This window comes from Candidatus Avelusimicrobium fimicolum (assembly GCF_021632165.1).
Lineage (GTDB): Bacteria > Elusimicrobiota > Elusimicrobia > Elusimicrobiales > Elusimicrobiaceae > Avelusimicrobium > Avelusimicrobium fimicola.
In genome coordinates this window covers 1-44751 of record NZ_JAJWTS010000012.1, presented here as the reverse complement: position 1 = coordinate 44751, position 44751 = coordinate 1, and the positions used below count along the sequence as shown (strand labels likewise).

General features: G+C 47.2%; 63 protein-coding genes, 1 tRNA gene and 1 pseudogene. 45 read left to right on the top strand and 20 right to left on the bottom strand.

The features are described 5' to 3' along the window. Nucleotides 1-328: 328 nt before the first annotated feature. Nucleotides 329-1273, top strand: coding sequence for a hypothetical protein (locus ACQY2K_RS05730; RefSeq protein ID WP_428041074.1), 945 nt, complete (start codon nucleotides 329-331; stop codon nucleotides 1271-1273). Between the two features lie 393 nt (nucleotides 1274-1666). On the opposite strand, the pseudogene rplS reads toward ACQY2K_RS05730, so the two are convergent. The 7 genes and pseudogenes from rplS to fmt form a co-directional block, all read right to left on the bottom strand. After that, nucleotides 1667-2002 (bottom strand): annotated as a pseudogene (gene rplS / locus ACQY2K_RS05725) (50S ribosomal protein L19); the annotation flags it as partial. A gap of 5 nt (nucleotides 2003-2007) precedes the next feature. Next, nucleotides 2008-2727, bottom strand: coding sequence for a tRNA (guanosine(37)-N1)-methyltransferase TrmD (gene trmD / locus ACQY2K_RS05720; protein ID WP_177745985.1), 720 nt, complete (start codon nucleotides 2725-2727; stop codon nucleotides 2008-2010). Continuing rightward, on the bottom strand, nucleotides 2727-2957 hold the full coding sequence (locus ACQY2K_RS05715) for a KH domain-containing protein (protein ID WP_177745987.1): 231 nt from the start codon (nucleotides 2955-2957) through the stop codon (nucleotides 2727-2729). The genes trmD and ACQY2K_RS05715 overlap by 1 nt, the downstream gene beginning before the upstream one ends. 15 nt (nucleotides 2958-2972) lie before the next feature. Further along, the gene (gene rpsP / locus ACQY2K_RS05710) at nucleotides 2973-3221 is read right to left on the bottom strand and encodes a 30S ribosomal protein S16 (RefSeq protein WP_177745989.1); all 249 of its coding nucleotides are present in this window, start codon (nucleotides 3219-3221) and stop codon (nucleotides 2973-2975) included. Nucleotides 3222-3265: 44 nt separating this feature from the next. Next, nucleotides 3266-3961 (bottom strand): ribulose-phosphate 3-epimerase, encoded by a 696-nt coding sequence (rpe, locus tag ACQY2K_RS05705; protein ID WP_428038204.1) that lies wholly within the window; start codon nucleotides 3959-3961, stop codon nucleotides 3266-3268. Further along, nucleotides 3958-4953 carry a PASTA domain-containing protein gene (locus ACQY2K_RS05700; protein ID WP_428041073.1) on the bottom strand — a complete coding sequence of 332 codons (996 nt, stop codon included), beginning with the start codon at nucleotides 4951-4953 and terminating at the stop codon, nucleotides 3958-3960. Before ACQY2K_RS05700 ends, rpe begins: the two co-directional genes overlap by 4 nt. A gap of 1 nt (nucleotide 4954) precedes the next feature. Next, the gene (gene fmt, locus ACQY2K_RS05695; RefSeq protein ID WP_428041072.1) at nucleotides 4955-5905 is read right to left on the bottom strand and encodes a methionyl-tRNA formyltransferase; all 951 of its coding nucleotides are present in this window, start codon (nucleotides 5903-5905) and stop codon (nucleotides 4955-4957) included. A gap of 42 nt (nucleotides 5906-5947) precedes the next feature. Between fmt and ACQY2K_RS05690 the strand changes: the two genes are divergently transcribed. From ACQY2K_RS05690 to ACQY2K_RS05680, 3 genes are all read left to right on the top strand, one after another. Next, nucleotides 5948-6133: a DUF4491 family protein gene (locus ACQY2K_RS05690; protein WP_428041071.1), complete on the top strand. Its 186-nt coding sequence runs from the start codon at nucleotides 5948-5950 to the stop codon at nucleotides 6131-6133. An 88-nt stretch (nucleotides 6134-6221) separates the two neighbouring features. Further along, a complete protein-coding gene (trpS, locus tag ACQY2K_RS05685) occupies nucleotides 6222-7265 on the top strand; it encodes a tryptophan--tRNA ligase (RefSeq protein WP_177745995.1) in 1044 nt (347 codons plus the stop codon). A gap of 88 nt (nucleotides 7266-7353) precedes the next feature. Next, entirely contained in the window at nucleotides 7354-7851 is a 498-nt protein-coding gene (locus tag ACQY2K_RS05680) for a methylated-DNA--[protein]-cysteine S-methyltransferase (RefSeq protein WP_428041070.1), read from the top strand. A 214-nt stretch (nucleotides 7852-8065) separates the two neighbouring features. Here the strand turns inward: ACQY2K_RS05680 and ACQY2K_RS05675 are convergent, their stop codons facing one another. The 8 genes from ACQY2K_RS05675 to ACQY2K_RS05640 all read right to left on the bottom strand — a co-directional run bounded on the left by ACQY2K_RS05675 (nucleotide 8066) and on the right by ACQY2K_RS05640 (nucleotide 13303). Further along, nucleotides 8066-9088, bottom strand: coding sequence for a tyrosine-type recombinase/integrase (locus tag ACQY2K_RS05675; RefSeq protein WP_428041069.1), 1023 nt, complete (start codon nucleotides 9086-9088; stop codon nucleotides 8066-8068). Between the two features lie 374 nt (nucleotides 9089-9462). Next, nucleotides 9463-9837, bottom strand: a complete 375-nt coding sequence (locus ACQY2K_RS05670) for a DNA-binding protein (RefSeq protein WP_428041068.1) — start codon at nucleotides 9835-9837, stop codon at nucleotides 9463-9465. Next, the gene (locus tag ACQY2K_RS05665; RefSeq protein WP_428041067.1) at nucleotides 9824-10147 is read right to left on the bottom strand and encodes a type II toxin-antitoxin system RelE/ParE family toxin; all 324 of its coding nucleotides are present in this window, start codon (nucleotides 10145-10147) and stop codon (nucleotides 9824-9826) included. Before ACQY2K_RS05665 ends, ACQY2K_RS05670 begins: the two co-directional genes overlap by 14 nt. A gap of 55 nt (nucleotides 10148-10202) precedes the next feature. Beyond that, entirely contained in the window at nucleotides 10203-11684 is a 1482-nt protein-coding gene (locus tag ACQY2K_RS05660; RefSeq protein WP_428041066.1) for an HNH endonuclease, read from the bottom strand. A gap of 57 nt (nucleotides 11685-11741) precedes the next feature. Further along, on the bottom strand, nucleotides 11742-11909 hold the full coding sequence (locus ACQY2K_RS05655) for a hypothetical protein (protein WP_428041065.1): 168 nt from the start codon (nucleotides 11907-11909) through the stop codon (nucleotides 11742-11744). 10 nt (nucleotides 11910-11919) lie between these two features. Beyond that, the gene (locus tag ACQY2K_RS05650; RefSeq protein WP_428041064.1) at nucleotides 11920-12153 is read right to left on the bottom strand and encodes a hypothetical protein; all 234 of its coding nucleotides are present in this window, start codon (nucleotides 12151-12153) and stop codon (nucleotides 11920-11922) included. Between the two features lie 141 nt (nucleotides 12154-12294). After that, nucleotides 12295-12642 carry a hypothetical protein gene (locus ACQY2K_RS05645; protein ID WP_428041063.1) on the bottom strand — a complete coding sequence of 116 codons (348 nt, stop codon included), beginning with the start codon at nucleotides 12640-12642 and terminating at the stop codon, nucleotides 12295-12297. A 1-nt stretch (nucleotide 12643) separates the two neighbouring features. Further along, nucleotides 12644-13303: a LexA family protein gene (locus ACQY2K_RS05640; RefSeq protein ID WP_428041062.1), complete on the bottom strand. Its 660-nt coding sequence runs from the start codon at nucleotides 13301-13303 to the stop codon at nucleotides 12644-12646. 363 nt (nucleotides 13304-13666) lie between these two features. Here ACQY2K_RS05640 and ACQY2K_RS05635 point away from each other — a divergent pair, with 363 nt between their 5' ends. The 32 genes from ACQY2K_RS05635 to ACQY2K_RS05480 all read left to right on the top strand — a co-directional run bounded on the left by ACQY2K_RS05635 (nucleotide 13667) and on the right by ACQY2K_RS05480 (nucleotide 33951). Next, nucleotides 13667-13843, top strand: a complete 177-nt coding sequence (locus ACQY2K_RS05635) for a helix-turn-helix domain-containing protein (protein ID WP_428041061.1) — start codon at nucleotides 13667-13669, stop codon at nucleotides 13841-13843. Continuing rightward, nucleotides 13840-13977: a hypothetical protein gene (locus tag ACQY2K_RS05630; protein WP_428041060.1), complete on the top strand. Its 138-nt coding sequence runs from the start codon at nucleotides 13840-13842 to the stop codon at nucleotides 13975-13977. The genes ACQY2K_RS05635 and ACQY2K_RS05630 overlap by 4 nt, the downstream gene beginning before the upstream one ends. Nucleotides 13978-14071: 94 nt before the next feature. Then, a complete protein-coding gene (locus tag ACQY2K_RS05625) occupies nucleotides 14072-14284 on the top strand; it encodes a hypothetical protein (RefSeq protein WP_428041059.1) in 213 nt (70 codons plus the stop codon). Nucleotides 14285-14569: 285 nt separating this feature from the next. Further along, nucleotides 14570-15013, top strand: coding sequence for a hypothetical protein (locus tag ACQY2K_RS05620; RefSeq protein WP_428041058.1), 444 nt, complete (start codon nucleotides 14570-14572; stop codon nucleotides 15011-15013). After that, nucleotides 14976-15788 (top strand): ribonuclease H-like domain-containing protein, encoded by an 813-nt coding sequence (locus ACQY2K_RS05615; protein WP_428041057.1) that lies wholly within the window; start codon nucleotides 14976-14978, stop codon nucleotides 15786-15788. Before ACQY2K_RS05620 ends, ACQY2K_RS05615 begins: the two co-directional genes overlap by 38 nt. 4 nt (nucleotides 15789-15792) lie before the next feature. Beyond that, entirely contained in the window at nucleotides 15793-16299 is a 507-nt protein-coding gene (locus tag ACQY2K_RS05610) for a hypothetical protein (protein ID WP_428041056.1), read from the top strand. Continuing rightward, nucleotides 16296-16706 carry a RusA family crossover junction endodeoxyribonuclease gene (locus tag ACQY2K_RS05605; RefSeq protein WP_428041055.1) on the top strand — a complete coding sequence of 137 codons (411 nt, stop codon included), beginning with the start codon at nucleotides 16296-16298 and terminating at the stop codon, nucleotides 16704-16706. The genes ACQY2K_RS05610 and ACQY2K_RS05605 overlap by 4 nt, the downstream gene beginning before the upstream one ends. Then, nucleotides 16703-17458, top strand: coding sequence for a hypothetical protein (locus tag ACQY2K_RS05600; protein WP_428041054.1), 756 nt, complete (start codon nucleotides 16703-16705; stop codon nucleotides 17456-17458). The genes ACQY2K_RS05605 and ACQY2K_RS05600 overlap by 4 nt, the downstream gene beginning before the upstream one ends. After that, nucleotides 17451-17837, top strand: coding sequence for a hypothetical protein (locus ACQY2K_RS05595; RefSeq protein ID WP_428041053.1), 387 nt, complete (start codon nucleotides 17451-17453; stop codon nucleotides 17835-17837). Before ACQY2K_RS05600 ends, ACQY2K_RS05595 begins: the two co-directional genes overlap by 8 nt. After that, nucleotides 17830-18162: a DUF4406 domain-containing protein gene (locus ACQY2K_RS05590; RefSeq protein ID WP_428041052.1), complete on the top strand. Its 333-nt coding sequence runs from the start codon at nucleotides 17830-17832 to the stop codon at nucleotides 18160-18162. Before ACQY2K_RS05595 ends, ACQY2K_RS05590 begins: the two co-directional genes overlap by 8 nt. A gap of 191 nt (nucleotides 18163-18353) precedes the next feature. Next, entirely contained in the window at nucleotides 18354-18509 is a 156-nt protein-coding gene (locus tag ACQY2K_RS05585) for a hypothetical protein (protein WP_428041051.1), read from the top strand. A 285-nt stretch (nucleotides 18510-18794) separates the two neighbouring features. Then, nucleotides 18795-19229 carry a hypothetical protein gene (locus ACQY2K_RS05580; RefSeq protein WP_428041050.1) on the top strand — a complete coding sequence of 145 codons (435 nt, stop codon included), beginning with the start codon at nucleotides 18795-18797 and terminating at the stop codon, nucleotides 19227-19229. Continuing rightward, nucleotides 19226-19492: a hypothetical protein gene (locus ACQY2K_RS05575; RefSeq protein ID WP_428041049.1), complete on the top strand. Its 267-nt coding sequence runs from the start codon at nucleotides 19226-19228 to the stop codon at nucleotides 19490-19492. The genes ACQY2K_RS05580 and ACQY2K_RS05575 overlap by 4 nt, the downstream gene beginning before the upstream one ends. Nucleotides 19493-19585: 93 nt before the next feature. Further along, nucleotides 19586-19780 carry a hypothetical protein gene (locus ACQY2K_RS05570; RefSeq protein ID WP_428041048.1) on the top strand — a complete coding sequence of 65 codons (195 nt, stop codon included), beginning with the start codon at nucleotides 19586-19588 and terminating at the stop codon, nucleotides 19778-19780. Between the two features lie 94 nt (nucleotides 19781-19874). Beyond that, nucleotides 19875-20546, top strand: coding sequence for a DNA-methyltransferase (locus tag ACQY2K_RS05565; RefSeq protein WP_428041047.1), 672 nt, complete (start codon nucleotides 19875-19877; stop codon nucleotides 20544-20546). Between the two features lie 51 nt (nucleotides 20547-20597). After that, nucleotides 20598-21347, top strand: coding sequence for a hypothetical protein (locus ACQY2K_RS05560; protein WP_428041046.1), 750 nt, complete (start codon nucleotides 20598-20600; stop codon nucleotides 21345-21347). Between the two features lies 1 nt (nucleotide 21348). Continuing rightward, nucleotides 21349-21984 carry a hypothetical protein gene (locus ACQY2K_RS05555; protein ID WP_428041045.1) on the top strand — a complete coding sequence of 212 codons (636 nt, stop codon included), beginning with the start codon at nucleotides 21349-21351 and terminating at the stop codon, nucleotides 21982-21984. 104 nt (nucleotides 21985-22088) lie between these two features. Then, a complete protein-coding gene (locus tag ACQY2K_RS05550; protein WP_428041044.1) occupies nucleotides 22089-22337 on the top strand; it encodes a DUF4160 domain-containing protein in 249 nt (82 codons plus the stop codon). 23 nt (nucleotides 22338-22360) lie between these two features. After that, nucleotides 22361-22828: a helix-turn-helix domain-containing protein gene (locus tag ACQY2K_RS05545; RefSeq protein WP_428041043.1), complete on the top strand. Its 468-nt coding sequence runs from the start codon at nucleotides 22361-22363 to the stop codon at nucleotides 22826-22828. A 630-nt stretch (nucleotides 22829-23458) separates the two neighbouring features. After that, nucleotides 23459-23887, top strand: coding sequence for a hypothetical protein (locus ACQY2K_RS05540; protein ID WP_428041042.1), 429 nt, complete (start codon nucleotides 23459-23461; stop codon nucleotides 23885-23887). Further along, nucleotides 23850-25217, top strand: coding sequence for a phage terminase large subunit (gene terL / locus ACQY2K_RS05535; protein ID WP_428041041.1), 1368 nt, complete (start codon nucleotides 23850-23852; stop codon nucleotides 25215-25217). Before ACQY2K_RS05540 ends, terL begins: the two co-directional genes overlap by 38 nt. Before the next feature lie 6 nt (nucleotides 25218-25223). Beyond that, the gene (locus ACQY2K_RS05530; protein WP_428041040.1) at nucleotides 25224-27194 is read left to right on the top strand and encodes a phage portal protein; all 1971 of its coding nucleotides are present in this window, start codon (nucleotides 25224-25226) and stop codon (nucleotides 27192-27194) included. A gap of 7 nt (nucleotides 27195-27201) precedes the next feature. Beyond that, entirely contained in the window at nucleotides 27202-27819 is a 618-nt protein-coding gene (locus ACQY2K_RS05525; RefSeq protein WP_428041039.1) for a hypothetical protein, read from the top strand. Then, nucleotides 27816-29102 (top strand): phage major capsid protein, encoded by a 1287-nt coding sequence (locus tag ACQY2K_RS05520; RefSeq protein ID WP_428041038.1) that lies wholly within the window; start codon nucleotides 27816-27818, stop codon nucleotides 29100-29102. Before ACQY2K_RS05525 ends, ACQY2K_RS05520 begins: the two co-directional genes overlap by 4 nt. A gap of 45 nt (nucleotides 29103-29147) precedes the next feature. Next, nucleotides 29148-29339: a hypothetical protein gene (locus ACQY2K_RS05515; RefSeq protein WP_428041037.1), complete on the top strand. Its 192-nt coding sequence runs from the start codon at nucleotides 29148-29150 to the stop codon at nucleotides 29337-29339. 1 nt (nucleotide 29340) lies between these two features. Next, nucleotides 29341-29670: a hypothetical protein gene (locus ACQY2K_RS05510; protein ID WP_428041036.1), complete on the top strand. Its 330-nt coding sequence runs from the start codon at nucleotides 29341-29343 to the stop codon at nucleotides 29668-29670. Then, nucleotides 29667-30257, top strand: coding sequence for a hypothetical protein (locus ACQY2K_RS05505; RefSeq protein WP_428041035.1), 591 nt, complete (start codon nucleotides 29667-29669; stop codon nucleotides 30255-30257). The genes ACQY2K_RS05510 and ACQY2K_RS05505 overlap by 4 nt, the downstream gene beginning before the upstream one ends. Then, nucleotides 30257-30676, top strand: a complete 420-nt coding sequence (locus tag ACQY2K_RS05500) for a hypothetical protein (RefSeq protein WP_428041034.1) — start codon at nucleotides 30257-30259, stop codon at nucleotides 30674-30676. The genes ACQY2K_RS05505 and ACQY2K_RS05500 overlap by 1 nt, the downstream gene beginning before the upstream one ends. Further along, nucleotides 30669-31106 (top strand): phage tail tube protein, encoded by a 438-nt coding sequence (locus ACQY2K_RS05495; protein WP_428041033.1) that lies wholly within the window; start codon nucleotides 30669-30671, stop codon nucleotides 31104-31106. Before ACQY2K_RS05500 ends, ACQY2K_RS05495 begins: the two co-directional genes overlap by 8 nt. Nucleotide 31107: 1 nt before the next feature. After that, entirely contained in the window at nucleotides 31108-31446 is a 339-nt protein-coding gene (locus ACQY2K_RS05490; protein WP_428041032.1) for a hypothetical protein, read from the top strand. Between the two features lie 29 nt (nucleotides 31447-31475). Beyond that, complete coding sequence (locus tag ACQY2K_RS05485; protein WP_428041031.1) at nucleotides 31476-31748, top strand: hypothetical protein; 273 nt, start codon at nucleotides 31476-31478, stop codon at nucleotides 31746-31748. Continuing rightward, on the top strand, nucleotides 31738-33951 hold the full coding sequence (locus tag ACQY2K_RS05480) for a phage tail tape measure protein (RefSeq protein WP_428041030.1): 2214 nt from the start codon (nucleotides 31738-31740) through the stop codon (nucleotides 33949-33951). The genes ACQY2K_RS05485 and ACQY2K_RS05480 overlap by 11 nt, the downstream gene beginning before the upstream one ends. Nucleotides 33952-33983: 32 nt before the next feature. On the opposite strand, the gene ACQY2K_RS05475 is transcribed toward ACQY2K_RS05480, so the two are convergent. Then, a complete protein-coding gene (locus ACQY2K_RS05475; protein ID WP_428041029.1) occupies nucleotides 33984-34718 on the bottom strand; it encodes a hypothetical protein in 735 nt (244 codons plus the stop codon). Nucleotides 34719-34767: 49 nt separating this feature from the next. Here ACQY2K_RS05475 and ACQY2K_RS05470 point away from each other — a divergent pair, with 49 nt between their 5' ends. Genes ACQY2K_RS05470 through ACQY2K_RS05445 form a run of 6 tightly spaced genes read left to right on the top strand, consistent with a single transcriptional unit; the run spans nucleotide 34768 to nucleotide 40564 of the window. Further along, nucleotides 34768-35511, top strand: a complete 744-nt coding sequence (locus tag ACQY2K_RS05470; RefSeq protein WP_428041028.1) for a hypothetical protein — start codon at nucleotides 34768-34770, stop codon at nucleotides 35509-35511. Beyond that, nucleotides 35508-38057: a hypothetical protein gene (locus ACQY2K_RS05465; protein ID WP_428041027.1), complete on the top strand. Its 2550-nt coding sequence runs from the start codon at nucleotides 35508-35510 to the stop codon at nucleotides 38055-38057. Before ACQY2K_RS05470 ends, ACQY2K_RS05465 begins: the two co-directional genes overlap by 4 nt. A 2-nt stretch (nucleotides 38058-38059) precedes the next feature. Then, the gene (locus ACQY2K_RS05460) at nucleotides 38060-39571 is read left to right on the top strand and encodes a hypothetical protein (protein WP_428041026.1); all 1512 of its coding nucleotides are present in this window, start codon (nucleotides 38060-38062) and stop codon (nucleotides 39569-39571) included. Then, the gene (locus tag ACQY2K_RS05455; RefSeq protein WP_428041025.1) at nucleotides 39571-39927 is read left to right on the top strand and encodes a hypothetical protein; all 357 of its coding nucleotides are present in this window, start codon (nucleotides 39571-39573) and stop codon (nucleotides 39925-39927) included. Before ACQY2K_RS05460 ends, ACQY2K_RS05455 begins: the two co-directional genes overlap by 1 nt. Continuing rightward, nucleotides 39927-40148, top strand: coding sequence for a hypothetical protein (locus ACQY2K_RS05450; protein WP_428041024.1), 222 nt, complete (start codon nucleotides 39927-39929; stop codon nucleotides 40146-40148). Before ACQY2K_RS05455 ends, ACQY2K_RS05450 begins: the two co-directional genes overlap by 1 nt. After that, nucleotides 40148-40564, top strand: a complete 417-nt coding sequence (locus ACQY2K_RS05445; RefSeq protein WP_428041023.1) for a glycoside hydrolase family protein — start codon at nucleotides 40148-40150, stop codon at nucleotides 40562-40564. The genes ACQY2K_RS05450 and ACQY2K_RS05445 overlap by 1 nt, the downstream gene beginning before the upstream one ends. A gap of 56 nt (nucleotides 40565-40620) precedes the next feature. Here the strand turns inward: ACQY2K_RS05445 and ACQY2K_RS05440 are convergent, their stop codons facing one another. Further along, nucleotides 40621-40830: a CopG family antitoxin gene (locus tag ACQY2K_RS05440; RefSeq protein ID WP_428041022.1), complete on the bottom strand. Its 210-nt coding sequence runs from the start codon at nucleotides 40828-40830 to the stop codon at nucleotides 40621-40623. Then, on the bottom strand, nucleotides 40827-41117 hold the full coding sequence (locus tag ACQY2K_RS05435; protein ID WP_428041021.1) for a BrnT family toxin: 291 nt from the start codon (nucleotides 41115-41117) through the stop codon (nucleotides 40827-40829). Before ACQY2K_RS05435 ends, ACQY2K_RS05440 begins: the two co-directional genes overlap by 4 nt. A gap of 65 nt (nucleotides 41118-41182) precedes the next feature. On the opposite strand from ACQY2K_RS05435, the gene ACQY2K_RS05430 reads away from it, so the two are divergent. Next, nucleotides 41183-41404: a hypothetical protein gene (locus tag ACQY2K_RS05430; protein ID WP_428041020.1), complete on the top strand. Its 222-nt coding sequence runs from the start codon at nucleotides 41183-41185 to the stop codon at nucleotides 41402-41404. A gap of 118 nt (nucleotides 41405-41522) precedes the next feature. Next, nucleotides 41523-41714, top strand: coding sequence for a hypothetical protein (locus ACQY2K_RS05425; RefSeq protein ID WP_428041019.1), 192 nt, complete (start codon nucleotides 41523-41525; stop codon nucleotides 41712-41714). A 292-nt stretch (nucleotides 41715-42006) separates the two neighbouring features. Here the strand turns inward: ACQY2K_RS05425 and ACQY2K_RS05420 are convergent. After that, a tRNA-Thr gene (locus ACQY2K_RS05420) sits at nucleotides 42007-42079 on the bottom strand. 66 nt (nucleotides 42080-42145) lie between these two features. Continuing rightward, entirely contained in the window at nucleotides 42146-44392 is a 2247-nt protein-coding gene (locus tag ACQY2K_RS05415; RefSeq protein ID WP_428041018.1) for an O-antigen ligase family protein, read from the bottom strand. 269 nt (nucleotides 44393-44661) lie between these two features. Between ACQY2K_RS05415 and ACQY2K_RS05410 the strand changes: the two genes are divergently transcribed. Continuing rightward, nucleotides 44662-44751, top strand: a 90-nt coding sequence (locus ACQY2K_RS05410; RefSeq protein ID WP_428041075.1) for a type IV pilin protein, incomplete at its 3' end; no start/stop codon positions are given.

Sequence of the window (44751 nt, the reverse complement as noted above, 5' to 3'; positions counted from 1 at the left end):
GTACAGAAACACTACGGGGTGCCGCCTAGCGGTATGGGCGGCAATTCAGGATGACCCTAATTTTTATAACGGCCTTTGTTTTATTTATGGGTGTTGTTTCGTAGGTTGCGGCATTGCCAAAACAGTGTTGCCCAATAAATCAAAAGGACGCGGACAATCTGCCGCCTGCAAGGCGCGGCGCGTAGTGTTTTTTAAAGGGTTGTTTTATTTTTTTTTTTTGTTAAAATTTTGAAAATTAAGGCCGGATATACCCGGATGTATCCGGTATATAAAAACACATATAAAAGGCCGTTTTGCCCAAATAAAAAGGCCTTAAAAGGAGAAAAAAATGAAGAAACTATTAATAGGGTTGTGCTTCTTATGTGCTTCCACACCCTCTATGGCGGCGGGTGCCAATAAAATGACAATGGTAACGTATTTCCCGGTGAAATATGTGGCATATAGCCAGGTGGATGTAATGAAACAAATGGACGTCGGCTTAACCTCTGCCTGCCAAATGAACTTGGGTTGTTCAGCAGACGAGGGATTTAATACGGGGAAATCGTTGCGCGTAAATAACTTATTAAAGATTGCAGGGGGAAAACTGGAACTAAATGATGCGCCTGCAATAGAGGGTAGTACCGCGCACATTGGTAGCGGGAACGGAACGGCGGACTTTGATTTTGAAACCAGTTTGCGCGTAGGCAACTATAAGCAAGGCTACACGATGCAGACGGATAATATGTATTTGAGCGAACTAAACTTGTTCGGCTATAAATTTCCGGCGTGTAGTGGGGAAACAATGAGTTGGCAGAAATTAAAACTCAAAAACAAGGAAGAGGTTTACTTGGTCTGCGGCGAGGCGGAACAAGGCACTTGCGAGCCCCCGGCGAACGAACTGACAGAAAAGCCCTGTGATTACGGAACAGGCACTCAGACAAGAACTTGGAACTACAACACGTGCCAATGGAACGATTGGAATAAATTGAATTGCAAACTCACGCCGACAGAAGACACCTATGTGTGGACTTTGACAGATTCCGGGTATGGGTGGCTTCCGCAAGGCATCAAATGCGGGGTCACTTGTATGGTAAACGCAACCACAGGAACTCTATCTGGTCATCCTTTCTTATCGTCGGACGGGTCGTTAGTTACAACAACGACTGCAATTATACCGAAATGCACAAGTTCTAATGTTGGGAAAACGTGTAAAATAGGGAACATTAAAGCCAAGACCCTTGAGGAGTCTGACAGATATTACTATTGTCCAACATACACTTGTACTAAAAAATAGTTTTAACAAAATACCGGGGGTTTTTACTTCTTCCGGTATTTTTTTGCCCTTTTATGAAATAAGACTTTTGCCTTTTTGCTGTCATCCCGTAAGGTTTTTATATGGGATCTGCTCTTGCCGTTAGGCGTCTTCCCCGAAGATTTTTCGGCGCGCCGGGTTCGGGGAACTGTTGTTGTCGTTGCCTGGTTTCATAAAAACAGATTTCCGAACTATCCGCACCAACTGCACGCGGGAATAACGACTATATTTCCTTTTTGTACAAAGAAAACCCCTGCGGGACTAGTAACCGCAGGGGTATGTTCGGAGTTTGTTATTCCGTTTGGATAACTATTTCGCCTCTTGGGCCGTTTCAGCGGCGGCCGGAGTTTCGGCAGCAGCGTTGGCGGTCACCACTTTTTTAACTTCCTGCAAGCGGGCGGCTTTACCAGAGAGTTTGGTAAGGTAGTTGAGTTTGGCTCTTCTTACCTTGCCCACTTTGAGGACTTCAATGCTGTCCACGCGGGGGGAGTGCACCGGGAAAATGCGTTCTACACCGACGCCAAAAGAGATTTTGCGTACGGTGAACGTTTCGCTGATGCCGCTTCCTCTGCGGGCAATAACCACGCCGTCAAAGGCTTGGAGTCTTTCGTTGTCGCCTTCAACAACTTTTACCTTTACTCTGACGGTGTCTCCGGCTTTGAAAACCGGAACATTGGTTTTGAGATTGTGTTTAATTTCGTTGATATTCATAAAACTTACTTCCTCCGAATCGTTTTTTTCTTTTGGACCTTTTTTGACTTTTGAGAGGCGGTTTCAAGCAAATCGGGTCTTAACTGTTTTGTAATCTGTAATGCTTGTTCGTGTTTCCACGCTTCAATTTCTTTATGGTTGCCGTTTAACAGCACTGCCGGTACTTTCCGCCCGCGCCAAACCTCCGGGCGCGTGTATTGCGGGGCTTCCAACAAATGCCCTTCAAACGACTCCAAAGACGTTACGTCCTCTTTTTTAAAAGTGCCCCGTTGCAATCGGGTAATGGCATCTATCATCACACAAGCGGCCAATTCTCCGCCCGTTAAAATATAGTCGCCAAGCGACACTTCTAAATCCACCTCGGGATATATTCTTGCGTCAATCCCTTCGTAATGTCCGCACACAACAATCAGGTGGCGTTTTTTGGCAAGTTTTTTAGCCAATTCCTGGTTAAAAACTTGACCGCGCGGACTGGTTAAAATGACGTACGAGGTCTTTTTGCGCAGTTTGGAAATAGCCTGATAGAGCGGTTCCGCTTTCATCAGCATTCCCGGGCCGCCGCCGTAGGGCCTGTCGTCTATGGTTTTATGCTTATCCTCGGCAAATTGCCGGGGGGAAAGCGTACCCAATTTTATTATCCCCGCCTTGCGCGCCCGCCCCACAATGCTGTGGGAGAGCGTTTGGTCTATCATTTCTTCAAAAGCGGTGATAACGTCTATTTTCATTAATCTTCCAACTTTAAGGTAACTTTTTTGTTCTGTTTGGCGGCCGCGGCATTTAAAACGGTTCTTACCGCTTTGATAATGCAGCCGTCTTTCCCAATTACTTTACCTTTGTCGGCGGCGTCCACCTTGGTGGACAGATAAACTTTGTTCTGCTCAATCTTTTCTTCCACTACCACATTGTCCGGCGTAGAGGAAAGAGATTTTAAAAGCAGCGTGGCCAATTCTTTCATAATGCCTCGCTGGAATTATTTGGCGCTGGCTTTTTTAATCAAGTTCGCGACGGTTTCAGAGGGTTTAGCACCCACTTTCATCCAATATTCCACTCTGGGCATATTCAGTTTGACTTGTTCGGCCACGTTCGGGTTGCAGGGGTGATACTGGCCCAACACTTCTTTGGCTTCTTTGCCCACAGCGGAAGATTTTTCAATCGCTACTACTCTGTACTGGGCTTGGGCTTTTTTGCCGACTCTCTGTAATCTGATAACTACTGCCATTATGACTCTCCTTGTATGCTTTTACACGAGGTAAAAGACTGTAATTAAATGTCCGGGGCCGCCTGTCTGATTTGGTTGAGGGCCAATACAGGGTCCGCGGCTTTAAAAATTGCACTGCCGGCAACAAGCGCATCCGCTCCGGCCTGTATGGCGCGGGGGGCCGTTTGCGCGTTAATGCCGCCATCTACTTCCAGCCAAATTGCTTTGCCGGAATCAGTGATAATTTGGCGCACCCGTTTAATTTGGTCTTCACTGCCGGGCAAAAAGGCCTGGCCGCCAAAACCGGGGTACACCGTCATTACTAATACTAAATCTAATAAATCCGTAAGCGGAGCAATAAGTTCCGGGTCGGTGTCCGGCTTGATGGATAATCCTGTTTTAACGCCAAAACTTTTAATAAGTTTAAGCGCATCTACAATTTCGTCCTTTGCTTCAATATGAACGGTAAGCAAATCCGCACCCGCTTTGGCAAAGGGTTCAATAAACAGCATTGGATTTTCCACCATTAAATGTACGTCTAACGGTAAATCTGTTTTTCCTTTCAAAGAACTTACGACGGACGGTCCAAAACTTAAATTGGGTACAAAGTGCCCGTCCATAATATCCACGTGCAACCAATCTGCCCCGGCCTTTTGCACGGCAAGGACATCTCTGCCCAACTGCCACAAATCGGCCGACAGGATAGAGGGCGCAACAGATATTTTACCATTTGCGGAGGGCATTTTGGAAATTTTTATCATTGTAATTCTCTTTCGCGCACCAAAATACCGTCCACAAACACCCGCAAGGTGGCTCTGTCTGCAAACGGAACTTCCAGGTCAATTTTAGAGCCTGGTTGGCGCGTTTCGTTCAAAATTTCGTTTTCTGTATCGCCTTGTTCCAACACTACACGCACGCGGCTGGCGTTTTTGCCTTGCGGCATTTCGTAGTGCAGATGGTACGATTTTTCATCCTCGCCCGCTTGGCGGCGGCTGACCGTAACTTCCAGGTTAGCACCGGGGGCAATTTGGCTGTCTTCCGCCGGATTTTGCGCGGCAACCGTACCGCTCGGAAAGACTGATTTTGCATCTTCTTTAATGATTAAATTGATATTTTGCGCGCTGGCCCACAGGGTGGCTTCGGAAAGTTTTTTACTCTTAAAATTGGGCACTAAAATTACGCTTGCCGGCGGCGCCCCGTTGGAAAGTACAAGGGATACCTTATCGCCTTTTTGTACCATACTGTCCGCCTTGGGAGTTTGGGCGACAATAAGCCCTTTTTCATAAGTCAGCGAATAGGCGTTATCCACTTTATCTACCAAAAGCCCCGCCTGGCGTACGGCCAGTTGGGCGCTTCTTAAATCGGTGCCGACGGTGTTGGGCACAAAAACCATTTCGTCCCCTTGGCTAATCCACACGCGGACAACGCGTCCCTCGCGCACGGTAGAGCCTGCCGAGGGCAACTGGCGCAAGACGGAACCCGGAGCCACCTCTTTGGCAAATTCCACTCCCGCTTGTTTTAAAGCCAAATTGTTGGAAGCGAGCAAACCGAGGGCTTGCGTAACAGATTTTTTGGTTAAATCGGGTACGGTAACTTCTTTGCGGGTGTGCACCAGCGCACCCAATACCCAATCGGCTGATATAAAAATCAGCGCGATAAAAAATAGAACAATAAGCCCCGCCACAATCCATTTCGTGCGGCGGTTTTTATTTGTTTTCTTTAAAAAATCGTCAAAATTCTGTTCGTTACTCACGTTATTCTCTAAATACCCCGTCGTGCGCTTTTAATCCGCGCCCGTTGGCAAAGGCTGTTGCCGGCATAGGTTTTTTGCCTGCGGGGTGTACTTCGTTTAACCAAATACTTCCTTCTTTACATTTTACTAAAATTCCTCTGTTTCTTTCAATTAATAACACGGTTCCGGCCGGTTCGTTTGAGTTCTGGTCTCCCGGTTCGGCACGCATTATTTGTAGCCACTCTGTTTTGTTGTTGTGTGTAAAAGGAACCTTGGGCTTGGGGCCGCACGCCAAACCGCGTGCGCGGTTGTTCAGTTCGGCGGCGGTTAAAAGTTCCGGGCGCAGGAGCGCGTCTTCTTTTGCCAGCATAGGGGCCAAAGTTGGCTCGCCAACCTGTGGGGTTTGGACGATATTGCCTTTTTCAATTTGCTCCAAGCAGTCCTTTAAGCCGTCCAAACCGAGGGGAATTAATTTTTCAAACAAGGTTTGCGCGTTGTCTTGCGGTAAAATATCGGTTTCCTTTTGCAAAAACAGCGGACCGTCATCCATACCCGGGCGAATCCAAAAGACGGAAATACCCGTGTGCGTGTAGCCTTGGATAAGGGCTTGCTGGACGGGCGCCGCGCCGCGCAATTTGGGCAGGAGCGAAAAGTGTACATTTAAAATACCCAGTTTGGGCAAGGCTAAAAAATCGGGACGGAAGATTTTGCCGTATGCCACCGCTACGCCCAAATCAAAGGGCACGGCGGCGATTTTGTCAAAATCGTCCTTTAATTTTTCAGGAGATAAAACAGGTAAATTTAGTTCCAGCGCGCGCTGCTTGACCGGGCAGGGGGTAATTACCATACCGCGCCCGCGGGGTTTGTCGGCCTGGGTAACGACGAGTTGTACGTCGGTTAATTGGTGAAGTAACTCTAAATACGGCACGGACAAATCGGGCGTGCCAAAGAAAATTGTTTTTAATTTAGCCATATATATAATAATATCAAATATGGAAAGGAGGTAACAGCTGAATTGGCAGCGTTTGGTTATCGGGGCGGCGACTTTTGTATTAATTGGTGTATTTCATCCGCAGGGGAAATTCTTTCTCCCTTGTTAAGCATAGCGGGTTTTTGCGCGCAGTGGAGTATAAAGGAACTTTTTGAGCAGGAAAAACGTGTGCAAAAGGATTGGTTTGCCAAAAATCCAAATCGCAAATAATCTGGCCCTAATTGGCGGGAAATAGGCAAAAGCGGTATAATAATAAAAAGCGGCTTTATGCTTAATCACTTTTATAAGGAAACTGTCTATGAAACAAGTAATTTTAACCGGAGACCGCCCGACAGGCCGTTTACACGTTGGGCATTATGTCGGCTCTTTAAAAAGACGCGTGCAACTGCAAAACAGCGGCAAATTTGACCAAATTTTTATTATGATTGCGGATGCCCAGGCACTAACGGATAATGCCCACCAGCCCCAAAAGGTGCGCGAAAACATTATCCAAGTAGCGCTGGATTATTTATCTTGCGGCTTAGACCCCGAAAAATCCACTATTTTTATCCAGTCTATGATTCCCGAACTTACGGAACTGACGTTTTATTATATGAATTTAGTAACCGTCGCGCGCGTGGGCAGAAATCCTACCGTAAAATCGGAAATTAAAATGCGCGACTTTAAGACCAGTATTCCCTTGGGTTTTTTTGCCTATCCGGTCAGCCAGGCTGCTGATATTACGGCGTTCCGCGCTACCGCGGTGCCGGTGGGCGAGGACCAAATGCCGATGTTGGAACAATGCCGCGAAATTGTGCACAGTTTTAATTCTATTTATGGTGAAACCTTGGTGGAACCGCAGATTATCCTGCCTGATAACAAGGCTTGTCTGCGTTTGCCCGGTACGGACGGAAAGGCTAAAATGAGTAAATCGTTGGGCAACTGCATTTATTTGTCCGACGATGAAGAAACCGTACGCAAAAAAGTAATGTCTATGTTTACGGACCCGAACCACGTCCGCGTGGAGGACCCGGGCCGTGTGGAAGGCAACCCCGTGTTTGTGTATTTGGATGCGTTCAGCCGCCCGGACCATTTTGAGCGGTTTTGGCCCGAATACAAAAATTTGGACGAACTCAAAGCGCATTACCAGCGCGGTGGTTTGGGCGATGTAAAGATTAAAAAGTTTTTAAACCAGGTGTTACAGGACGAACTGGCCCCGATCCGCGAGCGCCGTAAACAATGGGAAGCGCACTTGCCCGAGGTGTACGAAATTTTGAAGAAGGGTACCGAAAAGGCCCGTACGGTGGCCGCACAAACAATGCACGATGTGCGCGCCGCAATGAAAATCAATTATTTTGAATAGCAAGAGTTGATTTTTTGATACCGCACCCCCGCTCAATCCGCGAGGGTGTTTTAATTTTATCCGCTGGTGTTATTTGAAAGGGAAAATAATGCTCTACAAAACTATTTATCATTCGCCTATTGGGGCTTTGACCTTGGGTGCGGACGAAACTCATTTGGTCGGTCTGTGGCTAGCGGGGCAAAAGTATTTTGGAGCCGGTTATCAGGAACCATTTGACGAGCGGGCGGACCACCCGGTTTTGCAAAAGGCCGTCCAATGGTTACAATCGTATTTTGCCGGGGAACGTCCGCTCCTTTCTGCCTTGCCTTTAAACCCGCAGGGAAGCCCCTTTCGTAAGCGTGTGTGGCAGATTTTGCGCGAAATTCCTTATGGACAAGTGATTACCTATGGCGATATTGCCCGCCGTTTAGCCCAAGAACAAGGGCAAAAAAGTATGTCTGCCCAGGCTGTTGGCAGTGCGGTGGGGCATAACCCCATTTCCATTATTATCCCGTGCCATCGCGTGGTGGGGGCGAACGGGAGTTTGAAGGGCTATGCCGGTGGATTAGTAGCCAAGCGTTGGCTTTTAAGGCACGAAAAGATATAAGGTTTTCTATGGATTTGACACCCTTATCCGGACAGGGAAACCACCTGCCCAAACCGCAACTACCGCGCCTTTCGTAATATCGTTTTTACGACGATAGAATGATAAAAAAATCACTTTTTAGACGTAAAAAAGCCCTCCGACGGAGGGCATAAAAAAGAGCCAAGACGGGGTCTATGCTATCCGTCTATACTCTGACAAAAAGTCTGTCATTATTTTATGGGTTTATCTGTTTGGCGGGGGGAATTGGAGGCAGGTTTACTACCGCGGTTTGCAGGTCCGCCGGGGCAAGATGTGCATAAATTTCGGTCATTTTAATGGAACTATGCCCCAGTAATTTGCTTACGCGGTACAGGTCAACGCCTGCTTGTACCAAATGGCTGGCAAAGGTGTGCCGCAATTTATGTAAGAAACAGCGAAAGGGTAATTTTTCGGTATGCTTTTTATAAGCGGCTGTGATAAAGTAGTTGGAGTTACGGGCAGACTCTTCCCCTACATGTACGACAAAATCGTCCATTGCCGTGTTTTTGGCGGTTTCTAGGGCTAATCGTAAGTCTTTCGCTAGCGGAACAAAGCGGTGCTTATCTGTTTTGTTGGGGGCAACATAGATTTGGTTATTGGCAAAATCTATGTCTTGCCAACGCAGTTGTGCCATTTCGCCACGGCGCAACCCTGCACGGCAACCAAGCAAGATAACTAATTTCCAGTTGGGCGTCATCCTATCTAGCAAGATTGCTATTTCCTCGGGAGAGTGAAACTCCACGCGGCCTTTTGGTTCGCGCAATTTATGAACATTGGACCATCTCTGTTCCCCAATTAAATTCCACGCTTCCGCCTGGCGCATCAAGGTTCGGATTGCCCGTACATTGCGGTTGATTCCAGCAGCCTTTCCGCTGGTAGAAATACTTTTTAAGAAAATTTGAAATTTTTGCAAAAAATCGGGGGTTACCTCGTTTATCGTTTTAGGTAGGCCAAATTGTTCCAAGCGATGATAGGCGGACATAAAGCGTCCCAAAGTTCCAGGCTTACGCAAGGATAGCACTTCGCGTTTGTAGCGTTCCACTAAGTCTATGAAGGGGCAGTTAGGGTAGTCCCCTTTTCCTACTGGGTTTTGTGCCAGCATACCGGCTTTAAGGATTGCAATGCTCTTTTGCTTCGTTTTTAAAGAACGACGCACTCGTTTGCCGCCCTCTGTATAATCGGCATAGTAAGTACCAAGTTTATCTTTGTAAATGTTCATAGATTGGTGAAATTAACAATAGGTGGTATGCGCACGAAAATAAAACACATTGACCTAATGCACTTTTTTACTTATACTATTAGTGCAGGTGGTTCGCTTCCCAATGCTGGGTTGACCGACACTTGCTTTTTTATGCCCGTATGATATCTTTTAAAAATATCCGTTTACTTGTCCACCCCCAACAATTCCATAACGGGGACATGTGATTTAAGTCCAAAATGCGCAGATTCATTAAGAATACCGGCAAGTTGTGGGTGCGGTTATTGTCCGCAATAATGCGTTTTTTGAACGCTTCGCGGCGTTTGGGATTTTTCGCTAATATTTTGGCGTAAGAGGTAGCAAAGCCTCTTTTTCCAGTTCAAAATCTTTATTTATCATAAGCCCGCATAAGAGGTGGCGGCATTATGTGCGTGGCGGGAAGTTTTTTCCGTTGCCATTTCAAAACTGATACGCACCCCGAACACTCCCAGAAGGCGCGAAAGAGTATCCAAGGACGGGTTGGTATTTGTACCGTCCAATGTATCATAAATACACACACGGCTTAAACCTGTTTTGCGGGCAACCTTTGAAACTCCTATCCACTTTACTGCCTGCAAAATACTGCGGAAAAATAATTCCCGATTTCCGTCTTTTTTAAAGTCCTTTACCGCCAGTCTGACAAATTCCCGTGCATCCTCGGCGGTGTATTTTATTAGTTCGTCTGCCTGGTCTTCCGTTAAGTAGCCCACTTTAATATCAGTAGTTTTCATAAATCTCCCTCCATACGGTTAAATAACTGCGCGCTTTTTCTATATCTTTCTTTTGCGTGCTTTTATCCCCGGCGTGAAGCAAAATAATTAACTGGTCTCCCTCATACGCAAAGTAAATACGGTACCCGGAAGATATATGCAAGCGGAGTTCCCACAAGCCGCCTTTTAAATTTTTTGCTTTTCCCGTGTTCCCTGCGGCTAAACGATATAAAGCGTTTTTGACAATAGCACGTTCCGTGCTTCCCAGTTTAGCCTGCCACTCAACTACGGGGGCCTTATTTTGTAGGGTAAAGTAACGTATTTCTTTCATAATCATATTGTAAGTTATAATTTACAATTTTGCAAGTACAAAAAGGGCCTATTTTTTAATCTAGGCCTGTTTTGATAGGTTTCAACACATTGCGGATAGAACTCTTCAGCATATCCACATAAAACTGACAACTAGGCATAAATTTTTGCTTTAGAAACAAAGTTAACTCTCTATCCTCAAATGTTTGACTGCCTAAATTAGCCACTTCTTCTTCAATGATGTTTTCCCAGTTTTTATCTACCGTTCCAGTTTTAACCAGACATAAACGAGGTGGAATTTTCTCCAATAAAATTTGTAAGATTTTCCCCTCATAATGGCGATCTTTGTAGTTAGAATATGGAAGAAATTTCAATACATCCACAGCCAAATCTCTTTTAAAATCATCACTTAAAGAAGAAAGCGCGGGACTTGATTCCATAGAAATAACCAAATTTTGAATAAAGTATTCATTATACTGTTCCGCAGAAAAGAATTCACTCCTCCATGCAAGGTGTGATACTATCCTTTTAGCCGCACCTAAAAGCCAATCCGTTTGTTTGGGTAACGTTTCCCGTAAATCTTCAGAACACCGAATATGCTTTTTCATAACACTGTTTAAAGCATTTTTTATTATACTACCGACATATTCTCCAGAAGCAGAGAGTATTTGTTGAGCCTGCTCTGGAGTTATAGAAAGAGAGGCATCTAATAGAATTTCTGAATGTTCCTTTATTTGATAGCAATATATCTTATGAACTTGCGGCCCGTTATATGATGCATTCAATAAAACAAAAAAAGAAAATGCATTGTATATAGAAATAATGGCATATAATTGTTGGGAAGCAGGATTTCCTTCCAACAGGACTATATGAGACGTACCTACCCCAGGAACAGGGGCTAAAGCGAACCAATTAACAATTTGCCCTACGTCTTTCCGTTCTCGTAATACTTGAACCGCCCTTTCAATAAAAGATCTATCTAATTTCCAATGACAATACATTCCTAATGCTATTTTTAGGATTGCTAATAAAAGATTTTCCCCAAAAGAACATGGATTTGCGGAATGAATTAGGGGGCTTTCTATACGTTCTGCTTTAGAACAAAAACGATCCCATATTGCTTGAAAATGTTCCAATTTTTTTTGCTCTGGTAAATCTTTTCCTGTCCCCTGCTTTTCTAACCACGCGAATAAATGTTCTTTATTTTTTGCTTCACCAATACCAGAAGTATGAAACATAGCGATACGCGCGGTTTTTTTTGATTTATCAAAAGAAACAACTTTAAAACCATGCATATCTTTGAAACCCGGCTCAATAGATATCCTCACTCCTTCAACTTCACCAGCGGCCTGCGCGACCCTCCCGTTATCCCGAGCAGGATTTTCTAAAACGTTAACCAAACGGAACTCATCAAAAGCCTTATCTATTGAGGATAATTGCTGGTTACAAGTACCACATAAAATTGTCTTATCTTTTAGTTTTCCCCCGATGCAATTAGGAATAATATGTTCTGGCTTTTTAGGAGTAAAAGATTTACCACAATAAAAACATTTGCACATAATTATTACCTCCATACAAAAATGCCACGCGGTAAAAGCGTGGCTAAAATAAAGAAACTACTTTTTCATTACATCACTAGGCAAAAACTCTTCTATCCTACGCCCTGTGTTTACAAGATACATTCCATTCTCAGTTTGCCCCGCAAAGATGCCATCTTCCCATTCATTAGTTATGCAATTTTTAAACAGAACGGTTTCTCCATCCTGAAATTCCGCGTCAGTCATACATCCCCCTTTATTTCGTCAGATTTTCAATAATGCAGGCGTAGACTTCTTTGTTGTCCACTTCCGTTTTTTGACCCACGGTCGTGCCGGAATTGTTGTTGGCGGCATTCGCGCGGCGTTTGGCGGCGGAACGGCATTTTTTGGCAACGGTAGCGACGTAGTCTTTGGCGAGTTCTTGGCCGATGTCTTTATTTTCTAAATCTACAAAAGTGCTTTCTTCGCTCCATTGGGCCAACCCGAACACATTTTTATTTTTTACCCCCAACAATTACATAACAGTTACATAAACTCTTTTTTAGGTTTGTATAGGGAAATTAAGATTAATTATGCGAAATAAAACCCTTTTAATTACATAACGGTTACATAAGATTTAAGCCCAAATTGGTCAATTTTCAGACTCTTCCAATTCTGCTAATTTATCAACAACGCATTTGTATAGTTTTTTATAATTCGGGCGGGATTGTGCTTTTGCAGATTGGACATTGCATTCCGCCGCCAGACGCGCCAATTCTGCTTTTGCAGGAGAACACACCACTTTTTCACGTTGCGCTAGGTCGGCATCCGTAATTTCACGGAAGGTCGGCTCTTTACTCCAAATAGAACCAAACCCGTCTGTATAATTTTTTGTTTCTACCAAATAAGTTTTTCCGTTAATGGTTGCAATATTATGGTTAATACTTACCCCACAACCGTATAGTGAGATTGCAAGAACGAAAAATAAAAGTTTTTTCATTTTAATGCTCCTCCGGGGTATTCCAGTTTTCTTTATCGTCGCGGCGCCAATGACCAATGATTAGGCCTACAATGGCCAACTCTTGCGGAATAAAGGGCCTATACTTGGGGTTGGTGGAACGAAGTTCAATAGTACCGTCTTTTAGTTTATTGATTACCTTCATGCAAATTCCGTTTTCGGTCTTTACCACCATAGCCCGTCCGTGCAACGGTTCTTCCGTCTTTCGTATCACGCAATAGTCGCCCAAATGCAACTTGGGCTCTAAACTGTCCCCGTTGCACTTTACCACAAAATCTGCGCCCGGAAACACCCAGCGGGGGATGTCCCAGAAGGTTTCTACGTCGGCTTCCGAAAAGTCCGGCAGGCCCGCCGGTACGTCAGCCAAAATGGGTAATGAAATGGTGTTCTTGTCCGTCAGCGGAATGGCGCGCATAGAACGGGAAAATTCTTTATCCTCAATGGAAAAGGCGTTTTTAACATCCCTTTCCGATACCCCACAAACCTTTGCGATTTTTTTAACATTTTCCTCGCTTGGTTTTAATTGTCCAGAAATCCAACGTGAAACAGACACGTGGGAAATATCCAAAAGGTTTGCTAATTTTGTAGCTGCGCCACGTACAATTCCGTTATTTATTTTTTTTAACAAGTCTTCTTTTGTCATATATTCCTCGTCGTGAAATAGGGTGCAATAAAACACCCCTTGACATTGTACGTAAATGTACGTACAATATATTTAGCAAGGCGCAAGCCTGATACAAAATGCGGCGGGTGCGTGAACACCTGAACGCATAAAGAAAAAAATCCTGTTGGCAACAGGTGCTATCCGCAAACAGAAAAATTTTGCAAAAGGGGGCAATATCCCCTTTTGTGGATAGCATAAACCGAGTATCTAACAGCATTGGGCGAGCCTGCCACGCAGGAAAGCCAACAACTCCGGCCAAGAGTATGTTTTTGTTAGACCTCGGTTTTATTTTAGCAATTTTCCGCGTGTTTTAGTATGTAACGCGCAAAGAGGATTAACCCAATGAAAGATAGATTTTTAACCGTAGAGGAAACTGCCCGCATTTTTCGGCTCAGTCCGCGCCGCGTGCAGGAACTTGCCCAAGCGGGGGTATTGCGTTCCTGTAAGCCTTTTGGACGAGTGCTGATTGAACGGGAAGCCGTTGCCGCCAAGTTGGGGGTGCGGGTGGAGGATTTATGAACTTTTTTAGAACCTTTTACCAGACCTTAACCACGCCGGAAGAGTGGAGCCTGGTTTCCATTTTGCTGGTGGGCGAAGCGGCGGCGTTTTTGATAGCGGTACTGGCCGTAAATGCGTTTGATGCGCAGTTTTAGGTTGTATTGATTAGGCCGCGCGAAAGGCCGGGATAAATTGCCCCGGCGCGTACAACCCGGGTGCGCCCGTTACAGCGCACCTTTTGGAGAAGATATGGCAAGCAAAAGAACCGTAGTAATTAAGAAACTTTCCGACTTGCAAAAGCGGTTAGAGGAGCAAATGAACTTTGACCGTTACGAGTTTATGGAGCGGCCGGAAATAGCCCCCGTAGCCAAGGGGCGTGCGACAGCCTTCCAGGCGGCGGCCTTACTGGTGCAGTTGTGCCGCCAAGAAATAGAGGCCCACTGGCCCGAAAAGGCCAAATAGATTTGAACGAGCGCAACTCGTAAAAATTAGCCCGAGTCCGGCGGTTATCCAGGAAGCCCAACGCGACGGCAAAATATCGCGGTTGTTCTTTACGGACTTGTACGGCTTAACCCTTGACGGAGTGGACACACTGGCACACCCGGCAGAGTGAGGGGGCGGCCCGCCCCCAAGGTGCTACCCGCAGTATGGCGAGTGGCACTTTTGGGGCTGAAAGTCGGCCCGGCGGCTATGAGGGGAAACAGTCAGAGTCCGGGACGTTTTGAGCATTACCAAGGAGAAAATAATATGGGAGAACAAAACAATCAACAAATGCAGGAAATGGTGGCCCAGGCGCTTAAACAAGCAATGAGCCAAGTAAACGGCCTTATGGCACAACCCAATGCGCCCGCCGCAATGCCTGCCGCACCTATGGCGCAACCCGTATCGCCGGCTAACTTTACGCCCGCACAGCCGGCCCCGATGATGGGCGGTATGCCTAATTTAACGGGGTGGAGCGTGCCAGTGGAGTGGGACTTAAACGGTATGGTGGTTACGCTGTACCTGAATTTTCCGGCAAATACCTTCTCGCAGGCGCAACAAATTATTATGACGCTTGTGAACAGCGGTATGCAGGTGCGCGCTTTCCAAAAGAGCGGTGGCTCCGGCTTTGGCGGCAATAACAACGGCGGGTGGTATAACCGCGGAGGCGGCTATGGCGGAGGATATCGCCGCGGATGGGGAGGACGCTAATATGTGCAAGCAAGACAATAACCCTATCCAAGAATTTTTGGTTGCCAACAACGGCTTGAAGCATTTTTGCTTTGACATTGAAACCGGCAACGCCACTACCGAGGACATTGCCGAGAAAGCCACAGAAAGCAAAATTCCGGCCAAGGCCAAGACGGAGGACGACATCCAAAAGGCCAAAATAGAAAACTACCAGAAAGCGGTGGATAAGGCCGCACTACTAGACAAAGCGCCCATTATGGTATTGGCGGCTGCAACGGATGCAGGCAATGTGGTGTGGAACTGCATCCCCGATCCGTGCCCGGTAAAAACAATGCCGGGGCTTAATGGGGAAATTCGCAATTTTAAGACGGAAAAAGAAATGCTCTTGGACCTGCGCGACTGGCTGACCGAACGCACCGGGCCGAATACGGAAATTGTGGGCTTTAATAGCCGCGGGTTTGACTTGCCGAAACTGCGTAACGCATACATTCGCCACAAACTCCAACTGCCAGCTATTTTTATTCCGGGCACCAATCCGCATTATGATGTGATGCGCGAGTACCTGCGCAACTACACCACCGAATTTAACGGCCAGTTGTTTGTAAAACTCAAAACGGTACAAAGCCGTTTGGGCTTGCCGCAATACAAAGAAGTTATCAGCGGGGCCGAAGCGCCGCGCTTGGCGGAGGAAGGTAAAAGCAAGTTGGTGATCCCCTATTGCTATATGGACACGATGACCACTTACCTGGCCTACAAACTGATGACGGGCCAAATTGATGACATACAAGGAGAATAGACCTATGCCGAGAAGAAAAAAAGACGAGCAGGATGTTCAACCGCAGGACGATATTAAAACGGACTTAACCAAGCGCCGCTTGTTCCACGAGTTCACGGAGGATGACATCCACATCCTCAACGAAAAAATCGCGGAACTGACGGAAAAGAAGGAAAAATTTTCCGAAGAGGCCAAAACCGTGCAAGCCATTGTAAAGGGTACGGACGGGGAAATCAAAAAAGCCTTGGCCGCTAAAAACGAGGGGGGAGAGGAACGCGAAATGGAGTGCCCCGTAATCATTAACTATACGCAAGGCACCTATACGGTAAAACACCCTGAAACGGGCATTGTGATTGAATCCCGCCCGCTGAAAGATGAGGAACGTCAGCCGGACCTTTTCCCGGCAGAACAGCCCGAAAATGACTCTGCGCAAGCAGAGGAAATGCAGGACGGTGCGGAAGCCCTGTTAGATGAGGCCCACGCAGACGAACTGGACGAATCCGGCGAAGAATATGAGCCGGAAGAAGAATGAGGTTGTATATTAATGTGCCCGCGCGGCCGGAGCCACAAGCCCGGCCCCGGGCCAATTTTAAAAAGGGGACGATGTACTCAGCACACCCGGATTTTTACTACGCCGTATTTAATGCGGCTTGGCAAAAGCGCCCGGTAACCCCTTTTCAAAATGCGGTGCGCCTGTGTGTGCGCTTTACCTACAAACGCCCCGCTACGCGCCATTTTGAGGTATATAAAACGTCCCGCGCGGACCTGGATAACTTGGAAAAAGCCGTTATGGACGCTTTAACACAGGCCAAGTGGTGGGTAGATGATGCCTTGGTGGTGGATAAACGCACCGTGAAGGTGTGGGGCGAGCAAAACGGGTGCGAGATTTTGGCTGAGGGGCTGAAAAACGTTATCGGCTTTGGGGAAGACTGGAAATGAAAATGCAAAAAACAGGATACATTAAACTGCACCGACGATTTTTAACGAGCCAAGTGCGCAAACTCAATAGCGCTACCGTGTGTCTGTTTGTGGATTTGCTCCTTTTAGCGGACCAAAACGGGCAAATTATAACCTCTTTAACAGAGTTACAAAAGGTACTGGGGATAGGGTCTAAACATACTATTTTAGATGCGTTAAAACAGTTGGAAAAAGTTAGTACTGTAAGTGTTGTTAGGAAACCATTTTTGCAAATTACAGTACCAAATTTTAGCGTTTATCAGGCCCGTTCTTGCGGTGCAAAAAATGCACCGAACGGTGCAGAAAATGCACCAGAGGCGGTGCAAAAAATGCACCGAAGCGGTGCAGAAAATGCACCGCTACAAATACATAAGGTACAGGTACCTTACTTAGATTTTAAGAATAATAAGAATATTTTTATATCAAAAAATTTAAAACTAAATTTTCAAAACCCCACAACAGACTTGGAGCGTTTGGCCCTGTTTTATTTGCAGGGAACGGACCACCCGGGGTTAAAGAAAGTAAACAATAACGAAATTTTAAACGCAGCAGTACGGATGGATATTGCGCACTTTGAAACGATTTTGGCAAACTGCCGGGATTTGAAACAGGCGGAGGCTTGTGTGGCCCGGTATGTGCGCCAAGCGCGGGGAACGTATTCGCTGTATTACTTGGCGTGCCAAATAAACAGCATTCGCCAAGAGGTGGAGAGCGAGGAGTTGAAAAATGGCTAATTTTAACGGGCCGTCAAGCGAAATGCGTGCGGCCTTTAAGACAAGAAATAATATGCTGTGCAACTTGTGCGGCGATTACGGGCGGTGCTCCTTTCCTGTGTTTGTGCACGGAGTGCGGGAAACGTGGCAAGTTTGCCGGGCGGAGATTTGCCTGACTTGCAAAGAAAACGGCAAACGTGGGCGGCTTATTGCCCTGTTTACGGGGACGTCGGATCGGCCGGATTTTTTGTGCCGTGGGGCAAAAGTGCCACCCGGGTATACGCTAGACGATATCCAGCGGGCTTTGCAAGCCAACCCTACCCGGCGGTGGTTTAATCTGGGAGAACTGGAACCGTACCGCTTAAAAGCAACGCCGTTTTTTGGGAGAAGATATGCTTAAAATCAACATAAAAAACATCAGCAAACACCAAACGGTGTATCTTTCCGGCCCGATGACGGGTCTGCCCGATTGCAACCGGGCGGCGTTTAACTCGCGGGCGGAGGCCTTTCGGGCCGCGGGGTACGAGGTACAAAACCCGGCGGACATTAGCGTAACTTTTGGCACGCATAAGTCCTACGAGTTTTATTTTAAGCGGGCCTTGCGCCTGATGCTAACGTGCGATGTGGTGTATGTGTTTGGCGATTACACCCGTTCCCGTGGGGTGAATATGGAACTGCAAGTGGCTCAAATGGCCGGAATGCTCATAGTACGGGAGAACGAATGAGAACGGCGGGACCCTGGGATAAATTGGACAACGAAGGCCGGGAGCACTGCAAAAAATACAGTGCGTTTAGTGATAAGTGCCGGTAATGTGCTATGCACGGGGCGTATCGGTTCTGCAAAGAGTTTGAATCTACGCAAGGACCGCTACCAAAGGGAGGATTATTCTAATGGAGTTTTACACGGAGTACGAATATGAAGCGCAAGAAAGAAACAGAAAAACTGGACCCCGCTTTTGAGCGGTGCCAACATTGTGGGGAAGTATATTTCAAAACGGACGGAAAGGCCACAAAATCGGGTTTTGTGTGCGTTTTATGTGTGGAGCGGGGTTATTCCGCACTCGGCATTTAAACGGCGAATTTGGAGCAATTATGAAAAAACAACGAAAGACTTGCAAAGATTGCAGTTTGTGTAAAACGATAAACGGGCTTACTCGGTGCCACCTTGGCGGCGGGGAGCCGAGCGTTGTGTTCCCGAATAACACGGCTTGTAAAATGCGCGTGATTCCGGCGAAACAATAGCAAGAAAATAGCAAGAGGTGAAAAATGCTTAAAACCCTGCATTTAACGCTTACTTACCATTGGTGAGAAGAAATAGCCGTTGGCGTGGTAAACAGCACCAATTAATGAGGTAAAAATGTTTAGTAAATTATATAATAAAATTAAGAGTTTTCTACAAAGGACAGTTGAAATGGGATCAAAGTTACAATTAGGAAAAGGTTTAAAAATTGAGACACAGGAACAAAAAAATGTGATGACGCCATGTTCTCTTCCGTTTTGGTTTTTAACACCTATGGTATTGGTTGCTATTTTTTGCAATCAATGTGTTTACCCTGTTTTGGGGCTTTTTGCCCTATATCTTTTGTTTTTTGTTGCTTTATATATCTACCATGCAATACGGAATCCTAAAATGTTGCAAAGCGAAAAATACCAAATAGAATATCATAAAATAATGCTTATGCAAGAGAGTAAAAACCCTATACATGTAGAGGCTCACTCCTTGGTAGAATCTACCCCGAATGAAAACCCTCCCGCATTATTGGAAACAGATGATAAGGGGGATAAAGTATGACAGCTAATTATATATTGTCTATAGAAGGAAATATCACATATGACCCCCAGTCCTTAAAAAAGAAACTGGATTTAGCTATTGACTGGATGCAGGTTATGCCTGATGTATATATATTACATACTACCTCTGATGCATCCAAATGGTATGCAAGACTTAAACCTGTTTTAGGGAAGGGTCGGTTTTTTATTATAAAAGTAGATTTATCCAACTACTCTGGCTGGCTAGCGAAATCAAAATGGAATTGGCTAAAAGATAAAAAATAAGCGAAATGACCCTTTAATTATAAGCAGGGTTTTATGCCCTGCTTTTTTGTTTTTAATAAGCGGGTAACTGGTACCCGAGTTGGTACCCGTTGTGTGAGAGGGCGCAAACGCTTAAACGGTTTAAGACGCGGTGATTCTATCGTATTCCACCGGGGCTATACTAACCGCACGCTTACCCGCCGGATAGAGCAAATCCGCGTGATTGGCGGCTGGGACTTGCCTAACGAGGTATATCAGTTTTTTAAGTGCCCCAATGAAAGCCAGTTCTTTGAAATACAATTTCGGTAAATTTTGAGGTTATGACTGTTTTCCGCCGCCACAAGCGGCCAGTTTTGCCCGTCCGGCAGGCGGACAAGACATAAACACACAAGGAAGATAGTCAATGAGAAAAGAAGTAATCGGGAAACAAACATTGTATTGCGGCAATTCGCTTGAATTGCTGGATTTGCTCCAAGACGGAGCCTATGGGTTGGTGCTTACGGACCCGCCGTATATGATTAACACCAAAAGCGACGGCAAGGGCAAAATAGACCCGTGGGGCGACTATATGAACGCGGCTGTATTTTACGCGGAGTGGATAGGCAAGGCGCGGCAAAAACTCAAAGACGACGGTGCGCTGATGTCGTTCTTGAACTGGCGTTCCGTTGCTACGTTTACCAAAGCATCGTGCCTGTTAGGCTGGCCGATGGAAAGTTTGGTGGTTTGGAACAAAAAGTATTTAGGCACAAATATGCGCGGATTTCGGCCGATGTACGAAATGATAGCCCTGTTTACCCAGCCGGGCTTTAAGTTGGAAAACCGCTGTTTGGGCGACATTGTAGAGGAACCGCGCTTGACGCGTAAGCCGAACCACCCCGCCGAAAAGCCCGTTGCCTTGTTGGAATTTTTGCTTCGCGAGGCTCAAAAAGACAATGTGCTGGATGTATTTATGGGCTCCGGCACCACGCTGGTAGCGTGTGAAAAATTGGGCTTGCACGGTACGGGCATTGAAATCAACGAGAAGTATTTTGACGCCGCTTGCCGCCGAGTGGAAGAGGTGTCCCGTAAGGGCTAAATGTGAAAGAACTCCCCCGGCCCGGCCGGGGGAATTCGTTTAGGAGAAACAATGAGTTTAATTAATAGCAAAGGGTTTTGGTATAATGTTGTTTATGGAGGGGATATGAATAACATACATGTGATTTCAATTCAACACGGATATTTATTAAAGACTCCGTTGACGCTATCAAATCTTTTTGACCTAGTAACTTCTTTTAAGCAAATATTGCAGAAGCAAAGAATAGAGTCTCCTACGGTTGATTTGCAAAGAATCAATATTTCTGACTTATTATTCAGATTAACATGGGATTCTTTTTCTCTCAATGTTAGTACTCAGCGGGTCGATTTATTTTTTACTAGTAAGTATGCTCCGGACAACAATGAAACCTATAGGCAAATTGTTGGAAAGATCAGGTCTTTAATGTCTGCGTTATTTTCATTTTTAAATGAAGGTTATGGAATACATCGCTTAGGTTTAGTGGGCAATTATATGCTTCTTGAAAAAGATATATCCCCTTTAGAGCACATAAATAAAATACTGCTTGATGATCAAATGAAAAACAGGGAGTTTTCTGTTCAAGCATTAGAAGGGTACGATCCGGGTGAGTGGAAATCTTATAAGTTTAATGATGTTAAGCGCGTGTGGGATGCGAATTATAATGTCCCGGGACATCTACCAGTAAGAAATTTGGGGATTACAAGGGATATAAATATTTCTTTTCCAAACAAACGTATGACAGATGAAGAATATAATGAATTTATCAACTTTGCTGAGGAAAAATTCTTATCTTGTGATGCAGTTATGAAAGTGGTGAGTTGATATGTCGCAAGATAACACTATCTTGAATGGTAATATGACAGATGCTAACAGTGGATACAATGAAAACAGCATTGTTTCTGAGTCCACCGGAGGGTATGTTTCTTCTTCTAGAGATTTTGAGAAAATAAAAAAAGATCTAGAAGGTCTAGCACAGACAACAGAGACGGTGCAAAAAGATCTCGCTACTGTTACCAAGGACAAAGAACAGTTAAAAAAAGAGGTGCAGGAAACTAAAGACGAATCCAAAAACTTAAAACAAAAAATTATTGAAGGATTAGGTCTGTTTGTTGCTTTTATTACGTTTGTATCTGCTAATGTTACTGTGTTTTCCAAAATAGAGAATATCAGTATTGCCGTCTTTTTTATGGAATTAATGCTACTGTGTATGTTAATTTTTGTGTATGCTTTTTGTTTAATTATAGAATCCAAAAATACAAAAATGCATGAAAGAGTACGAAGCCTAATTTATTTGGTAATTGTTGGCGTTATAGTTTCTTATATTGGAATGTGGTTTTTAGAAAAAAACTTAGTTACTATAACTAGGCTTATAGGTGATTCAACCCGAGTATGTATTAATTGCACAATTGACAAGGAATCAAACTTTACTCAGCCGAGATTATTATTAAAAAGTAAATAAATTTTTATTAAATGTTAAGGACCTATATTTTCTAGGTCCTTTTTTTACTTGATAAAATATAGCCAAATGGATATAATATAAATATAGAATAGGAGAAAAACACAATGCCCGAAATTACAAGATTTTACGGAATACTGATTAAAATGTTTTTTAGTGAACACAATCCGCCCCATTTTCACGCTATTTATGGAGAATACAATGGAACGTTTGAGTTGGACCCATTAAAGATGACGGAGGGCGACCTCCCAAACAAGGCCCAAAAACTAGTTATGGAATGGGCAGAGAAGTATCAAAACGAACTTTTAAAAATGTGGAACGAACAAAACATCACCAAACTTCCGCCCCTTGAATAAGGGGCCGAAGTAAGGGGGCAAATATGGAATTTAAAAAAGCGCGAAAGGTGTATCCGTTAGACGGAATGGTTATCGGTGTATTGTTTGAGGGTGGCGAGTTCAAAAAGTACGATTTGGAACCTCTTACCCGCAAATGGCCTGTTTTTAATGCCCTGCGCTACCGAGATTTGTTTGAATCTGCCCGGGTGGAAGCCGGTGGACACGGTATTGTATGGAACGAAGACATAGACCTTGCCTCCGAAGAAGTTTATTTAAATGGCGTTCCGTGGCCGGATGCCCCGCACGAGGATGAAGAAGTGGCGGAACTAGTCGCACGTTTTGTGGATTTGCGCAAAAAGGCCAAAATGACCCAAGCCCAAGTTTCCGCTAAAACGGGTATCAATCAATCCAGTATTGCCCGTATGGAAAACGGCGGACGTGCCCCGCAACTGGCTACCATACTGCGCTTATTTGCCGCAGTGGGGTATCAGTTAAAGCCTGTGGCAAAATAAAACTATGGTGGGAGAGAGCGAAAGCCCTCCCCCAAGCCTCCGGCTTATTTCGCCAAATAATAGGCAACGCCGATGGTGATATTTAATATATCCCAAATATCTGGGCGTCTAAAAAACTTCATACTTACGAATCTCCTTTAAAGCGGTTTTTTCGACTTTGCCCATCCTCTAAAAATAAAAATATTTTTATTAATTTCATCGTTTGATGCACTCCAAAATAAAGTTTCCTTCCTATATAACCTAAATGTTCGGTTGAGGCTCTACTTAATACAAAAATGTAAACCTTTCCCGGTTGGCATAAAAATACCCGCTATTACCTAGCGGGCCTTGAAATCTTGCAGTTTTTAAGTTATACTATTAGTGCTATCTACAAAAGGAACGTCTCCTAAACCAAAAGGGGTCGTTCCTTTTTGCGTTTAGAAGCGGATGTCGTCCCCGGGAGTTCCCGGGTGCAGACAAAAAATTATCTTTCCCAAATAAACCTTTCCGGCGTGGGGAAATGGAACAAAACCAACCGTTCCGTTACCTCGGACACTTCGTTGCACCCCAAAAATCAAATCCAACCCTTTGTTAAACCCTTATTTTTTACTGCGACCGTCCCTTTGTGCCAGTTTCGGCAAGGGGGTGGCTATGCCTAAAAAAGAACGTGTGGGCAAAAACGGCAAATTGCCGCCCAAAGAGTGCCGCTTTTCGGCTACCAATCAGCCTTCGCCTGCGGCCAAAAGCGCGGGCCTGTACAAGTGGCACGAACGCAACCGCTTAAAGGATAATTTAGCGCATGTGTTCGCAGAGGTAATATCCACTAAAACGGGCGAAAAAGTAGTGGCTATGGAAGCATTAGCGCGCCGTCTGCGCACCTATTTGTTAGAAAAGAACCCCGCCGGAATGAACGGCAAGCAGGTGGATGCGGCCCTTAAACTTGTAGAAATGTTGTCCCCGGCTGAAAGCAAGGTAGATTTGACCCTTAAAACCGAGAAAATTTCGGAAAGCGACCTTAAAAAGATAATGGCGGAGCGCGTGTATGTTGCAAAGCAAAATGCGCCGGGCGCTGCAAAGTGATTTCTATTTGTTCTACCGATACGTCAGCGGTGTAGAGCAAAAAACAAACTGGTGGGTCAAAGCGTTTTGCGATTTTTTGCAGTACCAAGTGTATTGGCAGTTTTTAAATGGCGGCTTACCCGTCGCCACGGTGGAAGCACCCGTCCAGCACGGCAAATCCACCCTTATGCGGCATTTTTTGGCGTGGTTGGTAGGGTTACACCCCGACAAACGGTTTAACTACTACACCGCCTCAGATAAATTGCTCTTTGAAACGTCGCTTGCTGTAAAGATGATTTTACGCTCTCCGCGGTATTTGGCCATATTCGGGCCGCGTACCGGGGGCGGACAGACGGAAAACATCCAAACGCTTGTTTTGCTAACGCCGGACGGTTCGGCAGGCGGGCAGGTAGATTTCCGCTTAATGGGGGCAGGGAACATTGGGCACCCGTCTCACGTGTCTTTGATTGACGACCCCTACCGCAACCGGGAAGAGGCGTACAGTCAAACAATGCGGGATAAGATTTTAGACCGTTTCCGGGCAGATATTGTTAGCCGCCGCCAAACGCCCAGTATGATTGTGGTGGTGCACAGCCGCTGGCACGTGGACGATTTAATCGGCACGTTAAAGCGCGAAATAAAAGGCGTGCTTTCGTTTCGTTATCCGGCTATTTCGCCCGACGGAAAAGCCTTATTTCCCGAGTTGCGCTCCTTGGTGTTTTTGGAAGCACAAAAGAAAATGTTGGGGCCCTTGGCTTGGGAAGCGCTGTACCAACAAAGTCCTACGGTGGCAGGCGGCAATGTGCTGAAACTGGTGTGGTTCAAACGGTATAGCGAACTGCCCGCCCCGCCTACGCGGGTGATAATCGTGGCTGATACGGCGCAAAAAACGGGACAAAACAACGATTTTACCGTTTTTCAAGCGTGGGGATTGGTACAGGGAAACGCCTACCTGTTAGCGCAAGTACGGGGCAAATTTGAAGCCCCCGAACTGCTATCCACGGCCCGGGTGTTTTACCAACAAATCCGTATCCAGTTTGGCACGGTGGGCGCGTTTTACATTGAGGATAAAGTCAGCGGAACGGGGCTTATACAGGAACTGGCGCGCGAAGCGTTGCCGATTGTACCGCTTACCCGCCAAAAGGATAAGTTTTCCCGCGTGTTGGACATTGTGCCGTATGTAGCGGCGGGAAAAGTGTTTGTTCCGCAGGAAGGAATGGATGACTTTTTAGACGAGTGTGTGGCGTTTCGGCAGGATATGAAGCACGCGCACGATGACCAGGTGGACTGCCTGGCCGATGGCGTAAACCAACTTTTAAATGACAATACCCCGGTGGTGGTGTGGGGATAGAGGAATATGAACATTAAAAAATTATGGAAAAGTCTTTTTAAGAAAGGGGATTCGGACGAAACTCCGGCGGCCGCACAGGTTTGGCAACCGCTTGTTGGTTCCAATATGCCAAGTGCCTTTGCGGAGATTCCCGAAGTCTATCAAAGTATTTTATTTATTTCCACCAACGCCACCCAGGCCGAACTGGGCTATTTCCGTTTTAAAGACAATGCCGAAGTCTACCGTGATAACCCGCAGGTACGCCCACTCTCGGAACTGTTGGACCGCCCCAACCCGGAAATGGATTTAAATACTTTTTTGGAGTTTGTGTACGGCTTTTTGGCTTACCACCGCGAGGTTTTTATCCTCAAAGTAAAATCCCGCGGGCAACTGGCCGGCACGCGTAATTTGCCCGCCCAGTTGTGGCCGGTTAATCCCAAGGACTGCGCGGCAGCGTCTTTTGACGCGTGGGGTGTGTCGGCTTGGAGCATTAAGGGTGTGATTTATCCGGCGGAGGATGTTATCCATATCCGCTATTTTAACCCGGTGGATATGTTCCGCTCCGTTTCGCCCTTAACGCCGCTAGCTGAACTCATCAAGGCCAATAAGGCCGCTATGAAATCCAACCGCGCATTTTATGAAAACAATTCCCAAACGCCCTTTATTTTGGCGACAGAGCGGGATTTAACCAAAACGCAAATGGACGCTATCAAAGACGCGTGGGAAGCCGGGCACAAGGGGAGCGAAAAGCGCGGCAATACGGGCTTTTTGTCCGGCGGGCTTAAACCGTATTCTATCAATACCAGCAACGGCACGGCCGAATTTGTAGAAAACTCCAAAAACACGAGCGAGCGCATTTTATCCGGCCTGCAAATGCAAAAAGCGCTGCTGAATATGACGGACACCACCAACTACGCCACCTATATGGGGCAGTTGCGTACTTTTTGGCAGAACGTCATCCGCCCGATGGTGCGCAAGGTGGAAAGTGCGCTTAATATGTCAGTTGTCCGCCCCTTTGCGCCGGAATTGGAACTTCGCTTTAAGTACGACAATGTAGAGGCGTTCCAAGCCGATTTTGCCGATAAAGTAAACACCGCCAAAACGCTTGCTTCTATCGGATATCCGATTAATAAAATCAGCGACCGCTTAAACTTGGGTTTTGAGCCGGTAGCGTGGGGAGATGATTGGTGGATTAATTTTGGCTTAGTGCCCGCTTCGGATTACCGCGCCGGGCTTATGGCGGAAACGGACGACACCAAGGCCTGTACTTGTACCCATACAAAAAGCACGCAGGAGTTGCGCAAAGAGACCGTTTGGAAGCGTTTTGACCGTACTCAAATCCGTACGGAAATGTTAATGGCGCAGAAAATGGGGCGCTTCTTTTTGGAGCAGGGCAGCCGCTTAAAACGCGCCGCTAAGGACGGAACATTAAACGCCTACGACTGGGGCGCGGAGGATAAAGCCCTTGAAAAACGCTTTTTCCCGGTGGTGGCGGATGCGGTGCGCGTAGGCATTGGCTTTGGCCGGGAACAGTTGCAAAAATCCGTTAAAGCAGAGGCGGAAGAGGCGGCCGAACGCCGCTATTTGGGCAAAGTGGCTACGCGTTTGACGGGCATTAACCGCACGACGCGGGCTAAGGTAGAGGACATTTTGACGCAAGGTCTTGCCGACGGGCAGAGTAATGAGGATTTGGCCGAAAAGTTAGCCACAGAGGTTCTAAGTGGTTTTAAAATGCGGGCGCGCAACATTGCCCGTACCGAAAGTACCGGGGCGCTTAATGGCGGCACGGTGGAATATGCGGCCGAACTGGGAGCCACCAAAACGTGGCTGACCGCCCGCGACAGTGAAGTGCGTGAATCACACGCGGAACTGGACGGGGAAACCCGGGCCGCGAACGAGGTGTTTTCCAACGGGCTTTCCCACCCGGGCGACCCCGCGGCCATAAACGCAGGCGAGGTGTGCAACTGCCGCTGTACGATTTTACTCAACTATAAATGAGGAACTTATGAACGAAAAACAAAACCTATCTTTTGAGGTAACCGTCAAATCGGTAAACGAAGAAGAAAACAGCATTGAGGCCATCTTTTCGCACAAGCAGAAAGACCGCGCCGGAGATGTCTTGCCGCCGGATGTGTTGTTGGACGGGGCAAAGAATTTTTTAAAAAACCCTGTATTGTTGGATTCGCACAATTATAGCAGCGTAAAAAACATTATTGGGCGCGTGGAAGATTTGCACATAGAAAACGGCGGACTGGTTGGAAAATCCGTTTATTTTGTAGGAAAGGGCAACGACGCGGCCGATTGGGCCTTTGCCTTAGCCAAAGAGGGATTGGCGGCGTTTTCGGTAGGGTTCCGTGCCTTGGAATACGACTATATCAAAGAAAAGGACGCTATGGGCAACGAAATGGTAACGGGCTACCTGTTTAAAAAGGTGGAACTGTTGGAAATTTCGCAGGCGGCCGTGCCGTGTAACCCCCGGGCGCTTAAAAAGATTTTTACCCCCAAAGCAACTGCTCCGGCGGCACCCGTGCCTATGTCCGAAAGCGGCAAAGGGGAAAAAGAAACCATCGCCAAAGCGTTTAAAAATGCCTTGGCCGAAATTAATCAAGAGGTAAACAAATGACTGAACAAGAAATCAAAGACTTGGCGAAAGCCGTGTTTGATAATGGCACGAAAGACCTTTCCTCGCAGGCGGAAAAGAGTGCCGCGGCTGTTGAAACCCTTAAAAAGGACGTCAACGGCAAACTGGATGCTTTGACGGAAAAAGTGTCCAGACTGGAAGCCGCCCCCGTGGGCAATCCGCTTCAAACCAAGGCGGATTTTGGTACGCATTTGGGGGCCAACGTAAACGAAATCGTTTCCGTTCTGCGGGAAAAAGGCTACTTCCAAAATCAAGAAAAATCTGTGGAAGAGAACCGCGCTAACGCGGCCCTGTTTACGAAATGGGGCATTAGCCTGTTCAAGTCCATTTCCACGCACAACCCGGCCATTTACAGCGACTTTTGCAAAGCCGCCAATGTGGAAGGTACGGACGCTAACGGCGGTTATTTGGTGCCCAGCGTGATTGTGCCGGAACTCATTAAAGCCGTGCGTAACGACAGTTTCGCTATGCGCGAGTGCAATGTGTTCCCGATGTCCGCGCCGGAAGTTTCCTTCCCGGCGGAAGACGGTCTTGCCACGGCCTCTTTTACGGGCGAAAATACCGCCGCCACCAAGAGCAACCCCACATTTAAAAATGTGGTTATCAAGGCTTTAAAGGCGGTGTCCTTAACGGACGGCGTGTCCAGCGAACTGTTGCAGGACAGCGTAGTTTCGTTCGTGGGTATTTTGGTGGACCAAATGACCTACGCTATTGCGCAACTGATTGACAATGTGGTGCTCAACGGTATTTCCGGCGACACCGCCAACTTTAAGGGTATTTTAAATGCCGCTACGGGCGTACAAGCCGTTGCGCTTGCCAAAGGCAAAGCCCTCAAAGATGTGGATTACGACAGCGTAGCCGACTTGGTCGGGCTTTTAAAACCCGGTGATTTGGCGCGTGCTAAATTCTGCCTGTCCAGTTACGCGCTGACGGTCTTGCGCAAAGTAAAAAGCACCGACGGGGTGCCGCTCTTTGCCAATGCCGTAGCGGGCGACCCGTCCACGTTTTTGGGCAAGCCGTACTTTTTGAGCGAATTTGCTCCGGGTGCAACGGATGCCTCCACCGCCGCCAAAAACGTCATTGCGTTTGGCGACTGGAAGAAATACTACATTGGCTTAATGCCCAACACCTTGGCCATTGAAGCCGATCCGTATTCCAACTTTGACAAGGATACCATCCGCTATCGTATGAAAATGCGTGTCGGCGGCAACCCTGTCAGAACCTCTGCTTTTGCGGTGCTCAAATCCGGCGAAGCGGCCTCCTAAACAGAAAAATCTCCCCCGGGTAACACCGGGGGAGTTGGAGCGTTTATGAAAAAGAACGAACAAAACGACAAGACGGAAACGGCTCCGGCCGATAAACCCGACCAGCAAACAGCGCCCAAATGGACCAAGCAGAAGGTGGTGTGCGGGTTTTGCCACAATACCGTGGTGTTTGAACGGGCAAAACCGGGGCAAAAAATTGCCTGTCCCAAGTGCAATTTTACGTTGGAGATGAAATAAAATGAGCCTGATTACCGCAGACGAAGTATTGGTGTTTTTGGCAAACGAGCCCAAAACGGAATCCGTGAAAGAGCAGATTTCCGCTTGCATTGAGTTGGCACAGCCACAGGCGGCAAATTATGCCAAGGTTTCGTTTGCGCAGTACACCGCCCAAACGGTGCCTGCGGACATCAAGGCGGCCCTTATAAAGTGGGCGATTGCGGAATATATTGCGGCCTATTCCAGCACCAATTATGTGGACGGGGACGGCAACTTTGTGGACCGCGCTTCCCGCTACCGCAAAGAAGCACAGCGTATTTTAGACGCATATCGCTCGGTGGTGGCATTATGAGTTTATCGTTTAACCCGGCGGAATTAAAGGAAATTAAGGGCTTGCTTTCCCGTATTGGGGCCCTTAAAGCGCCGGAAGTGCTTATGGCGTTTCGCCGGGCGGCACTCCTAGTGGAAAACCGGGTTAAACTCAACACCACAAAGGGCGGTATATTGAACGCACCTACGGGCAAATTACGAAGCAGTATAGGTTCTGTCGTGCGTGAGCAGGAGGGCAAACTCGCCGCTCATATTGGCAGTGGGCAACGCACGGGCAAACCTGTGGTCTATGCCAATATTTTGGAAACGGGCGGCATTATCCGCCCTGTCAACCGCCAATGGCTGACGATTCCCACCCAGTACGCCAAGTCTCGCGCGGGCGCGGGCAATATGCGGGCGCGGGAAGTGCCCAACGGTTTTTTTCAGCGCACCAAAGAGGGCACGCTGATTTTGTACCAAGGCGGAAAGACAAAACCCGTGCCGATGTTTGTTTTAAAAAAACACGTAACCATACCGGCCAAGCGTTATTTGTCTTTATCCTTGGAGCAGAGCCAACAGGCGGTTTTTGAGGAACTAAAAAACGCACTGGGCAAACTGGCGGAGGGCTGATGAACGAATTGACACCTACTTATTTTTTAAATGTACTTTACGCGCTCCTTACGGCGCCGGGAGCATTTGTGCAGGATGTGCTCGTTTTAAAGGGCTTACGCAGTAACATAACAGCGGAATACACCCTGCAAATTTACCCCACCAACCTGCGCGAGGAAACACGCGCACAAAATGTGCTTACCTGCACCGATACGTGGATTATCGGCGGCGTGGTAAAAACGGGCGAAGAAAACTTGGTGGACAAAACCCTTTCTTTTATCCAGGACACCAAAAAGGCCTTGGATAAACTTACGGAAGACAGCGGGGATTTTACATACGCCCTGTTGCCGGACGTGCAAGTCTCATACGACGGTTTCCCGTATGTGGCGTTCAGTATGACGGTGGAAATCAAATACCAAAGGAGAATTAACAATGGGTAGCAAAGCAAGAGCCGGTTTAGGCGTAAAAGTTTCAATTAATGAAAAGGCAGTGGCGGAACTGTCCAGCGTGGGCGGCATTGAGCCTTCCACCGAAACGATTGACGTTTCCAATCACGATACGGAAGGCGGCTTCCGCGAGTTTATTTCGTCCATTTCCGACGCGGGCGATTTTGCCATTGAGGGTAACTTTGTCGCAGGGGACGAAGGACAAGCCACCGTGCGCGAAGCCTTTTTTGCCAAAAGCATTGTGCCCGTTACGATTGAGTTCCCCAAAGCAGCGGGCGAAACGGCGGGTGCCAAGTGGGCCTGCAACTGTATGATTTCGTCCTTCCGCGCTGTGGGCGATGCTACGATTGACAGCCAACTCACGTTTGCGGCTACGTTAAAAATTTCCGGCAAGCCGACCTTTACGGATGCCGTAGGAGCGTAATATGTCCAAGAAAGAAACAACCTTCACGCTTAACGGCAAGGAATACACGCTCAAATTTTCTATGCGTGTTCCGCTCTATTGGGAACAAGCCACCAAAAGGAACTATTTTGAAGCATTTGGGCCGGGTTCCAAGCCCTCGCTCACCGATATTTTAACGCTGGTATGGGCGGCGTTTAAAAACGGCGGGTGTACGCTTTCGTTAGAAGAACTGGCCGAGCAGTTAAGTGATAAAGATTTGCAGGTTCTTTCCACCAAAGTAATGGGGTTGGTGGCGGATAATTCCACCCCGGCTAAAACAGGGGACGAAGAACCCCCTTTGGCAGTTGCGCCCCAACGCTAGACGGCCTATGGGCAATAGGACATTATGACTTGGGGCTGACGGATGCGGAATTTTGGGAGTTATCTTTTAAGGAATTTGACCTGCTGAAAAAGCGTCAGGAATTGGACGAATACCGCTCTTGGGAGCGGACGGCAAGCCTAATGTGTGTAATATTTAATGCACACCGCGGCAAACACCAGCGGGCCTTGAAGGTAAAGGATATTCTTAAAAATCCGTTTGAAAAGCCGGCATCGGCAAGCGATGTGGCGGCTATGCTAAAAGAATTAACCAAACGAAAAGGCGGCAGTATAAATGGCAAGTAAAACGCTTAGCATTGAACTTATTTTGGAAAGCAAATCGTTCACCGCGCAAATGCAAAAGGTAAACGATGCTTTTGCCAAGACAAATAGCGACCTGCAAAAATTCGGCAAATCTATGCAGAAAGTAGGGGCAAGTTTTGCCGCGGTAGGCGGGGCTATTACGGCCGCCTTGGGTGTAGCGGTAAAATCCTTGGCAAACGCCGCAGACGTGGCGGACGATACGGCCAAACGCACAGGCCTGACGGTGGAAGCCGTGCAGGAACTGGGCTATGTGGCTAAAATGACGGGCTCCAATTTGGCTACGGTGGAGGTGGCCCTGCGCACTATGCAAAAGGGCTTAACGGACAGCGGCACTGAGAGTGCGGCCTTTACGAGTGCATTAGAAACCTTGGGGCTGTCGCTTGCGGAACTTCGCGCTATGAACCCGCAAGCCCAGTTTGACGCACTATCCCAAGCCATTGCAGGCGTAGCGGATCCCAGCCAACGGGCAGGTCTGGCTATGACGGTTTTCGGTCGTGCCGGAACGGCCCTTTTGCCAATGCTTGCGGAAGGGGCGGACGGCATAGCCAAACTAAAAGACGAGGCCCACAAATACGGTTATGTGATGAGCCAAGAGGTCGCAGAAGCCGGGAGCAATTTTAATGACAATTTGGATAGATTAAAGGGCTCCCTTGGTGGGCTTGCCCAGCAAGTGGTGGCCGGGCTTTTGCCAACGCTAAACAGTTTGGTAAAATGCGCGGCCGATGTCGTCGCCGGCATTAAAGAGTGGATAAACAATAACCCTAATTTAGTTTCCACCTTGGCTCATGTGGTGGCCAGCGTAGGTGCGGTGCTTACGGTATTTGGGGCGTTAGTAGCGGCGTGCGGCTCTTGGATTGCGCTTGCTCCGGCTGTTGGTGCGGCCTGGACGATTGCCACCGGGCCTATTGGCATAACGATTATGGCGATTGCGGGCGTAGTAGCCGGAATTGTGGCCTTATGGAAAAATTGGGACAAGGTTTGCCATTATATGGCGCAGGCGTGGAACACTTTAACGATTGTCATTTGCAAAGGGGTGGAACTGTGGCTATCCTCTTGGGAAACGGCCCTCGGGTGGATTCCAGGCATTGGCGAAAAACTGCGCACGGCTATGTATCAGGTTCAAAATGCGGCGGCGCAAGCCTCGTTTGACATTGGACAGCGACAACTCCAATACGAAAAAGATAAAAACGAGAAGTTACTGGCGGAAACAGAAAGCGCTGCCAAAAGGCAGGCTTCTATTTGGCAGGCCCAGGGTATTAATGCCCAAACAATGGAGACAAGCAGTTTTTCCCTAGGTCTTGGCGTTTCGGCCACGAGTCAGGATAATGTAGCGCAAGACAAAGTCTTTGCACAAATTGCCGAGCAAGCCCAAGAACCTGCTCTTACGTTTACAGAAAGTTGGGCGGAAGCATTTAAAACATACTCGGAAAACCTGCTGAACTGGTGCGATATTTCCAAAGAGTTTTTTTCGTCCGTTGGGGATAGCCTACAAAACACAATTGGCGATGCCATTATGCAGTTAGGCGACGGGTGGAGTGGCCTTTATGATATCATCAAGGATTTGGGACAGAAAATGTTGGAATCGGTGGTAAATATGCTGGCCCAAATTGTCGCCGAGTGGATAATGAAAACTGTCGTTTTGCAAGGGTTGGAAACAGCATACGCGGCGTTTAAGTCTGCCCTGCTTGCCAAGCAAACCGCCGAAGAGGTGGCCCAAATTGGTATCGTAACGGCGGCACAAAGAGTGGCGGCTGTTTCTCAGGTTACTTCCAACGCGGCAATTGCTGGCTCGTCCGCCGCGGCGTCGCACGGGTGGCTTGGCTTTGGCGCTGTGGCTATCGGGGCGGCTGTTATGGCGGCCGTTTTAGCCTTTGCCTTGGGCGCCTTTGAAACGGGTGGTATCGTTCCTGGGAATTCGTTTAGTGGGGATAACGTACTCGCACGTGTAAACAGCGGGGAAATGATTTTAAACCGCGCGCAACAGGCTAGGCTGTTTGATATTGCTGAGGGAAATACCGAACCCGGCGGATCAGGCGGGGCAGTTATCAACCAAACGATTAACGTGCAAAATGGCGGCGATTTAACCGCTATTACGCAAGCCATTAAACGCGGTACGGTGGAAGCCTTGGAGTTTGCCAATGTGGCCTATAAGGCGGGTGCAAAACGCAATAAATATGTGGCGTAAAAAAGGGCGGCTGTTTAGGCCGCCCGGTAGTATTAAAAAATAGCTTGTATGAACTTGGTACAGATAACTGTTCTTTGACCTTGTTTGTTTAGTTTGGAAAAGGAAAACTCTCCGCATAAATGGCCGTCATTGCGTACGCCGTCGCCAATTAAGTTTTCCGGCTTTTGGCTGAGTCCAAGATATTCGGTATAGCGGGCAAAGGGTTTCGGTTCGCCTTCATCCAAATAACTTTGGCAGTTGGAAACAATGGTTCCGTCCTCTTTGTATTGGTGTTGCCAATGCAGGCAGGGGAAAGCGTTCGGCTTTACATCAAATTTGGAGCATTCGCTTATCCACCCATTTACCTGCTTTTTTCCCAGTTTTTCTTTGGGCATTGGTTCGGTAACCCATTGGTGGCAAATGATATGTTCGGTGGCGGCGGGGTTATCAGTATATAAGATATCCTTGCAAGTGGCAATACGGGTGCCGTTTTTAAATTCCACCGTTTCCCACAATCTGCATAGATGGCGGGTTTTTTTAGTGGTGCAACGTTTGTATTTGTTGCCAAAGCGGTCTTTTGTTTCCCTGCACTCTTCTTGGACATCGTCGGCTTTGGGTTGTTCCACCACTACCGGGGTTTGTGGCAGTTTGGCCCAACTGGTGCAACGGGTGAGCACTTGGCCCTTGTATCCGGTATAAGTTTCCCACTTTTGGCAAACTTGGCCTTGCGCTAGGGCCGCGGCGGTAAAAAGAAACATTGCGGAAACAGATAAAAGAATTTTTTTCATAAAACCTCCATAGGGTTATTATAGCCAATTTAGGGAGCATTGTTAAAATATGGTTGAAACAATACAAATTAAAACGCCCATTAAATGCTATGGGCAGAACTTTATTACCAAGCGTTGCGCGTTTACAGGCGATGTGCAAAATATGTCCGCCTTGTACGATAACGCCGCCGATACTCCGGCCACTTTTTACAACACGGACGTTACCCAGCCTAAAAACTGGCACGTGGCCTTTAAAGATAAGTACGGGCAAATTACGTCCCGCACCATAGACACAGTTATTTTGGAAAATTCCACCGCGGACAGCGTGGCTATTTCGTATTTAAACACACACGGGGAAACGGTGGCGTTAGGCACTTTCGCGCTTACGCAGAACAATATCTTAAAACTGACTCCTTTTACCGCGCAGGAAATTACGTTTGCGTTTACCTGTTCCAAAAATTACTTTGAAATTGGCGAAGTGCGCTGCTTAAAATACCTGTTTGATTTAAAGGCTACCTCGCAGGTTTCTATCGTTCCCAATACGCAAGGGGGCGAATATACCGCGCAGGACGGCAGTTATTATGCTTGGACGGATTACCACCGCCCCGGTGTGGAAATAAAGGTGTCTAACGGAAGTTATGCCCAATATAAGGTCTTGCGTGCACTGGTGCAAAACAACGAAAGCATTACCATTGTTCCGTTTAAAGAATTGGATTTTTTTGTGCTGGAAGGGCTGTTAGATAGGGATTTGTCTCCCGATTTAAACCGCTTTTCTGGCTTACTGGATTATACCTTAAAGGTGGTAAGCAAATGAGAACTGTACCCGAACCGATAAAATTAGCCCTGGCGGATGCGTCGCTACCCATTAAAAAGCGGTTGCTACTTTACCGCCGCAAATGGAATGCGGATACCCTTAAATATGCGTTAGAAACCAAGCCCATAGACGTTACGGATTTACTTATTGAGGCCGGCTCTATCAAAATGGCCCTTGATACCGACGAGGTGGATAAGTGGGACGCTTCCAATGTTACGCTCGTTTTTAACAACGAATTAAACTGTTTCAAAGAGGGCTTAACCGGGGGCCTATTTGAAAATGCCGTGTTGTGGGGCAGTAAAGTAGTTTACAACATAGAAACGGCCGAAAAGGGCGCTCCGACTGCCAGCATCACGGTTTTTACGGGGTTTGTGTATTCCTCGCCCGTATTCCGGGATAACGGCAACCGCTTGGAACTGACGGTTACTTCCAGTTTGGACGCGCTTGAATATGTAAGCGCGGAATCCTTTTGTTTAACCAAAACGGACGAACTTGCCACGGCGGTAACCTCGCAAGATTCCAAGGACCAAGGCAAAGAATTTGCCACCGCCGAAACAGGTGTGGGGTATGTGGACGAAGTGAAGTATGGCCGTACCTTGGAAACCGCCCAGTTATTGCGTAAGGGGGATGATTATACGCTTGAACAAACAAATGTGTATGACTATCCGGCGCAACTGAAACTACGCTTTACACCCAATACGGAGTATTCTGTTTGGCTTTCGTACCGTTATTGGCATAAAGATATGGCAATAGAGGATATTGTCAACGCCCTGCTGGATTTGGCAGGCGTGGAAAAGCGACAGGTAGAGAAAGCCGCCTTTTCGGGCGCTTCCGCCATTAGTTACGAGACACAGGAGCCTGTGCGCTTAATGGTAGAAAAAGACGAATACAGCGCTTATACTCCGGTTAGCGGAGAACTTTATGGAGTTAGTCCCAATTATAACAGCCGGATGATTATTATTGAACGTATTTTAAGAACTTACGGTGCCTTGCATACTAAATATCCGCTATGCATCCCTACCAAAAATGGATATATTCACGTTGGCGTTCTGACGGACTTATATGTGTACGCCTCGGAGACAGCAAGGGACTGGGCATCCTTGGATTTTGTAACCGAAGATGGCACGGGGTTGCGCCTACAATATAAAGGCGCGAGTTCAAATGCTACCATAGAGGCCTTGCCTATTTTGAAATATGCTTATTTGGCTAATGATGTTCAATGTGGCGCGCCCATTTACAGTGCCAAAAACCGTTGCTTTGTGGGTTTTGATTTTGACGAAAACGGAAAAGTGTCGCTCTATACCAATGTGGCACAGGTATCGTCCGGGGCTATTTCGCAAGGCGGTGGCCCCGTGGAAAAAACAGAGACGGATTTTACACTTGCTGGCACATTTAGCACACTGTACCATAACTTAACAATTTACGAGACTCCCTATGTGATGAAGAACAATTACTATATTGTCAGCCAGTTGGCGTGGCGCGGACAGCCTTTAACGGATTTTCAACCGGGACAATACATCAATGCTTTTTATAATAGCGTTTTTTCGGGTACGGACTATCCAAAAATATCCCTTACTCCCGGCCTTGTGTACCAAGTTAATTTGGGGCAAGAGGGCAAAAAGTGGAATAAATTGGAGTGCGACGTCTCCCCGCTGTACACCGGTGTAGGATCGGGCACTTGGACATATCAAGAGGGCCTAACAGACGGCCGCTATGATACGCCCATTAAAATTACCGCGGGCGAACAAATTCCATCCCCTGCGGACAAGTTGTGCGTTTCATACAGTTTGACGTCTGCGTCCGGTGCGGAAAAATTGGAGAATATTAAAATCAGCAAAGTTATTTCCACTACTGGGATTCCGCTTGTAAACCTAACGGAGTTAAATGTTAAAACTGCACTTGCCCAACTGGCGCAAATGGTTTCTTATGAAATCGGATTCAATCAAGACGGGATATTTTTCTTTCGCTCCCGCCAAGGCCGATACACAGATGTCAATTTAACGCCAAACATATTGATTGATACGGATAAATTTGATGCAGATATTGAAAAACTGGCAAACAGCGTTACTGTAAATTTCGGTATGTTTCAGTCTAAAATTGACGACTTTACGGAAAACAAACCCCGTCCAAACAGTATTGATATTTACGGCGTGCACGATGCGGTTATTTCACAGGGCAATTTTATTCCCGCTGACAATGTAGATGTTTCCCGTGCAGTGGCAAAGGCCAATTACGAGGCTTTATCCACGCCGGGATATACTTTGCAAGCGGAGTGCCGCCCTGATTTAAGTTTGGAGTTGGGCGATAAAATTACTGTCTGTGCCGAAAACACCAACATTGCCGCCAAAAATTGGAGCGATTACAACAAGTTCTTAAAATTGCCCGTTTGGAAACGTGTTTTTAAAATTACCGGGCTGGAACTTTCTTTTGCTAAACGCTTAATGACGCTTACGCTTAAAGACGTTACCACGGCCGCCGATGTGCCGACTATGGAATACAATGTGTATCAAACACAATTCCCGACCCCATTAAATTACAAGGAGTAACTATGTTTATTGAAGACAAAGAGGACAAAGTTTTTATCCCGCAAACAAAGCATACTATCACTGCGAGCGACTACAACCAAATCAAAAATGAAATTCAGGGCGCGATAGAACTGGCTGGTATGGAGCCAGAAAAAGATGTTATTCAGTTTCCAACGGCCATTAAACAGTTGACGGAGCAGAGTGGCACGGCCGAAATGGAAAAGATTACGGCAGAGGGTACCAAGCAGGTTGGAATTGTTACTGCCGCCGGGACGGCCCAAAAGGGCGTGGTCGAAACTGTCGGCGCGGAGCAAGTATCTGCTGTGGAGGCGGCTGGCACGGCGCAAGTAAGTAAGGTCCAAAAGGAGGGGAGCGAACAGGTTGCGGCCGCTAAAAACTGGGCCAGCAAAACAGACGGCCCGGTGGAGGAAGACCTTTATTCGGCTAAAAAATACGCGCAGGACGCGGCGCAAAGCGCGCAAAATTCCCGTGGACTTGCTATCGGGCAGTTAGCGTGGAGCCAGTCCTCATTAGCCAAAGACAACCCCGGCTGTTTGCCGCTTTGGACGGGCGAATGCTACACCAACGCCTCCACGCTGTACCCCGATTTTTACGCGTGGGTCAAAAGTCACCCTGAACTATGCAAAACCAAGGCCGAATACGACGAACTGGTGAATACGGCACAGGGGTGTCTGTTCTATGTGGTGGACGAGGTGGAGGGCTCCTTGCGTTTGCCCAAGTATAAGTTGGGCGGGCGCGTCTTGGTGGATAGCAAACAACCCACAGCAACATCCCCTTCTTGGTATAACTTGTATTCTGACGGCTGGCTTGAACAGGGAGGGTATTTTGCTAATCCTCAAACGATTGGTACAACGGCTATTACAGAAACCTTTTGGAAACCATACGCAACTCCTCCTACGTTGTTGTTTGGCAATATGTCAACTAGACACCAAGCCGCATACGATAGTGAACATTACCCTTATAATGTTACGGCAACTGGGTTCACACACGAGAACGTGCAACCAATAGGACAAGGGACCCGCTGGTATGCTTTCGGTTACGCGGCCGCTACTCCTATGGAAAATATCAAGTACCCTTGGATAGTATCTTTTACTGCGGCGGTGCCCGCTAGTACGGCACAGGCGGCAGAGTTTACAGGGGCGCTTGCCGGCAAAGCCAATATGGATTTGTCTAACGTGCCGAATGCTTCCAAATTGGCGTTACTGGATTTATTGGCTAAGGATACTGCCACTTGGGCGACCTTGGTAAACGCTACTGATTTTGTGGCTCCGTCTGCCGGGTGGATTAACTATGTGCCTACAAATAATGCTGATGCAACTATTGGTATCAATACCGGGTGGAGTAACTGCCTCGTCCAATTAGACGGCAAAACAATTATCAACCAATGTTATTGCTATGGCAAAAATGGAACTAACGCAGATGCGTTTGCTTTTTTTGTTGGCAAAGGACAAACGGTTAAGGCTAGGTTTGGTGTAGGAACGGTGTATTTTTATCCTTGCAAGGGGGCGAAATAATGTTTGCAAAAATTGTTAATCAACAGACCAAAGAAGTACAGGTAGTACAAGGGGCAAAATTAGCCCGTATTTTAGGCGCGGTGGAAATGGATGTAGAGCAGGCGTATAACGGGGCGTGGTATGTGAAAGGCTACGCGCCGAGCAAGCCTGAACCCACGGACGCAGAAAAGGTACAGGCGTTGGAACTTTCCACCGGGCTAACCCGTTCGGTGCGGGAACTGGTCCTTGCCGACAATAGCGGCGTAAGCGACTATGTGCGGGCCAAGGCGCAGGAAATGGAGTCTTTGGCTAATCTATTGCGTGGTGGGCCGGCTGAGTCCGCGCAGGCCGAAACCCAAAAAGAGGAGGGCCAATAATGGAATTAGACTTTAATGTGCTTTGGAAAGTGGCCGCTGTGGTATTTGCCGCCGGCGGGTTATGGAACGAACTGCGCGCTATCCGCAAGGACCTGTCCCGCTTGGAAGCCAAGCAGGACAAATACAACCACCTGCAAGAGCGCGTGGCCAAGTTGGAAGACAGTTGTGCCAACGCGCACAAGCGCATTAGTGAAATCCACTACCGCAGGAGGGAGAATTAATGGACCATGTAAAAGCCGCGACCTATATTCGCCGCTATGAGGGGTTTTCCAAACTCCCTTACAAGTGCCCCACGGGCCATTTAACTATTGGCTATGGGCACAATTTGGAAAACGGCATCAGCGCAAATGCCGCCTTGTTTATCCTGCAAGAGGATTTAACCCAGGCGGAACAAGCCGTCAAAAAGGCGTTCCCTTGGTGGTGGAAACTGGACGACGCGCGGCAATTTGTATTGGTGGATATGGCATTTAATATGGGCCTTGCGGGCTTAAAAGGCTTCAAAAAAATGCTTACCGCCGTGGAACAGGGCGACTATCAGACCGCCGCCAAAGAGATGTTGGCGAGCAAATGGGCGGCACAGGTGGGCCGCCGGGCGATAGAAAATGCCCGTATTATGGAAACGGGCCAATGGATTTAATTCCGTCGAATTCGCCGGAATTAAAAAGGGCCCCAATAACGGGGCCCAAAGAAAGATTATTTCCAAACCAAGGTAGGTTTTATCTTCTTGGCGGCGCAATCTGATAAATACATATTTATCAATTTTTGATATGGTACGCCAACATCTTGCGCGGTCTTTTTAAAGTATTCAATCGTATCCACATTTAGGCGGATAGAGATTTGCCGGCGCAAACGGGCGGCATACGGATTCGGTTGTGCATTGGTGAAATTATATTCTTTTTTCATAAGTTGCCCCCATAGGATTTACTTTCGTTTTTGGTCGCTTTGCGGGCGGAAATAATACGGATAATTTCGTCCTGTGCCCGGTAGCAATGGCAAACTACTAATAGTTTAAGCGACTGGCTAAGACCCAAAATGATGAACCTGTCTTCGGTTTCGGAGTGGTCCGGGTCCGCAATGATACGAGCGTTATCATCGTAAAAGACGGTCTTGGCTTCCTCAAACGATACCTTATGTTTGCGGATATTAATGGCGTCTTTTTTAGGGTCCCATTCAAAGCGTATATGTTTCATAATTATATTGTATATACAAAATGGGAAAAAATCAAGTGGAAAAATTAAAATAAAGGAGTGGTAAAATGGAACACATCAAAGAAGCAGTAGTATGGTTAAAAACCAACTGGGACAGCGTACTGGCCTTGTGGGCGTGCTTAATCGGCGCGGCGGAAATTATCGTCAAGTGGACGGACAGCAAAAAGGATGACGCAATCCTTGGCCGCGTGCGTGCACTTGGTGTAAAAGTGATTAGCATCCTCACCAAATTTGGCTTTGAACAGCCCAAAGTAAAGGTGGAAAAATAAATGACCCCTTGGGCAATAATCGGGGTTATCTGTGGTTTATTTGCGTTCGGGGCGGTAATGTACCGTTCCGGGCGCAAAAGCGCGGAAAATGCGGCCTTTAAGGCCAAGGAAAGGGAAAATGCAAAAGTGGATGAGGCGCTTCGCTCTGTTAGTCGTCTTAGCCGGGTGGATTTGCTTGCTCGGTTGCGCGAGCATAAAAAGTAATGCGGCGGTGTGCCGGATTCGTTTTGATTACCAAGACACGGGGCTTGAAGCCTTAAACGACCAAAACCTACGAGCCTTGGTAGCCTTTAAAGAGGTTTGTGAGTGAGCCCGCGTTGTAAGTACGCGGAGTATGACCCCTATTTTGGGGAATCTTTTTGCCAAAAAGTTGGTAAGCCTTGCCGGATTATTTGTAGAAAATGTAAAACAGGTGATAAAGTGCGTAGGATGCTTTGTTTTTGAGTTCCAAAAAATGTCAGAACTCTGACAAAACTCTGACACGCACCCCGCTTTTTGTTGCGCCTACCGCGCCTTTCGTAATATCGTTTTTACGACGATAGAATGATAAAAAAATCACTTTTTAGACGTAAAAAAGCCCTCCGACGGAGGGCATAAAAAAGAGCCAAGACGGGGGATCGAACCCCGGACCTATCGCTTACGAAGCGATTGCTCTACCAGCTGAGCTATCTTGGCATTACAAATCGTTCACTTCTAACATATATATTCTACAAAAAAACAGACAACTTTGCACACGCTCTCTTATTTCCCGACGGAAGAAATTATTTTTTGTACCTGCATTTCCAGGGCATTTATCTGCGGGTTATGGCGGTTTTTCTCCAAAAATTCATCTTCGGTTACTCCTTCGGGACCACGCTTGTAAGCATCTATCCACGCTTGGGCTTGCGCCGGATTGCGCTCCATTAGGGAAATGCTCGTCAAAAAGAGATAGGTTTCCGCATTTACCGGGTCCAGCACCAGCGAACGCTTAAAGGCCCGCTTGGCCTGCTCCATATTGTCCCGCGCAATTTGACTGTACCGCTGGAATTCGTCCGCGCTTTTGGCCTGCGCCGCCTCTTGGGAGGCCCGCAAAGCCATTGCGTAATACAACTGGCCGATATTTTGATGTAGGGCCGTATGATTGGGGGCATATTTAAGCACCCACGCAAAATCCGTTAAGGCCCGTTCATAATCGTTAGACGGTTTGTCCGTATCACCGCGCGCCGGGGAATATTGCGTTGTCAAATCAAATATAGTGGCAAAGGTGTTGGCGCGGTATTGGCGGTATTCCGTCAAAAGCGGGTTTAGTTTAACTGCCCGCGTAAAATAAGGCAATGCTCCCTCGGCGTTACCCATTTGCACCAGACGCACGCCTAAACTGTAATAATGGTTCGCCTGAAATAGCCCATAGAACCACACCAGTCCCGGCACGGTGGCGGCCAGTAACAGCCCGGTACGCGCCGCTCGGCTTGTCCACGCGGCCCGCAGGTACATATAGCCTACTCCCAGTATGCACCCTAACAGTACGGTCCACGCACAGCAGATTAAAAATCCGTCGCCGAGTTTACTGGCAGACATAGCGCCCGAAATTTCTTTAAATTCTCCCAGCACTTTCCACGCACCATAAGCCAACGCCCCCGCTAACACCAATCGTGTCCCCCACAAGAGCCACGGGGCCGAAAAGAAGATTTTTTCTTTTGAGTTATCTTCTTGCGGTGGGTTGGACAAGGCAATAATTACCCCGATAAATACCGCAAAAAAGAGCCCGCTGGAAGCAAAGCGCAAACTGATATCCACGCAGGCGTGCGCCATTAGTCCGGCCAGTGCCGTAGCATAGCCCAGTAAATAGAACGCTCTCTCGCGTTCTTCGGCGGATAGTTGGCCGGCTGTCTGCAAGTTTTTCCAAGCGCAGATAAACACGAAAATTATCAGCCACAGAAAGATTGCCAACCCCACCGTGCCCGTTGTGGCCCATTGTTCCAGATATTCGTTTTCGGCGTGTTGTGTTTCGGTGTTGTGGGAGTTTTCAATGTAAAAAATTTGCGGGCGTTTGTAGGCCGGATAAATAATTTTAAAACTGCCCGGCCCGGTGCCCATAACGGGGGAGTCTTGCACCATTTCAAAGGCGGCAAGCCAGGTAAACGAGCGGAAACTGACGGACTGAAAGCGTTTTGCCGTGTAGGTCCCCGCCAATATAAGGGCGGCGAGAAGCACTCCTGCCGCTGCAAGGTTTAATTTTTTTATATGTTTAGTGGGGAAAATACGGTTGGTAAACAGAAAAGTGCCCACCGCGGCCGCCGCCCCGTATGCCAGCCACGCGCCTTTGCTCTCCGTGAAGAATAGTTCTACTAGCCCAAGCCCCAAGAGTACAAGTAGTGATTTCTTGCGCGTTGCCAAATATTGTGCACCGGCGACAGCCGAGGCAAACACTACAAACGCGCCAAAAAAATTGGGGTTAGCGTGGGTGGAAAAAATGCGGCGCGTAAAGAAGCCCCGCCACGGCAGGAAATCCGCCCCCGGCCAAAAGCCGTCCACTATTTGCAACGCACCATAAGCAAACGAAATCCACGCGGCGATAATGATAAATTTAGTAAGCGTGCGGATATCTTTTTGTGTAAATTCAGTAGCGATTAACAGCATTATCCCGCCGTACATTAGCAAGCGGATAAATTCCTCGGCGCTTTCCAAATGAAAAGGCCCGCATATAAAGGAAATGATATTCCACCCGAGGTACGCAAATATAGGGAATAAAAACGGGAAATTTTGGCGCGTAAAAGGGCTTTTCCACTCGGCTATTTTAAGTGCGGCCCATAAGCCCAAAAGTACGATTGCCCCGGTGTGAAGCAGGGTTAATTTTACTTGGGCGGTGTCGTATGTTCCGGTAAAAAAAGAGATACTGACAAGCAGACATAGCCACCCGGTAACGACGGGCAAACATTTGCGGAGGAACGCCCCGAGCGGAGAGGTAGGGGCTTTTTTAGTGGGAGTGGAAATTTTTTTTGCGGACATACTTGTATTATAGCAATTAAACTGTGCCGGGCCCTAGCCACCCTGCTAGGGTTACTGAATCTGTTGTTTGCTTTTGTTGTTTATTGATTGGCTGTTAACGGGTCTAAAAGACCCGTATAAAAGAGTTTTTCCGTCTGGGTCCAAAAAAGGCTTGACTCGTTTTTTTTTTTTGATACAGTACCATTACGGTCCGGGGAGGGTTATATAAAAACTCCTACAGTCGCCCAAACCGGGCCGTACACAAGAGAAAGTGAAAAAGGAGAAGAAAAATGATTAAGAATAATAACAAAGGTTTCACGCTCATTGAGTTGTTGGTCGTGGTCCTTATCATCGGCATTTTAGCCGCAATGGCAATGCCT

Coding starts and splice junctions, on each gene's coding strand:
- ACQY2K_RS05730 (WP_428041074.1), top strand. CDS start 329: ATGAAGAAACTATTAATAGGGTTGTGCTTCTTATGTGCTTCCACACCC.
- trmD (WP_177745985.1), bottom strand. CDS start 2,727: ATGAAAATAGACGTTATCACCGCTTTTGAAGAAATGATAGACCAAACG.
- ACQY2K_RS05715 (WP_177745987.1), bottom strand. CDS start 2,957: ATGAAAGAATTGGCCACGCTGCTTTTAAAATCTCTTTCCTCTACGCCG.
- rpsP (WP_177745989.1), bottom strand. CDS start 3,221: ATGGCAGTAGTTATCAGATTACAGAGAGTCGGCAAAAAAGCCCAAGCC.
- rpe (WP_428038204.1), bottom strand. CDS start 3,961: ATGATAAAAATTTCCAAAATGCCCTCCGCAAATGGTAAAATATCTGTT.
- fmt (WP_428041072.1), bottom strand. CDS start 5,905: ATGGCTAAATTAAAAACAATTTTCTTTGGCACGCCCGATTTGTCCGTG.
- trpS (WP_177745995.1), top strand. CDS start 6,222: ATGAAACAAGTAATTTTAACCGGAGACCGCCCGACAGGCCGTTTACAC.
- ACQY2K_RS05680 (WP_428041070.1), top strand. CDS start 7,354: ATGCTCTACAAAACTATTTATCATTCGCCTATTGGGGCTTTGACCTTG.
- ACQY2K_RS05675 (WP_428041069.1), bottom strand. CDS start 9,088: ATGAACATTTACAAAGATAAACTTGGTACTTACTATGCCGATTATACA.
- ACQY2K_RS05670 (WP_428041068.1), bottom strand. CDS start 9,837: ATGAAAACTACTGATATTAAAGTGGGCTACTTAACGGAAGACCAGGCA.
- ACQY2K_RS05665 (WP_428041067.1), bottom strand. CDS start 10,147: ATGAAAGAAATACGTTACTTTACCCTACAAAATAAGGCCCCCGTAGTT.
- ACQY2K_RS05660 (WP_428041066.1), bottom strand. CDS start 11,684: ATGTGCAAATGTTTTTATTGTGGTAAATCTTTTACTCCTAAAAAGCCA.
- ACQY2K_RS05655 (WP_428041065.1), bottom strand. CDS start 11,909: ATGACTGACGCGGAATTTCAGGATGGAGAAACCGTTCTGTTTAAAAAT.
- ACQY2K_RS05645 (WP_428041063.1), bottom strand. CDS start 12,642: ATGAAAAAACTTTTATTTTTCGTTCTTGCAATCTCACTATACGGTTGT.
- ACQY2K_RS05640 (WP_428041062.1), bottom strand. CDS start 13,303: ATGACAAAAGAAGACTTGTTAAAAAAAATAAATAACGGAATTGTACGT.
- ACQY2K_RS05635 (WP_428041061.1), top strand. CDS start 13,667: ATGAAAGATAGATTTTTAACCGTAGAGGAAACTGCCCGCATTTTTCGG.
- ACQY2K_RS05630 (WP_428041060.1), top strand. CDS start 13,840: ATGAACTTTTTTAGAACCTTTTACCAGACCTTAACCACGCCGGAAGAG.
- ACQY2K_RS05625 (WP_428041059.1), top strand. CDS start 14,072: ATGGCAAGCAAAAGAACCGTAGTAATTAAGAAACTTTCCGACTTGCAA.
- ACQY2K_RS05620 (WP_428041058.1), top strand. CDS start 14,570: ATGGGAGAACAAAACAATCAACAAATGCAGGAAATGGTGGCCCAGGCG.
- ACQY2K_RS05615 (WP_428041057.1), top strand. CDS start 14,976: ATGGCGGAGGATATCGCCGCGGATGGGGAGGACGCTAATATGTGCAAG.
- ACQY2K_RS05610 (WP_428041056.1), top strand. CDS start 15,793: ATGCCGAGAAGAAAAAAAGACGAGCAGGATGTTCAACCGCAGGACGAT.
- ACQY2K_RS05605 (WP_428041055.1), top strand. CDS start 16,296: ATGAGGTTGTATATTAATGTGCCCGCGCGGCCGGAGCCACAAGCCCGG.
- ACQY2K_RS05600 (WP_428041054.1), top strand. CDS start 16,703: ATGAAAATGCAAAAAACAGGATACATTAAACTGCACCGACGATTTTTA.
- ACQY2K_RS05595 (WP_428041053.1), top strand. CDS start 17,451: ATGGCTAATTTTAACGGGCCGTCAAGCGAAATGCGTGCGGCCTTTAAG.
- ACQY2K_RS05590 (WP_428041052.1), top strand. CDS start 17,830: ATGCTTAAAATCAACATAAAAAACATCAGCAAACACCAAACGGTGTAT.
- ACQY2K_RS05585 (WP_428041051.1), top strand. CDS start 18,354: ATGAAGCGCAAGAAAGAAACAGAAAAACTGGACCCCGCTTTTGAGCGG.
- ACQY2K_RS05580 (WP_428041050.1), top strand. CDS start 18,795: ATGTTTAGTAAATTATATAATAAAATTAAGAGTTTTCTACAAAGGACA.
- ACQY2K_RS05575 (WP_428041049.1), top strand. CDS start 19,226: ATGACAGCTAATTATATATTGTCTATAGAAGGAAATATCACATATGAC.
- ACQY2K_RS05565 (WP_428041047.1), top strand. CDS start 19,875: ATGAGAAAAGAAGTAATCGGGAAACAAACATTGTATTGCGGCAATTCG.
- ACQY2K_RS05560 (WP_428041046.1), top strand. CDS start 20,598: ATGAGTTTAATTAATAGCAAAGGGTTTTGGTATAATGTTGTTTATGGA.
- ACQY2K_RS05555 (WP_428041045.1), top strand. CDS start 21,349: ATGTCGCAAGATAACACTATCTTGAATGGTAATATGACAGATGCTAAC.
- ACQY2K_RS05550 (WP_428041044.1), top strand. CDS start 22,089: ATGCCCGAAATTACAAGATTTTACGGAATACTGATTAAAATGTTTTTT.
- ACQY2K_RS05545 (WP_428041043.1), top strand. CDS start 22,361: ATGGAATTTAAAAAAGCGCGAAAGGTGTATCCGTTAGACGGAATGGTT.
- ACQY2K_RS05540 (WP_428041042.1), top strand. CDS start 23,459: ATGCCTAAAAAAGAACGTGTGGGCAAAAACGGCAAATTGCCGCCCAAA.
- terL (WP_428041041.1), top strand. CDS start 23,850: ATGTTGCAAAGCAAAATGCGCCGGGCGCTGCAAAGTGATTTCTATTTG.
- ACQY2K_RS05530 (WP_428041040.1), top strand. CDS start 25,224: ATGAACATTAAAAAATTATGGAAAAGTCTTTTTAAGAAAGGGGATTCG.
- ACQY2K_RS05525 (WP_428041039.1), top strand. CDS start 27,202: ATGAACGAAAAACAAAACCTATCTTTTGAGGTAACCGTCAAATCGGTA.
- ACQY2K_RS05520 (WP_428041038.1), top strand. CDS start 27,816: ATGACTGAACAAGAAATCAAAGACTTGGCGAAAGCCGTGTTTGATAAT.
- ACQY2K_RS05515 (WP_428041037.1), top strand. CDS start 29,148: ATGAAAAAGAACGAACAAAACGACAAGACGGAAACGGCTCCGGCCGAT.
- ACQY2K_RS05510 (WP_428041036.1), top strand. CDS start 29,341: ATGAGCCTGATTACCGCAGACGAAGTATTGGTGTTTTTGGCAAACGAG.
- ACQY2K_RS05505 (WP_428041035.1), top strand. CDS start 29,667: ATGAGTTTATCGTTTAACCCGGCGGAATTAAAGGAAATTAAGGGCTTG.
- ACQY2K_RS05500 (WP_428041034.1), top strand. CDS start 30,257: ATGAACGAATTGACACCTACTTATTTTTTAAATGTACTTTACGCGCTC.
- ACQY2K_RS05495 (WP_428041033.1), top strand. CDS start 30,669: ATGGGTAGCAAAGCAAGAGCCGGTTTAGGCGTAAAAGTTTCAATTAAT.
- ACQY2K_RS05490 (WP_428041032.1), top strand. CDS start 31,108: ATGTCCAAGAAAGAAACAACCTTCACGCTTAACGGCAAGGAATACACG.
- ACQY2K_RS05480 (WP_428041030.1), top strand. CDS start 31,738: ATGGCAAGTAAAACGCTTAGCATTGAACTTATTTTGGAAAGCAAATCG.
- ACQY2K_RS05475 (WP_428041029.1), bottom strand. CDS start 34,718: ATGAAAAAAATTCTTTTATCTGTTTCCGCAATGTTTCTTTTTACCGCC.
- ACQY2K_RS05470 (WP_428041028.1), top strand. CDS start 34,768: ATGGTTGAAACAATACAAATTAAAACGCCCATTAAATGCTATGGGCAG.
- ACQY2K_RS05465 (WP_428041027.1), top strand. CDS start 35,508: ATGAGAACTGTACCCGAACCGATAAAATTAGCCCTGGCGGATGCGTCG.
- ACQY2K_RS05460 (WP_428041026.1), top strand. CDS start 38,060: ATGTTTATTGAAGACAAAGAGGACAAAGTTTTTATCCCGCAAACAAAG.
- ACQY2K_RS05455 (WP_428041025.1), top strand. CDS start 39,571: ATGTTTGCAAAAATTGTTAATCAACAGACCAAAGAAGTACAGGTAGTA.
- ACQY2K_RS05450 (WP_428041024.1), top strand. CDS start 39,927: ATGGAATTAGACTTTAATGTGCTTTGGAAAGTGGCCGCTGTGGTATTT.
- ACQY2K_RS05445 (WP_428041023.1), top strand. CDS start 40,148: ATGGACCATGTAAAAGCCGCGACCTATATTCGCCGCTATGAGGGGTTT.
- ACQY2K_RS05440 (WP_428041022.1), bottom strand. CDS start 40,830: ATGAAAAAAGAATATAATTTCACCAATGCACAACCGAATCCGTATGCC.
- ACQY2K_RS05435 (WP_428041021.1), bottom strand. CDS start 41,117: ATGAAACATATACGCTTTGAATGGGACCCTAAAAAAGACGCCATTAAT.
- ACQY2K_RS05430 (WP_428041020.1), top strand. CDS start 41,183: ATGGAACACATCAAAGAAGCAGTAGTATGGTTAAAAACCAACTGGGAC.
- ACQY2K_RS05425 (WP_428041019.1), top strand. CDS start 41,523: ATGCAAAAGTGGATGAGGCGCTTCGCTCTGTTAGTCGTCTTAGCCGGG.
- ACQY2K_RS05415 (WP_428041018.1), bottom strand. CDS start 44,392: ATGTCCGCAAAAAAAATTTCCACTCCCACTAAAAAAGCCCCTACCTCT.